This is a genomic window from Geothermobacter ehrlichii, assembly GCF_008124615.1.
GTDB lineage: Bacteria > Desulfobacterota > Desulfuromonadia > Desulfuromonadales > Geothermobacteraceae > Geothermobacter > Geothermobacter ehrlichii.
Genome location: NZ_VNIB01000006.1, coordinates 57,672 through 113,612, shown reverse-complemented (window position 1 = coordinate 113,612; position 55,941 = coordinate 57,672). Strand labels below are relative to the sequence as shown.

53 protein-coding genes, 1 tRNA gene, 1 other RNA gene and 1 riboswitch (2 of these 56 running past the window's edge) are annotated in these 55,941 nt (G+C 61.7%); of the genes, 33 read left to right on the top strand and 22 right to left on the bottom strand.

The features are described 5' to 3' along the window. The 12 genes from EDC39_RS08130 to EDC39_RS08075 all read left to right on the top strand — a co-directional run. A protein-coding gene (locus EDC39_RS08130; RefSeq protein ID WP_246140213.1) for an endonuclease MutS2 crosses the window boundary here: on the top strand, positions 1-490 show its end. Its footprint begins 1,883 nt before the window's first position; the window shows 490 of its 2,373 coding nt (coding positions 1,884-2,373); its start codon lies beyond the left edge, outside the window; the stop codon is at positions 488-490. After that, positions 490-2,283 (top strand): DNA primase, encoded by a 1,794-nt coding sequence (dnaG, locus tag EDC39_RS08125; RefSeq protein WP_246140212.1) that lies wholly within the window; start codon positions 490-492, stop codon positions 2,281-2,283. The genes EDC39_RS08130 and dnaG overlap by 1 nt, the downstream gene beginning before the upstream one ends. A 52-nt stretch (positions 2,284-2,335) precedes the next feature. Next, positions 2,336-4,099 (top strand): RNA polymerase sigma factor RpoD, encoded by a 1,764-nt coding sequence (gene rpoD, locus EDC39_RS08120; protein WP_148895879.1) that lies wholly within the window; start codon positions 2,336-2,338, stop codon positions 4,097-4,099. A 66-nt stretch (positions 4,100-4,165) separates the two neighbouring features. Next, positions 4,166-4,241, top strand: a tRNA-Ile gene (locus EDC39_RS08115). A 99-nt stretch (positions 4,242-4,340) separates the two neighbouring features. After that, entirely contained in the window at positions 4,341-5,474 is a 1,134-nt protein-coding gene (locus EDC39_RS08110; protein ID WP_148895878.1) for a Nif3-like dinuclear metal center hexameric protein, read from the top strand. Between the two features lie 41 nt (positions 5,475-5,515). Continuing rightward, positions 5,516-6,226, top strand: coding sequence for a zinc ribbon domain-containing protein (locus EDC39_RS08105; RefSeq protein WP_148895877.1), 711 nt, complete (start codon positions 5,516-5,518; stop codon positions 6,224-6,226). A 28-nt stretch (positions 6,227-6,254) separates the two neighbouring features. After that, positions 6,255-6,661, top strand: an RNA gene (gene rnpB, locus EDC39_RS08100) — RNase P RNA component class A. A 433-nt stretch (positions 6,662-7,094) separates the two neighbouring features. Next, entirely contained in the window at positions 7,095-7,649 is a 555-nt protein-coding gene (locus tag EDC39_RS08095; RefSeq protein WP_148895876.1) for a hypothetical protein, read from the top strand. 41 nt (positions 7,650-7,690) lie between these two features. Further along, positions 7,691-8,719 (top strand): LOG family protein, encoded by a 1,029-nt coding sequence (locus tag EDC39_RS08090; RefSeq protein ID WP_148895875.1) that lies wholly within the window; start codon positions 7,691-7,693, stop codon positions 8,717-8,719. A gap of 382 nt (positions 8,720-9,101) precedes the next feature. Further along, positions 9,102-10,079, top strand: coding sequence for a TAXI family TRAP transporter solute-binding subunit (locus EDC39_RS08085; protein WP_148895874.1), 978 nt, complete (start codon positions 9,102-9,104; stop codon positions 10,077-10,079). A 103-nt stretch (positions 10,080-10,182) separates the two neighbouring features. Next, positions 10,183-12,267 carry a TRAP transporter permease gene (locus tag EDC39_RS08080; RefSeq protein WP_148895873.1) on the top strand — a complete coding sequence of 695 codons (2,085 nt, stop codon included), beginning with the start codon at positions 10,183-10,185 and terminating at the stop codon, positions 12,265-12,267. Between the two features lie 75 nt (positions 12,268-12,342). Continuing rightward, the gene (locus EDC39_RS08075) at positions 12,343-12,855 is read left to right on the top strand and encodes a universal stress protein (RefSeq protein ID WP_148895872.1); all 513 of its coding nucleotides are present in this window, start codon (positions 12,343-12,345) and stop codon (positions 12,853-12,855) included. Here EDC39_RS08075 and EDC39_RS08070 read toward each other — a convergent pair. After that, the gene (locus EDC39_RS08070) at positions 12,845-14,137 is read right to left on the bottom strand and encodes a pyridoxal phosphate-dependent aminotransferase (RefSeq protein WP_148895871.1); all 1,293 of its coding nucleotides are present in this window, start codon (positions 14,135-14,137) and stop codon (positions 12,845-12,847) included. The two genes, EDC39_RS08075 and EDC39_RS08070, sit on opposite strands and share 11 nt — an antisense overlap. Continuing rightward, on the bottom strand, positions 14,134-14,802 hold the full coding sequence (locus tag EDC39_RS08065; protein ID WP_148895870.1) for a GntR family transcriptional regulator: 669 nt from the start codon (positions 14,800-14,802) through the stop codon (positions 14,134-14,136). Before EDC39_RS08065 ends, EDC39_RS08070 begins: the two co-directional genes overlap by 4 nt. A 140-nt stretch (positions 14,803-14,942) precedes the next feature. Between EDC39_RS08065 and EDC39_RS08060 the strand changes: the two genes are divergently transcribed. Beyond that, positions 14,943-15,791 (top strand): thioredoxin domain-containing protein, encoded by an 849-nt coding sequence (locus EDC39_RS08060; RefSeq protein ID WP_187426713.1) that lies wholly within the window; start codon positions 14,943-14,945, stop codon positions 15,789-15,791. Between the two features lie 159 nt (positions 15,792-15,950). Here the strand turns inward: EDC39_RS08060 and odhB are convergent, their stop codons facing one another. The 3 genes from odhB to EDC39_RS08045 form a co-directional block, all read right to left on the bottom strand. After that, complete coding sequence (gene odhB, locus EDC39_RS08055; protein WP_148895868.1) at positions 15,951-17,111, bottom strand: 2-oxoglutarate dehydrogenase complex dihydrolipoyllysine-residue succinyltransferase; 1,161 nt, start codon at positions 17,109-17,111, stop codon at positions 15,951-15,953. 38 nt (positions 17,112-17,149) lie between these two features. Further along, complete coding sequence (locus tag EDC39_RS08050) at positions 17,150-19,828, bottom strand: 2-oxoglutarate dehydrogenase E1 component (RefSeq protein WP_148895867.1); 2,679 nt, start codon at positions 19,826-19,828, stop codon at positions 17,150-17,152. Positions 19,829-20,002: 174 nt separating this feature from the next. Next, a complete protein-coding gene (locus tag EDC39_RS08045; RefSeq protein WP_148895866.1) occupies positions 20,003-20,245 on the bottom strand; it encodes a GSU3473 family protein in 243 nt (80 codons plus the stop codon). 126 nt (positions 20,246-20,371) lie between these two features. Here EDC39_RS08045 and EDC39_RS08040 point away from each other — a divergent pair, with 126 nt between their 5' ends. Beyond that, positions 20,372-20,761, top strand: a complete 390-nt coding sequence (locus EDC39_RS08040; RefSeq protein WP_148895865.1) for a Gfo/Idh/MocA family oxidoreductase — start codon at positions 20,372-20,374, stop codon at positions 20,759-20,761. Between the two features lie 110 nt (positions 20,762-20,871). Here EDC39_RS08040 and trxB read toward each other — a convergent pair whose 3' ends face one another. The 5 genes from trxB to EDC39_RS08015 form a co-directional block, all read right to left on the bottom strand. Next, entirely contained in the window at positions 20,872-21,810 is a 939-nt protein-coding gene (gene trxB / locus EDC39_RS08035; protein ID WP_148895864.1) for a thioredoxin-disulfide reductase, read from the bottom strand. Continuing rightward, the gene (lipA, locus tag EDC39_RS08030) at positions 21,797-22,672 is read right to left on the bottom strand and encodes a lipoyl synthase (protein ID WP_148895863.1); all 876 of its coding nucleotides are present in this window, start codon (positions 22,670-22,672) and stop codon (positions 21,797-21,799) included. The genes trxB and lipA overlap by 14 nt, the downstream gene beginning before the upstream one ends. A gap of 115 nt (positions 22,673-22,787) precedes the next feature. Further along, positions 22,788-22,946, bottom strand: coding sequence for a rubredoxin (gene rd / locus EDC39_RS08025; protein ID WP_148895862.1), 159 nt, complete (start codon positions 22,944-22,946; stop codon positions 22,788-22,790). Between the two features lie 29 nt (positions 22,947-22,975). Next, the gene (gene elbB / locus EDC39_RS08020) at positions 22,976-23,638 is read right to left on the bottom strand and encodes an isoprenoid biosynthesis glyoxalase ElbB (protein ID WP_148895861.1); all 663 of its coding nucleotides are present in this window, start codon (positions 23,636-23,638) and stop codon (positions 22,976-22,978) included. A gap of 124 nt (positions 23,639-23,762) precedes the next feature. Continuing rightward, positions 23,763-24,359 carry a cupin domain-containing protein gene (locus EDC39_RS08015; protein ID WP_148895860.1) on the bottom strand — a complete coding sequence of 199 codons (597 nt, stop codon included), beginning with the start codon at positions 24,357-24,359 and terminating at the stop codon, positions 23,763-23,765. A gap of 157 nt (positions 24,360-24,516) precedes the next feature. On the opposite strand from EDC39_RS08015, the gene EDC39_RS08010 reads away from it, so the two are divergent. The 7 genes from EDC39_RS08010 (at position 24,517) to EDC39_RS07980 (ending at position 30,850) form a co-directional block, all read left to right on the top strand. Next, entirely contained in the window at positions 24,517-25,434 is a 918-nt protein-coding gene (locus tag EDC39_RS08010; protein ID WP_148895859.1) for a DMT family transporter, read from the top strand. After that, positions 25,434-26,168, top strand: a complete 735-nt coding sequence (locus EDC39_RS08005; RefSeq protein WP_148895858.1) for an HAD family hydrolase — start codon at positions 25,434-25,436, stop codon at positions 26,166-26,168. Before EDC39_RS08010 ends, EDC39_RS08005 begins: the two co-directional genes overlap by 1 nt. A gap of 200 nt (positions 26,169-26,368) precedes the next feature. Further along, on the top strand, positions 26,369-26,638 hold the full coding sequence (locus tag EDC39_RS08000; RefSeq protein WP_148895857.1) for a hypothetical protein: 270 nt from the start codon (positions 26,369-26,371) through the stop codon (positions 26,636-26,638). Further along, positions 26,639-27,670 (top strand): RluA family pseudouridine synthase, encoded by a 1,032-nt coding sequence (locus tag EDC39_RS07995; RefSeq protein WP_148895856.1) that lies wholly within the window; start codon positions 26,639-26,641, stop codon positions 27,668-27,670. It begins immediately after the preceding gene. Next, on the top strand, positions 27,667-28,461 hold the full coding sequence (gene pgeF, locus EDC39_RS07990) for a peptidoglycan editing factor PgeF (RefSeq protein ID WP_148895855.1): 795 nt from the start codon (positions 27,667-27,669) through the stop codon (positions 28,459-28,461). The genes EDC39_RS07995 and pgeF overlap by 4 nt, the downstream gene beginning before the upstream one ends. Before the next feature lie 186 nt (positions 28,462-28,647). Then, entirely contained in the window at positions 28,648-28,866 is a 219-nt protein-coding gene (locus EDC39_RS07985; protein WP_148895854.1) for a hypothetical protein, read from the top strand. A gap of 448 nt (positions 28,867-29,314) precedes the next feature. Then, on the top strand, positions 29,315-30,850 hold the full coding sequence (locus EDC39_RS07980; protein ID WP_187426712.1) for a sensor domain-containing diguanylate cyclase: 1,536 nt from the start codon (positions 29,315-29,317) through the stop codon (positions 30,848-30,850). A 127-nt stretch (positions 30,851-30,977) separates the two neighbouring features. Here EDC39_RS07980 and EDC39_RS07975 read toward each other — a convergent pair whose 3' ends face one another. Both EDC39_RS07975 and trkA read right to left on the bottom strand, forming a co-directional pair. After that, positions 30,978-32,420, bottom strand: a complete 1,443-nt coding sequence (locus EDC39_RS07975) for a TrkH family potassium uptake protein (RefSeq protein WP_148895852.1) — start codon at positions 32,418-32,420, stop codon at positions 30,978-30,980. Beyond that, positions 32,417-33,775, bottom strand: coding sequence for a Trk system potassium transporter TrkA (gene trkA, locus EDC39_RS07970; protein ID WP_148895851.1), 1,359 nt, complete (start codon positions 33,773-33,775; stop codon positions 32,417-32,419). Before trkA ends, EDC39_RS07975 begins: the two co-directional genes overlap by 4 nt. A gap of 147 nt (positions 33,776-33,922) precedes the next feature. Here trkA and EDC39_RS07965 point away from each other — a divergent pair, with 147 nt between their 5' ends. Continuing rightward, complete coding sequence (locus tag EDC39_RS07965; RefSeq protein ID WP_148895850.1) at positions 33,923-34,219, top strand: HNH endonuclease; 297 nt, start codon at positions 33,923-33,925, stop codon at positions 34,217-34,219. A 202-nt stretch (positions 34,220-34,421) separates the two neighbouring features. Next, positions 34,422-36,815 (top strand): putative bifunctional diguanylate cyclase/phosphodiesterase, encoded by a 2,394-nt coding sequence (locus EDC39_RS07960; protein WP_187426711.1) that lies wholly within the window; start codon positions 34,422-34,424, stop codon positions 36,813-36,815. On the opposite strand, the gene EDC39_RS07955 is transcribed toward EDC39_RS07960, so the two are convergent. Both EDC39_RS07955 and EDC39_RS07950 read right to left on the bottom strand, forming a co-directional pair. After that, on the bottom strand, positions 36,779-37,435 hold the full coding sequence (locus EDC39_RS07955; protein WP_148895848.1) for a YkgJ family cysteine cluster protein: 657 nt from the start codon (positions 37,433-37,435) through the stop codon (positions 36,779-36,781). The two genes, EDC39_RS07960 and EDC39_RS07955, sit on opposite strands and share 37 nt — an antisense overlap. 226 nt (positions 37,436-37,661) lie before the next feature. Next, positions 37,662-38,153, bottom strand: a complete 492-nt coding sequence (locus tag EDC39_RS07950; protein WP_148895847.1) for a ferritin-like domain-containing protein — start codon at positions 38,151-38,153, stop codon at positions 37,662-37,664. Positions 38,154-38,394: 241 nt separating this feature from the next. Here EDC39_RS07950 and EDC39_RS07945 point away from each other — a divergent pair, with 241 nt between their 5' ends. After that, positions 38,395-38,874, top strand: coding sequence for a hypothetical protein (locus EDC39_RS07945; protein ID WP_148895846.1), 480 nt, complete (start codon positions 38,395-38,397; stop codon positions 38,872-38,874). 203 nt (positions 38,875-39,077) lie between these two features. Beyond that, the gene (locus EDC39_RS15745; protein WP_281289743.1) at positions 39,078-39,209 is read left to right on the top strand and encodes a hypothetical protein; all 132 of its coding nucleotides are present in this window, start codon (positions 39,078-39,080) and stop codon (positions 39,207-39,209) included. 141 nt (positions 39,210-39,350) lie between these two features. On the opposite strand, the gene EDC39_RS07940 is transcribed toward EDC39_RS15745, so the two are convergent. From EDC39_RS07940 to EDC39_RS07920, 6 genes are all read right to left on the bottom strand, one after another. Further along, complete coding sequence (locus EDC39_RS07940) at positions 39,351-41,162, bottom strand: methyl-accepting chemotaxis protein (protein ID WP_148895845.1); 1,812 nt, start codon at positions 41,160-41,162, stop codon at positions 39,351-39,353. A 320-nt stretch (positions 41,163-41,482) separates the two neighbouring features. Continuing rightward, complete coding sequence (locus tag EDC39_RS07935) at positions 41,483-43,207, bottom strand: methyl-accepting chemotaxis protein (RefSeq protein WP_407925434.1); 1,725 nt, start codon at positions 43,205-43,207, stop codon at positions 41,483-41,485. Continuing rightward, complete coding sequence (locus tag EDC39_RS15585; protein WP_246140211.1) at positions 43,143-43,535, bottom strand: hypothetical protein; 393 nt, start codon at positions 43,533-43,535, stop codon at positions 43,143-43,145. Before EDC39_RS15585 ends, EDC39_RS07935 begins: the two co-directional genes overlap by 65 nt. A gap of 303 nt (positions 43,536-43,838) precedes the next feature. Beyond that, a complete protein-coding gene (locus tag EDC39_RS15580; RefSeq protein ID WP_246140210.1) occupies positions 43,839-45,794 on the bottom strand; it encodes a methyl-accepting chemotaxis protein in 1,956 nt (651 codons plus the stop codon). Between the two features lie 78 nt (positions 45,795-45,872). Next, positions 45,873-46,676, bottom strand: a complete 804-nt coding sequence (locus EDC39_RS07925; protein WP_187426710.1) for a PhnD/SsuA/transferrin family substrate-binding protein — start codon at positions 46,674-46,676, stop codon at positions 45,873-45,875. 416 nt (positions 46,677-47,092) lie between these two features. Continuing rightward, entirely contained in the window at positions 47,093-48,940 is a 1,848-nt protein-coding gene (locus tag EDC39_RS07920) for a methyl-accepting chemotaxis protein (RefSeq protein ID WP_148895842.1), read from the bottom strand. Positions 48,941-49,188: 248 nt separating this feature from the next. On the opposite strand from EDC39_RS07920, the gene EDC39_RS07915 reads away from it, so the two are divergent. Then, on the top strand, positions 49,189-49,551 hold the full coding sequence (locus EDC39_RS07915) for a thiol-disulfide oxidoreductase DCC family protein (protein WP_187426709.1): 363 nt from the start codon (positions 49,189-49,191) through the stop codon (positions 49,549-49,551). Positions 49,552-50,012: 461 nt separating this feature from the next. On the opposite strand, the gene EDC39_RS07910 is transcribed toward EDC39_RS07915, so the two are convergent. Both EDC39_RS07910 and EDC39_RS07905 read right to left on the bottom strand, forming a co-directional pair. Beyond that, positions 50,013-50,525, bottom strand: coding sequence for a ferritin (locus tag EDC39_RS07910; RefSeq protein ID WP_148895840.1), 513 nt, complete (start codon positions 50,523-50,525; stop codon positions 50,013-50,015). A 156-nt stretch (positions 50,526-50,681) separates the two neighbouring features. After that, positions 50,682-51,134, bottom strand: a complete 453-nt coding sequence (locus EDC39_RS07905) for a hypothetical protein (protein ID WP_148895839.1) — start codon at positions 51,132-51,134, stop codon at positions 50,682-50,684. 264 nt (positions 51,135-51,398) lie between these two features. On the opposite strand from EDC39_RS07905, the gene yihA reads away from it, so the two are divergent. From yihA to cobC, 7 genes are all read left to right on the top strand, one after another. Continuing rightward, complete coding sequence (yihA, locus tag EDC39_RS07900; protein ID WP_148895838.1) at positions 51,399-52,001, top strand: ribosome biogenesis GTP-binding protein YihA/YsxC; 603 nt, start codon at positions 51,399-51,401, stop codon at positions 51,999-52,001. Further along, positions 51,998-52,252: a SemiSWEET family sugar transporter gene (locus EDC39_RS07895; RefSeq protein ID WP_148895837.1), complete on the top strand. Its 255-nt coding sequence runs from the start codon at positions 51,998-52,000 to the stop codon at positions 52,250-52,252. The genes yihA and EDC39_RS07895 overlap by 4 nt, the downstream gene beginning before the upstream one ends. 41 nt (positions 52,253-52,293) lie before the next feature. Then, positions 52,294-52,486: riboswitch (cobalamin riboswitch) on the top strand. Between the two features lie 84 nt (positions 52,487-52,570). Beyond that, positions 52,571-53,101, top strand: coding sequence for a cob(I)yrinic acid a,c-diamide adenosyltransferase (locus EDC39_RS07890; protein ID WP_187426708.1), 531 nt, complete (start codon positions 52,571-52,573; stop codon positions 53,099-53,101). Beyond that, complete coding sequence (gene cobU, locus EDC39_RS07885; protein WP_148895835.1) at positions 53,101-53,622, top strand: bifunctional adenosylcobinamide kinase/adenosylcobinamide-phosphate guanylyltransferase; 522 nt, start codon at positions 53,101-53,103, stop codon at positions 53,620-53,622. The genes EDC39_RS07890 and cobU overlap by 1 nt, the downstream gene beginning before the upstream one ends. A gap of 21 nt (positions 53,623-53,643) precedes the next feature. Continuing rightward, positions 53,644-54,705: a nicotinate-nucleotide--dimethylbenzimidazole phosphoribosyltransferase gene (gene cobT / locus EDC39_RS07880; protein WP_148895834.1), complete on the top strand. Its 1,062-nt coding sequence runs from the start codon at positions 53,644-53,646 to the stop codon at positions 54,703-54,705. After that, a complete protein-coding gene (gene cobS / locus EDC39_RS07875) occupies positions 54,702-55,454 on the top strand; it encodes an adenosylcobinamide-GDP ribazoletransferase (RefSeq protein ID WP_148895833.1) in 753 nt (250 codons plus the stop codon). The genes cobT and cobS overlap by 4 nt, the downstream gene beginning before the upstream one ends. 27 nt (positions 55,455-55,481) lie before the next feature. After that, positions 55,482-55,941, top strand: the 5' portion of a protein-coding gene (cobC, locus tag EDC39_RS07870) for an alpha-ribazole phosphatase (protein ID WP_187426707.1). 143 nt of this gene lie beyond the right edge of the window; the window shows 460 of its 603 coding nt (coding positions 1-460); it begins with the start codon at positions 55,482-55,484; its stop codon lies off the right edge, out of view.

The window sequence follows — 55,941 nt, the reverse complement described above, 5'->3', positions numbered from 1 at the left end:
GGCACTGCAGCCGGCGGCCGCGCCTTCCCGCCGGAAAAGATTGCACCGGCCCAGGGTCGGCGACCGGGTGCGGCACCGGTTGTTCGGCCAGGAAGGGGAGGTGCTGCGTGTCGACGGCGACGAAATCGATCTGCTGGTCGGCGGCAAACGCCTGCGATGCCGACTGGCCGACCTGGAACCGGCGACGGCCGGCCGGCCGCCGAAGGAGCGGGTTCGGGTGCAGAGCCGGGTGACAGCCGACCGGTTGCCGGAGCGACTGGTTCTGGTCGGGCAGCGGGTCGATGACGCCCTGCCGAAGGTGGAGAAATTTCTCGACGAGGCCCTGCTGCAGGGGTGCCGGCAGGTCGAGATCGTGCATGGCAGCGGCGAGGGGATTCTGCGTCGGGCGGTGCGGGACCTGTTGGCCGGGCATCGCGCGGTGACCGCCTTCCACGCGGCCGATGTCAGCCGTGGCGGCGACAACGTGACCGTTGTCGAACTGGAGAGCTGATGGGACGGATCCCGGAGGAGACCATCGAGCGGATTCGTGACCGGGTCGATATGGTCGAACTGGTCGGACGCTATGTCCAGCTGCGGCGAAGCGGCGCCAACAATTTCGGTCTCTGTCCCTTTCACGGGGAAAAGACCCCCTCGTTCAACGTCAACAGCGACCGGCAGTCCTTTCACTGTTTCGGATGCGGCGAGGGGGGCGACGCCATCGCCTTTCTGATGAAGATTGAGGGGCTCGAGTTCAAGGAGGCGGTGCACAAGTTGGCAGCCGAGGTCGGGATCGAAATCGCCGAGGAGCGGAGCGATCCCGAAGAAGAGGCGCGCCGGCGGGAACTGGACAGATTGCGCCGCGTCAACCGTGAGGCCTGTGACTATTTTCAGCGCCTGCTGCTGAAGGAGCCGGTCGGCGAACCGGCCCGTCGCTATCTGCGCGGGCGCGGCTACGACGGCGAGCTGGCCCGGGCCTACCGGCTCGGTTACGCTCTCGACGCCTGGGAGGGGCTGGCGAGGCATCTGCGCGAAAAGGGGATCGATCTCGAGGCGGCGCGCCGTCTGGGTCTGATCCGGCCAGGAAAGCAGGGGCGCGGCGATTATGACCTGTTCCGCGGCCGGCTGATGTTTCCGATTGAGGACCATTACGGCAACATCGTCGCCTTCGGCGGCCGGGCCCTGTCGGAGGACGGCCCCAAGTATCTGAATTCGCCGGAGTCACCCATCTACCACAAGGGACGGGTGCTGTATGGCCTGTTTGCCGGCCGCGAGGCGATGCGCAAAAGCCGCCGGGCCATCGTCGTCGAGGGTTATTTCGACGTGCTGGCCATGCACCGTGCCGGCTGGAAGAACACCGTCGCTACCTGCGGCACGGCCATGACCCGCGACCATGCCCGGCTGCTGAAGCGGTTCGCCGATTGCCTGGTTCTGCTTTTCGACCAGGACCGGGCCGGGCAGGCGGCGGTGCTGCGGGCGATGGAAGCGGCGCTTCCCGAGGGGTTGGAGGTCCGCACACTCGCCCTGGACCCGGGCGAGGATCCCGACTCCTTTCTGGCCTCCGGTGGCAGACAGGAGCTGGAACGCCGCCTGGAAGCGGCGTCGCCGGCCATCGAATGGTTCATGGACTGGCGGCTCGCCGCCTCCCCCGGCATCCGGGAACGGGCGCAGGCGGTCGACGAGATTTTGCAGCGGATCGGGCTGCTTCCGGGCGAGATCGAGCAGAATCTCTATCTGCAGCGGCTGGCGCGGCAGACGGGGCTGGCCGAAGAGGTTCTGCGCCGCAAGCTTGCCCGCGGTGGCGCTGCCCCGGTTGCGGTGCGCTCGGGGGGAGCGGCAGGAAAGGCGGTGCCGGAGGAGGCAAAGACGCCGACAGGGACGCCGCTGCATCCGGCCGAGGAGATGCTTCTGCATCTGCTGGCGGTGGTGCCGGAGGCGACGACGGAACTGGCAAAGAGCGACCTGGAGGAGATCTTCCTGCAGCCGCTGGCCCTTGACCTCGCCCGTTCGCTGATTAGCTTGCGGGAGAGGGAAGGGGATGTCCCTTCCGTCATGAAGAATGTCGAACCGCGGCAAAGAGTGCTTTTGTCGGGTATTCTTGAAAAGGACAGGGCGCGTTTCGGCGACGACCCGCTGCGGATGCTGGACGAATGCCGCCGGCGGTTGCGACGCGAGCGCCTGAAGAGGCGAAGTGCGCAGCTGACGGCCGCCATCGCCGAAGCGCAGCGGAGCGGTGACAGAGCGCAGCTGGCGGCTCTGCTCAAGCAGAAACAGGATCTCAGCCGACGTCTCAGGACGACCGACTGACATAATCAGCAGGAACCGCCCATGGGGCGGTATGACGAGGAGAAAGCAGGGAATGTCGAAAAAAACCTCGATGGACGAAGTTCAGCAGCTGATCGATCTGGGCAAGGAGAAGGGCTACCTCACCTACGACGAGGTCAATGACGTGTTGCCGTCGGACGTGATTTCCTCCGACCGGCTCGATGACGTCATGAGTCTTTTCGGCGAACTGGACATCGAAGTTGTCGATTCCGAACGACAGGTGCCGCCGCCTAAGGGGGACGAACCGGAGCCGGCCGCCACCGCCTTGGAGGACGAGGAGGAATTCGAGGCCGGTTCCGTCGGCCGGACGAGCGATCCGGTCCGCATGTACCTGCGTGAAATGGGGCAGGTGTCGCTGTTGACCCGGGAAGGCGAGGTGGAGATTGCCAAGCGCATCGAGGAGGGCGAGGCCCAGGTCACCCGGGTGGTGCTCAAGACGCCCATCGCCTTTCGCGAGGTGGTCGCTCTCGGCGAGAAACTGGCCAAGGGGCAGATCAACGTCGCCGAGATCACCAAGGAATATGACGAGGAAGAGGGAGCCGAGGCGGCCCAGAAGCAGCACGAACGGGTTTCAGCTCTGATTGCGCAGATCGCCGAGCTGAACGAGGAGCTGCGGCAGAAGCGCGAAACCATGCAGGCCGGCCAGGCGGGCAAGAAGGAGCAGAAGAAGCTCGAGGAAGAGTGTGCCGAGCTGCGCGAGCGGATTTCCGAGCTGCTCAGGCAGATCCGCCTGAAGGATCACCAGGTGTCCAAGATCGTCGACCGGCTCAAGGAACTGGGCGAGCAGGTCAAGAAGGGGCAGCAGGAGATCGCCGCCTGCGAGAAGGAGCTTGGAAGGCCGCTGAAGGAGATTCAGCCGCTGCTGAAGAAGATGCGCCAGAGCGACGACGAGGCGCATCGTATCGCCGAGGAGCTGCAGGTGCCCGTCGAAACCCTGCTGGTGGTGGAGAAGCGGCTCAAGGCGGCGGAACGCAAATTCCTCAAGGTCCATGAGGAATCCGGTTTTCAGCCGGAGGAACTGATCGAATCGCTCAAGGAAGTTCAGAAGGGCGAGTGGAAGGCCAAGCAGGCCAAGACCGAGCTGGTCGAGGCCAATTTGCGGCTCGTCGTTTCCATTGCCAAGAAATACACCAACCGCGGCCTGCAGTTCCTCGACCTGATCCAGGAGGGGAACATCGGCCTGATGAAGGCGGTCGACAAGTTCGAGTACCAGCGTGGCTACAAGTTTTCGACCTACGCCACCTGGTGGATCCGGCAGGCGATCACCCGCGCCATTGCCGATCAGGCCCGCACCATCCGCATACCGGTGCACATGATCGAGACCATCAACAAGCTGATCAGAACCAGCCGGCAGCTGGTGCAGGAGATGGGTCGCGAACCGACGCCTGAAGAGATCGCCGAGCGGATGGAGCTGCCGCTGGAGAAGGTGCGTCGGGTGCTGAAGATCGCCAAGGAGCCGATCAGCCTCGAAACCCCGATCGGCGAGGAGGAGGATTCCTCGCTGGGCGATTTCATCGAGGACAAGGGCGTCGTCTCCCCCCTGGAGGCGGTGATCAAGAGCAACCTGGCCGATTCGACGGCCAAGGTGCTGGCGACCCTGACTCCGCGCGAGGAGAAGGTGTTGCGTATGCGTTTCGGCATCGGGGAAAAATCGGATCACACTCTCGAGGAAGTCGGTCAGGATTTCCAGGTCACCCGTGAGCGCATCCGGCAGATCGAGGCCAAGGCCCTGCGCAAGCTGCGGCATCCCAGCCGCGCCAAACGCCTGCGCAGCTTTGTCGACGCCCCGGAGCATTGAAAAGTCCGTTGCAGGGGCTTGACAGGCCTGAACGCCGGGCATAAACTACAATCTTCGTGTCTTGACGGGCCTATAGCTCAGTTGGCAGAGCCACCGGCTCATAACCGGTTGGTCCCAGGTTCGAATCCTGGTGGGCCCACCACAGGGAGAACATGAGTCAGAAGCTCATATCCGGATATTTTCTCAATCAAGAGTCTGAAAGAGTGCAACCGGTCTGGAGTTGCACTCTTTTATTTTGCCCATGGCGAAAAAAGAACGAGTCATACGCCTCAACGACCTGCTGGGGCTGCTGAACCGGCTTTATGCGCCGCAGCTGGCCGAGGACTGGGACAATGTCGGTCTCCAGGTCGGGGATGGTGCCGCCGAGGTCCGACGGGTTCTGGTCAGTCTCGATATCGACAGCCGCGTGGTGGCACGGGCGCGCGCCGAGGATGCCCAGGCCGTGATCGCCCATCACCCCCTGCTGTTCAAGCCGCTGAAAAGGATTGCGCCCACCGACGAGGTGGGCCGCACCGTTTATGCTGCCATCCAGGCCGGCATCGCCCTGGTCAGCGTCCATACCAACCTCGACCGTGCCCGCGACGGGCTGAACGACTGGCTGGCCGACCGGATCGGCCTGTGCCGGAGCTCCGTTCTGCTCTCGGAGGGGGACGAAGGACTTTACAAGCTTGTGGTCTATGTACCGGAAGGGCATCAGGAGAAGGTCGCTGATGCCCTTTTTGCGTCCGGTGCCGGTCATGTCGGCGGGTACGACTGCTGCTCCTTTCGGGTGCGGGGGCAGGGCAGTTTCCGGCCGGGGGCCGGAACCCGGCCTTTCATCGGGCGCACCGGCGAGCTGGAAACAGTCGACGAATGGCGGCTCGAGGTTATCCTGCCGCGGGAGAAGGCCGACAAGGCGATTCGCCAGATGCTGAAGGCGCACCCCTACGAAGAGGTCGCTTACGACCTGCTTCCGCTGAAAAACCTGCGCACCGACATCGGCCTCGGACGCATCGGTGAGTTGGCCGAACCCGTGTCGCTGGCCGATTTCGCCCGGCAGCTGAAGGACTGTCTGCAGCTCGACCATCTCAGGTTGGTGGGTGACCCGGCGCGGAAGGTCGCCCGGGTTGCGGTTTGCGGCGGCAGCGGCGCCTTTCTGCTGCACCAGGCCCACCGGCAGGGGGCCGACGTGTTGGTGACCGGCGATGTCAAGTATCACGAGGCCAGGGAGGCCGAACAGCTCGGCATCGCCCTGATCGACGCTGGGCATTTCGGAACCGAAAAGATAGCTGTCGAAGGTCTCGCCGCAGCCCTGTGCGCGGCGGCCGAAGAGAAGAAGTGGCCCATCGAATTTCTGGCCCTGACGGACGAAACGGATCCTTTTCAGCTGATCTGAGGATCTGTCCGGGGTCTAACCGGGAAAACGGAGGTTGAACATTGCGTGAACAACTAGGGGTACTGAGAGAATTGCAGGTTCTCGACGAAGAGATGAGTCAGTTCGAAGGCAAGAAACGGACTCTCGAGACCCGCGTTCAGGAAAAGCGCCAGGAGCTGGCCCGCGTTCAGGAGATGGTCGATGGCCTGGCCGACCAGATGGAAAGCCTGAAGGCGCGTCGACGCGAACTGACCGCGGCCATGGAACAGGAACAGGCGAATGTCACCCGTTCTGACGCCCGCCTGCCGGAGATCAAGACCCAGAAGGAATATGTGGCCGTCCTGAAGGAGATCGACACTGCCAAGGCCCGGATCCGCGAGCTTCAGACCCAGATGGGCGAGATCGACGCGCAGCTCGAGGCGCTTGCCGGTGACCGGGGTGAGAAGGAATCCGAACTGGCCGTCATCCGTGAACAGGTCGACGCCAGTCAGGCCGAGGTCGATGCCGAGCTGGCTACCTTTGCCCAGCGGCTCGAGGAGATTGCCGGCCGGCGCGAGGACCTGCTGGAGAAGCTTCCGGCCGGGGTGCGCAAGCGGTACCAGACCCTGCTCGCCCGCCGGGGCGGCCAGGCCGTGGTCGAGGCGAAAAACGGGGCCTGCACCGGCTGCAACATGCATCTGCCGCCGCAGCTCTACAACGACCTGTTCCGGGTTGATCGCATACTCGACTGTCCCCATTGCAACCGCCTGCTCTATATCGTGGAGCAGGGTTGATTCACGCTGTCGGCATCGACAGGTGGTTGAAGAGCTCCAGGTGATCGCTGGTTCCGCCGGCCCGGCCGGTGGAACGGGAGGAAAGTCCGGGCTCCGCAGGGCAGGATGGTTCCTAACGGGAACCGGGGGTGACCCTAGGGAAAGTGCCACAGAAAGCAGACCGCTCCGCCGCCGGCGTCGCGCAAGCGACGGAGGCGCCGGGGTAAGGGTGAAAGGGTGAGGTAAGAGCTCACCAGGTCCGGCGGTGACGTCGGATGCTCGGCAAACCCCATCCGGAGCAAGGCCGAATAGGGGAGCGTTTGAGGGCGGCCCGTCCGAAGCTCCCGGGTAGGCTGCTCGAGGTCGTCGGCGACGGCGATCCTAGATGAATGATCACCACCCCGCGGGGGGTAACCGCCGCGGGGGACAGAACCCGGCTTACGGGGCTCTTCGACCACCTCTTCTTTACCAGGGACCAGCCAGAAGGATGCATCTGCTGCGTTACGCTCGCCTTTCGGTCCTCGACGTAGTCTCCGGCTACGCCTGCGGGCGAAAGGTTCGCAAGTCTTGCATCTGCACCCTTTGATGCCAGGGCGGCTGAAATGCCGCCATCTGCTGCGTTGCTCACCTCCTTCGTCATTCCGCCGTAACTTTCGCTACGCCTCATTCCTCAGGAGGTGAGGCGCCTTGCATCTGACGACATTTGAGCCGCCTTGAACTGTTCGTGCTTGAGGATTTTCTGAGTGATTTTTCTCCCCGTGGAAGCTGCTGAACAAAGAGTCCGACCGGTTCAACTCACATTTTCGATGCCCGATTCGCGTTTCGAGGTTGGCGATTCGTATGCCACGCCTCCTGCCTGCATGCAGCCCGAGGCTGCCGAGCGTATCCCATGACTGCACACCAGCGTCATCACGACTGGCATGTCATTCTCTCCCGCCTGGTGGATGATCTTGCCGCCTTGCCGGATACCGAACGGACATGGTTGTGGCAGCGGGTAGGACGGATCGAGATGCTGCAGCGGCAGTTGCATGCCCTCTTCCTGCTGGCCGAAGGGGAAGGAATCTGCCGCGACTGCCGGGGCGCCTGCTGCGCCCGCGGCCTGCATCACCTGACCCTGCCGAACCTGCTTTCCTATCTGTTGCGGAGTGAAACCCCGCCACAACCCGACTTCACCGCCACCTGTCCCCTGCTCGGCGTGGATGGCTGCCTCTGGCCGCCGCAGCGGCGTCCGTTCAACTGCGTCACCTTCCTCTGCGAGGCGGTGGAAGAAAGACTGGACGAAGCGCAGCGGCGCCGGTTCTACGCCCTGGAAAGGGAGCTGCGCGCCTGCTATCAGGAGGTCGCTGACCGTTACGCCGGCGCCGGTCTGCGCGGAATCTGGATCGCCGTGCAGCGGCATGGCCTGGACGGGTTGCTAAAGGCTGGCAAAGAGCCGACGACATGATATAGAAGGGAGGACAACGACAACTGCTCGAAAGGACGCCCATGGAACTGCATTTTTCCCGAACCAATGGCGATATAGACGACATGATCGATCGGCTGCTCGGCAGGGCCGATGTCCATCATCCGGAGATGATCCGGGAGATGATCATCAGTGCCCTGAAGGCAGGACAGGAGACCGACTATCTGGCCGACCTGAAGCTGATGCGCACCACCATGAAGGAGATGCGCTACACCTCGAAGGTTTTCGGTCCCTATCGCACCCGCAAGAAGGTAACCATCTTCGGTTCTGCCCGCACCACGCCCGACGAGCCGATCTACCGCAAATGCGTCGAGTTTTCCCGGCTGTTGGCCGAGGCCGGCTACATGGTCATCACCGGTGGTGGAGGCGGCATCATGCAGGCGGGCAACGAAGGCGCAGGAGTGGAGAACTCCTTTGCCGTCAATATCCGCCTGCCCTTCGAGCAGGAGACCAACCCGGTGATGAACGGCAGCGAACGGGTGATCACCTACAAGTATTTCTTCAATCGCAAGGTTGCCTTTCTCAAGGAGGCGCACGCGGTGGTGCTGTTCCCTGGCGGCTTCGGCACCCTGGACGAGGCCATGGAGACCATGACCCTGATCCAGACCGGAAAGAATCCGCCTATTCCCCTGGTGATGATCGACGAGGACGATGGAGACTACTGGGAAAACCTGTTCGGTTTCATCCGCGACACCCTGCTCAAGAAGGGACTGATATCGGGGGAAGACTTCAGCCTTTTCTCCATAACCCGCGATCCGGCCGAGGCGGTGGCCCTGATCAGGGGCTTCTACCGGGTCTATCACTCCATGCGCTATGTCGGCAATCTGCTGGTGATCCGGCTGAACAGGGCTATCGACACCGACCATCTGCGTATTCTGCAGGACGAGTTCGCCGAGATTCTGGCGCCAGGCGGGCATTTCCGCCTGACCGGTCCCTTGCCCAAGGAGCAGGACCAGCCCGACCTGCTGCATCTGCCCCGCCTTGTCTTCGAGTTCAACAACCGCAGTTTCGGTTTGCTGAAGGCTTTCATCCGCCGCCTCAACTCTTTCTGATTCTTGGGGCGGCCTTCCGGAAACGACGGAAGGCTGCCCGGGTTGCAGCCTCGATCTTCCCTGCTATAGTAGAAAACTGAATCAGTGAGTTCATTGCCGGCGGATAGCACAAGTCATTGACCTGCCTGAGCTTTCCAAAAATCGCCAGTGAACCTGTGGGTGCACCTCAGATTTTTGGAAAACTCATCCAGGCCAAGTATTTGCACTTTCCATCCAGCATAAACTCACGAGTTCAGGTAGAAAAGCTGCTGTTTCTTCCTGAGATTCAGGCCGGTTCGCGATTCGGTCCACAACATCCGGGCCAAGCCGGCCGGATGGGCTGTTTCATGCCGTTTCCTCTGTCTGTTCTGGAGGTCAAACCCGAAAAAAGGAGGTAGAAAAGATGAAAAGATTCTTGATGATGACTCTGGCGTCGCTGGTTGCCCTGGTGCTGGTCGTACCCCAGGCCATGGCCGCTCGCACCCGTTACGTCACCATCGGCACCGGCGGTGTCACCGGCGTCTACTATCCGACCGGCGGCGCCATCGCCAAGATGGTGAACAAGAAGCGCAAGCAGTACCATCTGCGCGCCACCGTCGAGTCGACCGGCGGTTCGGTGTTCAACGTCAACGCCATCATGGCCGGCGATCTCGAGTTCGGCGTCGTCCAGTCCGACCGCCAGTACCAGGCCTATCACGGCACCGCCGACTGGGAAGGCAAGCCGCAGAAGAAGCTGCGCGCCGTCTTCTCCATCCATCCCGAGTCGGTGACCATCGTCGCCGCCGCCGACAAGAACATCAAGACCGTCTACGACCTGAAGGGCAAGATCGTCAACATCGGCAACCCCGGCTCCGGCCAGCGCGGCAACGCCATCGACCTGCTTCAGGCCGCCGGCATCGATTACAAGAAGGACCTCAAGGCCGAAGGACTGAAGGCCGCCGAGTCGGCCAGCATGCTGCAGGACGGCCGCATCGACGCCTTCTTCTACACTGTCGGTCATCCGAACGGCTCGGTGAAGGAAGCGGTCGCCGGAGCCCGCAAGGTCAACTTCGTCGAGGTGCCCAAGGCCATCGTCGACAAGCTGGTGGCCAAGTTCCCCTACTACGCGCCGTCGTTCATTCCGGTCGACCAGTATCCGGGGGTGATGAACAAGAAGAATGTCGAGACCTTCGGCGTCAAGGCGACCTTCTGCACCAGCGCCGATGTGCCTGACGACATCGTCTACGCCATCACCAAGGAAGTGTTCGAGAACTTCGACGAGTTCAAGAAGCTGCATCCGGCCTACGCCGTGCTGACCAAGGAGAGCATGCTGCAGGGTCTGTCGGCCCCGGTCCATCCCGGCGCCCTGAAGTACTACAAGGAAGTCGGCTTGATGAAATAGGCGGTTTTTTGCAGTCCTTTTCCACTGAAAAGTACGACGTTCGTGGTCTGTGCAGGAGCCGCCCTGGGGGCGGCTTCTGTCGTTTTGCAAGGGGGAGATTTGCATGTCGGAGCAAACGACGAACAATGTGGGGGAGCCTCAGGCCGTCGAGGGGAGCGAGCAGGCCAAGCGCCTGATGGAGCAGGAAGAGTACGGTTTGCGCCGCCCCCGGGACTGGACCCGTTTTCTGGTTCCTGTCATTGGTGTCTGCTGGTCACTCTTTCAGCTCTCACTGGCCAGCTGGCTGCTGATCGATTCAACCTATACCCGGGCGATCCACCTGGCCTTCGCCTTTTCCATCGTCTTTCTGTCCTATCCGACGTTCAAGCGTGAGATCCGCCTGCCGGGACTGCGCTGGCTGGGCGAGAAGCGCAGGGTTCCCTGGGGGGACATGGTCCTGGCCCTGATCGCGATCGTGGCGGCTCTGTACATCGCTCTTGATTACGAAGGCCTGTCCACCCGGGTGGGGGCGCCGATTTCCAGGGATCTGGTGTTCGGATTTCTGCTGGTGGTCTGTCTGCTCGAGGCGGCACGGCGAACCATCGGCCCCGCATTGCCGATCATCGCCCTGGTCTTCACCTTTTACGCTTTTTTCGGCCCCTATATGCCCGACTTCCTTTCCTTCAAGGGGGTCAGCATCAACCGTTACATCACCCAGATATCGCTGACGACCGAAGGGATCTACGGCATTCCTCTCGACGTGTCGGCCCGCATCGTCTTCCTCTTCGTCCTGTTCGGGGCGTTGCTGGAAAAGGCGGGCGGGGGCAAGTTCTTCATTGATCTGGCGATGAGCCTGCTCGGTCGCTACAAGGGGGGGCCGGCCAAGGCGGCGGTGATGAGCTCGGGTCTGACCGGTCTGGTTTCCGGCTCGTCGATCGCCAATGTCGTGACCACCGGCACTTTCACCATCCCGCTGATGAAGAAGGTCGGCTATCCGCCGAAGAAGGCGGCGGCCATTGAGGTGGCCGCCAGCACCGATGGCCAGATCATGCCGCCGATCATGGGAGCGGCGGCCTTCATCATTGCCGAATATGTCAACATCCCCTATCTCGAAGTCTGCAAGGCGGCGGCGATTCCCGCCTTCGCCTCCTACGCGACCCTCTTCTTTCTCACCCATATCGAGGCGAGCAAGCTGGGGCTGAAGGGGCTGCCCAAGGCCGATCTCCCCAGGTTCTTCAGTACCTTCGTCGGCGGCCTGCACTATCTGATTCCGCTGCTGGTGTTGCTGTACGAACTGATCGTTCCCCGCCATTCGCCCGACATGGCGGCCTTCCGCGCCACCATGGTGCTGATGCTGATCATGCTGCTTCAGCATCCGTTGCGGGCGCTCCTGCGGGGCGAGGGAACGATCGGGGGAGGCTTCCGCCGGGGCGGCGAGGAGATCTTTCGCGGGCTGGTCGCCGGCGCCCGCAACATGGTCAGCGTGGCGGTGGCCACGGCAGCGGCGGGCATCATCGTCGGTGTGGTCACCATGGGGCTTGGCGGCCTGATCACCGACGTCATCGACACCCTGAGCCGCGGCAACATCTACGCCATGCTCGGCATCACCGCCTTTGCCAGTCTGCTGCTCGGCATGGGGCTGCCGACCACGGCGACCTATATCGTCATGGCCAGTCTCACCGCGCCGGCCATCGTCACCATCGCCGAGTGGCAGGGATTTTTCGTCCCCCTGATCGCCGCCCACCTGTTCTGCTTCTATTTCGGTATTCTGGCCGACGACACGCCGCCGGTCGGCCTGGCCGCCTATGCCGCCAGCGCCATCGCCCGCAGCGAGCCGATTCCGACCGGTCTGCAGGGGTTCATGTACGACATTCGTACGGCGATTCTCCCTTTCATGTTCATCTTCAACCATGACCTGCTGCTCTGGAACATCAACAGCTGGGGACTGGCCATCCTCATTTTCGTCATGACCTGCCTCGGTGCCTTCGCCTTCGCCGGCGCCACCCAGGGCTGGTTCGCCTATCGCAACCGCTGGTGGGATGTGCCGCTGCTGCTGCTGGTGACGGCGATGATGTTCCGTCCCGACTTTTTCGGCGACCTGCTCGGCATCGAAAACCACTATGTGGCCTATATTCCGGGGGTGATCGTGCTCGTGCTTGTCATTGCCTGGCAGAAGATGCGCCAGCGGCGCGCCGAGGCCATGGCCTGAAACCGGAGAACCTCCCGAAGGTGCCGCCGTTCACCCGGGTGGATGGTGAGGTAGACTCAGGAAAGGAGACAGGTGATGATTCCAGGTTATCGACGCATCCTCTATACCACGGATCTGTCGTCCAATTCGGCTTTGGCTTTTCGCCATGCCGTCAGTCTGGCACGGGTCTATGACGCCGAGATCAACATTCTTCATGTCATGCCGGCACTGGATTCGGCCATGGAAAACTATCTGGCGGCGGCGATGGGGGAGGAGGCCTTTGCCGCCCTGGAAGATCGCAACCGGGAGGAACTGACCGTGACCATCCGCCAGCGGCTGGAAAGATTTGCCGCCGAGGAGCTGAACGATCATCCGGAAGACCTGAAAAGGGTGGTCGGCATCGAAGTGCATTACGGCCGGCCGGCGGCAACCATCCTGGCTGCCGCCGACCGGCTCGATCCCGATCTGATCGTCTGCGGGACGCACGGCAAGGGCCTCGTCGAGCACACCTTTCTCGGCAGTGTCGCCGAAAAGGTGCTGCGCAAGTCGGTTCGGCCGGTGCTGGTGGTTCCCATCGGCAGACGGAGGGAAGAAGAGGCTAGTCGCTGATCCATTCCTCGAGCAGGTCGAAGGCGGTCAGCACCTTGGGGCAGTTGCGGCGTAGAAAGATTTCGTCCAGTTCCTTGCCCGCTTCGATCTGTTCGGCCGCCGCCAGGGCGCGGGCGCCGTCAAAGTCGACGAAGGCCAGGCGCAGGGTCAGCTCCTCCTCCGGTCTGCCGAAGGCGACGCCGGGCAGCATGGCCACTCCCGTGTCTTCCAGAATCCGGTGGCAAAGATCGCGACTGTTATAAATGTCCCTCGCCTGCAGCCTGTCTTTCAGCGGGGCGAAGTCGGGGAAAAGATAGAAGCCGCCATCGGGCTGGGCCAGTTCGATGCCGAAGCCGGTCAGCCGCTGGTGGATGTGCTGTCCCAGGGCCTGGAGGATGCGGCGCGACTGCCAGAGATAGCGCTCGATGCGCATGCCGCCGGCAAAGGCCCGCACGGCGGCATACTGGATCGGGGCGCTGGTGGCGGTGAAGGTTTCGCTGGCGACCGAGGCCATGCTCTCGGCGAGCCAGTCGAGCTCCGCCGGAAAGACGAAGGTTCCCAGCCGCCAGCCGCCGGCGCCGCACCACTTGCTCAGCCCGCTGCTGATGATGGTCCCTTCCGGATAGTAACGGGCTATGGAGCAGTGCCCGCCGTCGTACTGAAGCTCGCCGTAGATTTCATCCGAAAGCAGAATGACGTGGTACTTGCGGGCGATTTCGGCGATCTGCTGCAGCTGCTCGTCGGTGTAGCTGTAGCCGGTCGGGTTGTTCGGGTAGTTGAGAATGACGATGCGCGGTCGGCTCGGGTCCTTGCGGCAGAGCCGGTCGAGTTCGTCCGGGGTGAGCAGCCACTTGTTGTCGGCCCAGGTCGGAACCCATTGCACATGCCGACCGACGATGTGGGCCTGGGGCGCGTACGACACCCAGCTCGGGGTGGGGATGACCAGATCGCCATAATAGACCAGCTGCAGAATAAACATCAGTTCTTTCGAACCGGGGCCGACCAGGATGTGCTCCGGGCGATAGGTCAGGCCCTGGGTGCGCTCATAGTAGTCGACCACCGCTTCCCGCAGGGCCGGGAGACCGCGCACCGGCAGATAGTCCTTCTGGTGCGCGTTGGCCCGCAGTTCTTCGACCACAGGCTGCGGGACCGGAAAGGGCGACTGGCCGAGACCCAGCTTGCAGACCCGACGTCCTTCCTTGATCAGGCGGTTGGAGCGTTCGTTGATTTCCAGGGTGGCCGACAGGGGCAGACCACGGACATTGAGGTTCAGATGCACTTCGTGCACGCCGTTGGGGGTCATGACGTCTCCTTGTTCGGAATCATTTCCGGCAGACTGGCGATTTTGCGGCCGGTTTCGAAATAATGCCGGCGCACGGTCTCTTCGATATGCCCGGCGTTCTTGTTGACGAGACTTTCCACGATCAGGCGATGTCTGCTGGCGACCTCTTCCGCCGAGTAGAGGGTTCCCCAGTAATGGAAGAAGAGGATGTGCAGTTTGCGGCTCAGTTTTTCCGCCGAGGCGAGCAGTTCCCTGTTGGGACAGCGGGAGAGAATGAGGGAATGGAATTCCTCGCCCCGCTCGATCAGTTCCCGGTGCTGTTTTTTTCTGGCGTGACGGGTCATGCGCTCGGTCAGGGTGAACAGCTCTTCCAGCTCTTCTTCGGTCAGGTGCGGTGTGGCCAGGGCGGCGGCGTAGCCTTCGATCACGCCCCGGGTTTCGTAACAGTCGATGACCTGGTCAGCATCGAGTCGGGTGATGGTGTGCCCTTTTTGTGGCTGGTAGGAGAGGAGGCCTTCGCCGACCAGCTCCCGCAGTGCCTCGCGTACCGGCGCCCGGCTGATGCCCAGCTCGATGGAGAGTTCGTTCTCCAGAATCCGGGTCCCCGGCTTGAAGCGACGCTCCATGATGCCGTTGTAGATGAACTGGGTGACGTAATCCTTGTAGGTCGTTTTCGGTATGGCCATGGCCTCCTCCGGTGTCGAATGTCGACATTCTAGGTTGCCGGCCGAAAAATGCAAGCAAAAAATTGTCTGTCCGATCGAATTTCCCCATGGTGGTGAGTCGTGCTATCCTGTGCCGAAATCCACAGGAAAGGATTTCGGCCATGCGTATTGTTTCATTGCCTTTTTTGGTTCTGCTGCTCTGCCTGCTGCCTCTTCATGTCTTTGGCGAGATTGAATCCCGGGTCGTTCGGCGGGTTCAGGTTCCGGAACCTGTTCGACAGATGGCCATCAGTCCAAGCGGACGGACCTTCTTCGTGCTGGGAGAAAAAACGCTCTACATGTTTGCCCTCGACGGGCGACTGCAGGGTTCGACCGAGGTCGGCCCCGACGTGAACGGGCTGATCGTCCAGGGGGACAATCTGGTGCTGCTCAGCCGCGAGGGCAAGACAACGGTGGAGTATCTCGGGTTCGACGTCATCCAGAGTGTCGATGTGGGGGATGCCCCGGTGCGCGGCAACATCGACGCTCCGGTCACCATCGTCGTCTTCGACGATTTCCAGTGCCCCTACTGCGCCCGACTGGCCCCGGTGCTGAAGCAGATTCTGGAGCGCAACCCGCAGAAGGTCCGGCTGGCGCTGAAGAATTTCCCTCTTCCGATGCACAGGTTCGCCCGCAAAGCGGCGCTGGCGGCGCTGGCGGCGGGAAAACAGGGCAAGTTCTGGGAGATGCACGACCTGCTGTTCGAAAATTACAATCGGCTCAGCGACCAGAAGATTCGCGAACTGGCCGGCAAGGTCGGTCTCGACCTGGCGCGGTTCGACCGCGACATGCAGGACAGCGCTTTGCAGGGTCAGGTGCAGCAGGACCTGCGCCAGGGACAGCAGCTGGGCGTGCGAGGAACGCCGACGGTCTACATCAATGGCCGACTGGTACGCGACCGCAGCCTGAACGGTCTGCAGCAGATGATCGATCTGGAATTGCGGAGATTGAAAAAGCAGGCAGGCAGTTGAAAAAGGCCTGCTCACGGTGTCGCCCTCGTCCCTCGAAACTCGACGTACTGACTTGAGTGCGTCTCGTTTCCCGGGGGGCGGGAAGTTTGCTGTCCGGGCCTTTTTGACCGGCCCGGGTTGTCAATAGTTTCGGGCCCGGCGTCTGCCGGGCCCTTTGCATCAGAGCCCGAGATGCCCGGCCTCTGCCTGCTCGAGCTGCTCCCTGACCCGTTTCAGAAAGCCGACCGCCTGCCTGCCGTCGATCAGCCGGTGATCGTAGCTGAGAGCGAGGTACATCATCGGGCGGATGACGATTTCGCCATCGACCACGACCGCCCGCTCCTGGATGTTGTGCATGCCCAGCACCCCGGTCTGCGGCGGATTGATGATCGGTGTGCTGAGCATCGAGCCGTAGACGCCGCCGTTGCTGATGGTGAAGGTCCCCCCCTCCAGGTCGGCCAGGGTGATGCGGTTGGTTTGCACCCTGTCGGCGAAGTCGCGGATCGTCTTTTCGATCTCGGCCGGGGAAAGGCCGTCGGCATCGCGGATGACCGGCACCACCAGTCCCTTTTCGCCGCCGACGGCGATGCCGATGTCGTAGAAGTGCTGGTAGACGATGTCGTCGCCGTCGATGCGGGCGTTGACCTCGGGAACCTCTTTCAGGGCGTTGACCACTGCCCGGACGAAGAAGGACATCAGGCCCAGCTTGACGCCGTGTCTGGCCTTGAAGGCTTCGCCGTGCTCGCGCCGCAGTTGCAGAATCCGGCTCATGTCGACCTCGTTGAAAGTGGTGAGCATGGCAGTCTGTTGCCGCGCGGCGAGCAGGTGGGCGGCGATCTTGCGCCGGATAGGGGTCATCGGCACCCGGGTGACGCGATCGTCATCGACTTTTTGGGGCAGATCGAGACTCGGTATGGCCGGACCGCCTTGGGGGGCCGGTTTTTCCGCTTCAGCTGGTCGGTCGGTTGCCGATTTTGCCACCGGTTGCGGGGCGGCAGCGGGGACAGGAGTCGGCGCTGAAACAGGAGCGGGACTTTCTTTTGCAGCTGATGCGGCCGGGATCTCGGCTTCGGGCGCCCCGGACTTTTCCACCGGTGCCTCTTTGTCTGCCCCGCCCTCCTCGATACGGGCGATGACGGCGCCGATCTTCACCGTGTCGCCTTCGGCGGCGGCGAGATGAATGGTGCCGGCGGTTTCGGCGTGCAGTTCGAGAGAGATCTTGTCGGTTTCCAGCTCGCATAAAAGGTCGTCTTTGGCGACCTGGCTGCCGTCGGCGACATGCCATTTGGCGATCTCGGCCTCGAAGATCGATTCTCCCACTTCCGGGACGATGATATCCATGATGTTTCCTTCCCCCTGGACGGTTGTCGGCGAACAGGTCACAGGCTGAACGCCTTGCTGATCAGTTTCTTCTGTTCGCGCACATGCTGCCGGTGGCTGCCGACGGCGGTGGCCGCCATCGCCGGTCGTCCGACATAGACCGGCTCTTTCCCCAGCAGGGCGGTCAGGCGTGGCCGCAGGTGGCTCCAGGCTCCGCCGTTGGCCGGCTCTTCCTGCACCCAGGCGAAGGTTTCCGCCTTCGGGTAGCTCTGCAGGGCCTGGGCGAGAAGATCCTCGCGCAACGGATAGAGCTGTTCGATGCGCACCAGGGCGACGTCGTCCCGCTCTTCGTCCCGCCGGCGCGCCGCCAGCTCGAAGTAGATCTTGCCGCTGCACAGCAGGATCGTGCGCACCGCCTTTTTCGCCGCCGAATCAGTCAGGATCTCCCGGAAGCGTCCCTGGCTCAGCTCCGCCAGGCTCGAGCGGCAATCCGGGTGGCGAAGCAGGCTCTTCGGCGTGAAGACGATCAGCGGCCGTCGCCACGGAACCTTCATCTGCCGGCGCAGCAGGTGGAAGAACTGCGCCGGCGTGCTGGGGAAGACCACCTGCAGGTTGTGGTCGGCGCAGAGTTGCAGGTAGCGCTCGATGCGGGCGCTGGAGTGTTCCGCCCCCTGGCCCTCGTAGCCGTGCGGCAGGAACATCACCAGGCCGCTGGTGCGGTCCCATTTCGAGCCGCTGCTGCTGATGAACTGGTCGATGCTCACCTGGGCACCGTTGGCGAAGTCGCCGAACTGGGCTTCCCAGATGGTCAGTCCTTCGGGCATTTCCAGGGAATAGCCGTATTCGAAGCCGAGAACCGCGTTTTCCGACAGCATGCTGTTGTAGACCTGGATCGGAGCCTGGGTCGGCGAGAGAAAGCCGAGCGGTACGTAGGGCTGGTCGTTGGTGGTGTCGATGAGCACGGCATGCCGATGGTTGAAGGTGCCGCGGCGGCAGTCCTGGCCCGAGAGGCGGATGGGGGTGCCTTCGGTCAGCAGGGTGGCGAAGGCCAGGGCTTCGGCCGTCCCCCAGTCGATGCCGCTGCCTTCTTCGGCCATGCGTCTGCGGGCTTCCAGCAGGCGGACGACTTTCGGATGCGCCGAGAAACTTTTCGGTATGCTGCTGAGACGGACGGCCAGCTTGCGCAGGATGTTTTCGGGAACGCCGGTGGTGATCTCCACCGGTTCGTAATGACGCTGGATGTTGCTCCATTTGCCGCGGTAGCCGGCACCGATCGGCACGCTTTCCCCACCCAGCGCCTCTTCCAGCCGGGCGTTGATGGCGTCGGCCTGGGCCCTGATGGCGGCCGGATCGATCCCTTCCTCGATCAGTCGGGCGGCATAGACCTCGTGCACCGGCGGGCGCCGGCGGATCTTTTCGTACATCAGCGGCTGGGTGAAAGACGGATCGTCCCCTTCGTTGTGTCCCTGACGGCGGTAGCAGATGATTTCGATGATGACGTCACGGCCGAATGTCTGCCGGTATTCGACGGCCAGCCGGGCGACATGGGCGGCCGCTTCCGGATCTTCGCCGTGTACATGGAAGATGGGCACCATCAGCATCTTGGCCACGTCCGTGGCGTAGGGGGTGGAACGGGCGTGCTGTGGCGAGGTGGTGAAGCCGATCTGGTTGTTGAGAACGACGTGAATGGTGCCGCCCACCTGGTAGCCGTCGATCTGCGACAGGTTGAGGGTTTCGGCGACCATCCCCTGGCCGGCGAAGGCGGCGTCGCCGTGGATCAGTACCGGCAGCACCTTTTTGCGGCCGCCGGGACCGTAGTTGCTGTGTCTGGCCCGGCACTTGCCGATGACCACCGGATCGACCGCTTCCAGGTGACTGGGATTGGAGGCGATCGACATGTGCAGTTTTCTGCCGTTGGGAAATTCCCGGTCGCAGGAATAACCCTTGTGATACTTGACGTCCCCCTCGCCGACGAAGGCGAGTTCGACGTTGTCGGTGAACTCGGCGAACATGTTCGGCAGCGGCTTGCCGAAGATGTTCGCCAGCACGTTCAGCCGGCCCCGGTGCGCCATGCCGAGGATCAGATCGCAGACACCGCTCGCCGCCGCATTGCGGGTGATCTCGTCGAGCAGCGGGATCATTGTTTCTCCCCCTTCGAGGGAGAACCGTTTCTGGCCGAGAAAGCGGCGGTGGAGAAAGATTTCGAACAGGCCCGCCTCCTGCAGCTTGCGCAGGATGGCGAGTTTTTCGTCAGGGTTCAGTTGCAGCCGGTTGCCGCTCTCCTCCATTTTTCGGCGCAGCCATTCCCGTTCGGTCTGGTCCTGGATGTGCATGAACTCGACGCCGACGGTACGGCTGTAGGTCTGCCGCAGCCGGTCGAGAATCTGGCGCAGGGTGGCGCCGTTCGGGACGAGATCACCGGGGTGAAAGACGCTGTCGAGGTCGCTCTGTTCCAGGCCGAAGGTCTCGGGCGCCAGGGCGGGATGGGGCGGCGGGCAGGGGTCGAGAGGATCGGTGCAGGCCTGCAGATGACCGATTTCGCGGTAGCGCTGGATCAACAGCTCGACGGCGGCCTGTTTGCGGACAAGATCGCGGGGAGCGGCGTCTCCATCGTGGGCGGCTATCTCGAAGCCGGAAAAGAAGGCCCGCAGATCGTCGGGCACACTGGCGGGATCGTCGCGCCAGAGTCGGTACTGGTTTTCCAGCCACTCCGGGCCGGCGTTGGCTAGGATGTCCATGGTGGGTGCGGTAATGTCCTCGCAAGGGGTAAGAAACCGATTTTACAGACGATTATATCAGCCGCGGGTGGGCTTTCAATGGGCGGTGACCCGGCTGGACGGGGAGAGGCGAAAACAGGGACCGACAGGGAGGGGGCGGGATGGCCAATGGCGTTTCTCAGGATGGAGCCGTCGTCACGACTTTGGCGGGCGGGACATCTCGTCGAGCCGGGCCAGGATCTGGGCATAGACCATGCCGGCCCTGCGCTCCGGCTGTACGGGGTCCGGGGGCGTCTGTCGTCTGACAGGGTCGGTTTCGACATCGACCCAGCCGCTGGATCGTCTGAAGGCGACGATCGTTCCCCGGGCAATCAGGGCATCGAGCTGCCGTGAGGTGATCTGCCCGGAGCGTCCGTTTCTGTATCTGACCCTGATCATGCGCTCGCCCCTTTTTTGTGCGGCACGGCCTGTTCTTCAATCATAGCACGGCCGGCGCTTTTTTTTCCCGGCGTCTCTGGTAATCTGAAATGGGAGTGCAGGTTGGCGGTGCGAAAGGGGGGCGGCATGGAGCAGGTCACCGTAGCTCTGATCGGTGCCGGCAGGACGGGGGCGACCTTCCTGCGGGAGATGCTCAAGTACGATTACATCCGGATCGTGGGGGTCTGCGACCTGGAGGAGTCGGCCCCCGGTCTTCAGCTTGCCAGGAACGAGGGCATCGACACGACCCTCGATCCGATGGAAATTCTGGCCCTGGGTGAGTCGATCGATATCATGGTCGATCTGAGCGGCGATCTCTGTTTCAAACGCAAGATCAAGGATTATTTCGAGCGCATCGACAACACGCACACCATCATCATGCACGAGCTGATCGCCCGGCTCTGCATCAGCCTGGCAACCCGCCAGAACCAGCTCGTACCGACAGTTCATCCCGAAGATACCGGCATCGGCTACTGACAGGACGGTTTCCGTTATAGCCGCCTGCGCTCTTTTCGCCCGGTTCTCCCATCGGTTTTCCGGTCTTCTTGTCGGCCGCCGCCTTGCCGGTGGGGGGCCGGCTCCGAAGATCAGTTTCCCTTCAGGCTTTCGAGGAAGCGCTCGGCCTGCATCGCCGCCTGGCAGCCCGTACCGGCGGCGGTGATGGCCTGGCGGAAATGGGCGTCCTGGACGTCGCCGGCGGCGAAGACGCCCGGCACGCTGGTCTGGCAGCCGTCCGTGGTGACGATGAAGCCGTCCGGAGTCAGTTCGAGCTGATCCCGGAACAGGCCGGTGTTCGGATCGTGGCCGATGGCGACAAACAGCCCGTCGCAGGCGAGTTCCGTTTCTTCGTCCGTCTGCAGGTTCTTGATGCGGATGCCGGTCACGCCGCCGGCGTCGGTGAGAATGCGACGGACGGTACAGTTCCAGATGAAATCGATTTTCGGATTGTCCAGCGCCCGTTTCTGCATCGGCGGCGAGGCGCGCAGGCTGTCGCGACGGTGCACCACCGTCACCTTCTCGGCGAAGCGGGTGAGAAAGACCGCGTCTTCCATGGCCGTGTCGCCGCCGCCGACCACCACCACCCGCTTGCCCCGGTAGAAGAAGCCGTCGCAGGTAGCGCAGACCGAGACGCCGCGGCCGTAGAGCTCGACCTCGCCCGGCAGGCCGAGCTGCCGGGGCGTGGCTCCGGTGGCGACGATCAGACTGTCGCAGGTCGCGCTCCGGTCCTCGAAGTGGATCCGGAAGGGATGCCTGTCCAGTTCGACCGGGCTGGCGCTGCCGTCAAAGAAGCAGGCGCCGAAGCGTTCCGCCTGTCGACGCATGCGGTCCATCAGTTCGTTGCCGTCGATCCCTTCGGGGAAGCCGGGAAAATTCTCGATTTCGGTGGTGCCGGTGAGCTGGCCGCCGGGTTGCTGGCCGGTGATGACCAGAGGTTCGAGCTGTGCCCGGGCGGCGTAGATGGCGGCCGTCAGGCCGGCGGGACCGCTGCCGAGAACAATGGTGCGGCAGTGTTCACTGATGGCCATGTTCTGCCTCCAGATGCTGTTCTTCGGCCTGATAGGAAGAACGGACGAGGGGGCCGGATGCGACATGTTCGAACCCGAGCCGCAGGCCGATCGCCTTCAGCTCGGCGAATTCCTCCGGAGGAAGGTAGCGGGCGACCGGCTGGTGCGTGCGGGTCGGCTGCAGGTACTGGCCGAGGGTCAGCCGGCCGCAGCCGGCCTGGCGCAGGTCGCGCATCACCTGCAGCAGTTCGCTGCGCTGCTCGCCCAGCCCGAGCATCAGGCCCGATTTGGTCGGAATGCCAGGGGCCCGTTCGGCCGCCTGCCGCAGAAGTTCGAGCGATCGGCGGTAGTCGGCGCCGGCACGCACCGTCGGATAGAGCCGGGGAACGGTTTCCAGGTTGTGACCGAGGATGTCCGGCCGGCTGTCGAGAATGACCTGCAGTGCGTCGTGGTTGCCGGCCAGGTCGGGAATCAGCAGTTCGATGCGACAATCCGGCAGGCGGTTTCTGATTTCGCGGGTCACGGCGGCGAAGGCTGAGGCGCCGCCGTCGGCGAGGTCGTCCCGGGTTACCGAGGTGATGACCGCATGGCGCAGTTTCAGCTCGGCAATCGCCGCCGCCACCCGTGCCGGCTCCTCCGGATCGACCGGCAGCGGAGGGACGCCGGTGACGTTGCAGAAGCGGCAGTCGCGGGTGCAGTGGTCGCCGAGGATCATGAAGGTCGCCGTGCCCCGGTTCCAGCATTCTCCCTGGTTGGGGCAGGCGGCGCTGCGGCAGACCGAGTGCAGTCCCTGTCGGCGGTGGTAACGGTCGATGCGGGCGAAATTGCTTCCGGCCGGAAAGCGTACCTTGAGCCAGTCCGGTTTGCGGGGAGGTCGGTTCATGCTGTCGATCCGGGGCAGGGGCGGTGGTGTGGTCCGCCGTGGTCAAAAAGATTGTCGGGCATCAATCCAAACGCCCCGCCGAAAGCGGCGGGGCGTTTGGCGAAGGACGGTTCACTCAGACCTTTTCGAAATTCGACTTGTCGGCGCCGCACAAGGGGCAGACCCAGTCGTCGGGCAGGTCTTCGAAGGCGGTGCCGGGAGCGACGCCGTTGGCCGGATCGCCTTCGGCCGGATCGTAGATGTAGTCGCAAATGACGCAACGGTACTTGTCCATCGGCCTGAACCTTTCTTTCTTGAGGGCTGTCAGATCAGCTCGAGCAGAGCCTTGACCGTCTTTTCGATGCCTTCGGCCGCTTCGGCGATGCCGCCGGCAAGCATGTAGGCCGGAGTGCTCACGATCTTGTTGTCGCGGTCGATGACGAAGCTGGTGCAGGGGCAGTCGATATGGGAGGCACCCATCTTCTTCACGGCGGCGGCGGTGTCGGCGTCGTTGCCGATGGTGAGCTGGTGTGTCAGCTTGTCCTCGCCGAGAACGCGGGCGACCAGGGCCGGGGCGATGCAGACGGCCGCCAGCGGTTTTTTGGCGGCGACGATCTCCCTGATCAGGCGGGCGACTTCGGGATTGACCTCGCATTCCGGGCCCTTGATGGCAAAGTCGCACAGGTTCTTGGCGGCGCCAAACCCTCCCGGCAGGATGAGGGCGTCGAGTTCGTCCGCCTTGACCGTGGCGATGTCCCGGATGTTGCCGCGGGCGATGCGGGCCGATTCGACCAGGACGTTGCGGCTCTCCCCTTCGGCCGGTTCGCCGGTCAGGTGGTTGACGACATGCATCTGCTCGATGTTCGGCGCCATGCAGATCGCCTCGGCTCCGTTCCGGTCGAGAGCCAGCAGGGTGATGACGGCCTCGTGGATTTCACTGCCGTCATAGACACCGCAACCCGAAAGAATGACACCTACCTTTGCCATGGCGAACCTCCTGTCCTGTGTGTTTTTTTTCCGGTTGGCCGCACAGGCCGGGCGGGATGTCGCTGACGGCGGCAACCGGCCTGCAGGCAATGTTAGACGACGCCGGGGGCTTGTCAAGACCGGGTCAGGCTTCCCGGGAGTAGAGAACGACAATCGCCCTGGGCGGGGTTTCGCTGACGGCGATGTAGCCGTGCGGCTCGTTCGAGTCGTAGAAGAGGGAGTCGCCGGCCTTCAGGTGCATGGCCCGGTCGCCGTAGCGGAACTCCACCTCGCCCTCGAGCAGGTAGAGAAACTCCTGTCCTTCGTGGCTGACCAGCAACCCCTCTTCCCAGTTGCGGGCCTGGAATTCCATCAGAAAGGGTTCGATGTTGCGGTCCCTCTTGCCATAGGCCAGGGAATGATAGATGTAGGGTGGCGATCCGCCGCGGCTCAGGCCACGCTGGATCAGCTTGCGGCTTTCGCCGGAACGCACCAGGATACATTTTTCGCTGGCGCTCTCTTCCTGGAAAAAGTTTTCGATCCTGACCTTGAAGGCCTTCGAAATGCGCAGCAGGGTGGCGAGCGGCGGAATGACCTGGTCGTTCTCGATCTGTGACAGCAGAGGCTTTGACAGCCCGGTCTGATCGGCGAGATCCTGCAATGTCATGCGGCGGTTCTGGCGCAGACGGCGAACCTTGAGGCCGATCTGTAATTCTTTGACTTCTTCCCTGATATCATTCATAACCATAAGACCTTGCAGATGTTTTTTCCTGTTTAGCCTGTCGCGGGCGTTGTCGTCAAGAAATTACTGACATCAAACAGGTATTTGAAGGCTTTCAACGCCGGTCGTCGGCGGGAGCGGCGGCGGGCGACGGATTCGGGATTCGCAGTCAGGAAGAATGAAGGACAGACCGGGCAGTTTCAATCGACAGCCACTGGACGCGGGCGCCTGCTTTCTGCTGGTGCTGCCGCCTTTGTTCTGGGCCGGCAACGTGGTACTGGCGCGCGGCGTCGTCGATCTCATCCCGCCGGTCACCCTCTCCTTTCTGCGCTGGGCCGGCGCCCTGTTCTTCATTGCCCCCCTGACCCTGCGCCGGGTCTGGCGCGACCGGTACCGGCTCCTGGCCGGCTGGCGCAACCTGCTTTTGACAGCCCTGCTCGGCATCGCCAGCTTCAACACCCTGCTCTATACCGCCACCCGGACCACGACCGCCCTCAATTGCGCCCTGATGCAGTCGATCATGCCCGTCGCCATCATCGTCTGCTGCTTTTTTCTCTATGGCGACCGCATCAGCCTGCGGCAGTTTCTAGGTGTCGGACTCTGCTGTGCGGGAGCGGTCTGGATCGTTCTGCACGGCGACCCGGCCGCCCTGTTGCGGCTCGATCTGGTCGAGGGCGATTTGCTGATGCTGATCGCCATCGTTTCCTACGCGCTCTATTCGGCCCTGCTGCGCGGGAGGCCGCCGGTGCACCCCCTGAGCTTTCTGACGGTGATCATCGCCCTGGGCACGCTCATGCTGGTCCCGCTCTTTGTCTGGGAGCTGGGAAGGGTCGAACCGCCGGAGGTCACCCTGCCGGTGGTTGGCAGCGTGCTCTATGTCGCCATCTTTCCGTCTCTGGTCGCCTATTTCTGCTGGAACCGGGGCGTCGAGCGGCTGGGAGCCAACCGGGCCGGACTCTTCATCAATCTCATACCGGTCTTTGCCGCCGGCATGGCGGTGCTGTTTCTCGGCGAGAGCTTTCACGGCTATCATCTGGTCGGCATTCTGCTGGTGGTGGCCGGCATGATTCTCTTCCATCGGCGGGGAGGCGGCTGATGCAGGAGGCGGCGCGCAGGCTGAGGGCCCGACGGCTGAAACTGCTCCTGTTCGACCTCGACGGGACCCTGTTGCGGGTCGAGATGCACCGGTTCATCCCCGCCTACCTGGCTGGAATCGCCGCCCGTCTCGACGGAGAACTGCCGCCGGCTGATTTCCAGCGCCTGGCGCGCAAGGGGATCCGCCTGCTCCTTTCCGCCGGAGACGGCAGGATGACCAACGCCGAGCGCTTCTTCGGTTTTCTGAGCGAAAGCAGCGGGCTGCCGGTTGCCCGGCTGGCGCGCGCGGTCGAAGATTTCTGCCGTGATGGCTTGGCGACGCTTCGCCCCCTGGTCGAGGCGGTGCCGACCGCCAGTGCACTGCTGGACGCCGCCTTCGCCACCGGGTGCCGGGTCGTGGTGGCGACCAACCCGGTCTTTCCGAAGGCGGCGATCGACGCCCGTCTTGCCTGGGCGGGACTTGACGGCTACCCTTTCGATCTGGTGACTGACTGGGACCGCAGCCGGTACTGCAAGCCGCAGCAAGATTATTTTCACGACCTGCTGCGACACTTTGCCGTCGCCCCGGAGCAGGTGCTGATGATCGGCAACGACACCGGTCACGACATGGCGGCCGGCCAGATCGGCATCGCGACCTTTCTGGTCGATTCCTGGCTGATCGAACGGGAGGAATCCTTCCCGGCCGACCTGCGGGGAGGGCATGCCGAACTGCTGACCCTGCTTCGTTGCCTGTGACGCGGTATGCTTTGACATTTTTGAATCCTTTAAGTAACCTGCAGCAGATAGTGTCGGGGCAGATCTTTTGGCAGCCTGGAGTGAGAGCTGAATACGCCGAAGGCGCTGTTTCAAGTGTCGGTGATCTGTGCTAAGGTTTGCGGGGCGAACCGTTGTGCTGGTGCGGCGGTGCCCGATTCTCTGTCCGGCAGGGAGGATGCATGGCTCGTCTGGTCGACAATCCGGAACTGGCGTTTCGCCTGGCCAGGGCAATCATTTCCGACATTGCCCTTTACAATCAGGACAAGGTCAGGGAAGGCATCAAGAACGACAACATCTTCGAGCTGCTCGAAGAGGAACTGCAGGAAGGGCGTGAACACTTCCACTCGCGGGTTTCTCCAGATCTTTCCAACCGCGATCATCTCTACGACCGGGCGGTGGTCGACGTCATGATCCGCCAGGCCGGCAAGATCGAGAGTTCCATCTGGTAAATGGCGGAGCCGATCCGCTTGCTGTTCGCTCCGGGGCGGGAACCGGAGCGGCTCGATCGTTTTCTGGCGGCCGAGCTTACCGATTTTTCCCGCGCCCAGATCCGTAAACTGATCGATGACGCCAGGGTCGAAGTCGCGGGGGCGGCCGTCAAGGCCAGCCTGAAGCTGCGGGGCGGCGAAGAGATTCTGGTCCGACCCGTCGACCCCGAACCGATCGTCGCCCTTCCCGAAGATATCCCCCTGAAGATTCTTTACGAGGACAGCGACCTTGTCGTGATCGACAAGCCCGCGGGGATGGTCGTGCACCCGGCGCCGGGCCATGCTTCGGGAACCCTGGTCAATGCCCTGCTGCATCATTGCCGGGATCTGGCCGGAATCGGTGGCGAACTGCGGCCGGGCATCGTTCATCGCCTCGACAAGGACACCTCCGGGGTCATGGTGGCGACCAAGACCGACCGGGCCCACCAGGATCTGGCCGAGCAGTTCCGGCGGCACAGCATCCGCCGCCGCTACCTGGCCCTGGTGCACGGCCATGTGCAGCGTGATCGCGGTGTCGTCGACAGCCCCATCGGCCGGCATCCGGTCGACCGCAAGCGCATGAGCGGCCGGGCGCGGCGCGGCCGGCGTGCGGTGACCCGCTGGGAGGTGTTGCGGCGCTTCGACCAGGACAGGCTGACCTGGCTCGAGCTGACGCTGGAAACGGGGCGGACTCACCAGATTCGGGTTCATTTTTCGGAAATGAATCTGCCTCTGGTTGCCGATCCGGTTTACGGTCAGCCGCGACGGGCGCGAGCTCTCGCCGACCCGGTGCTGCGGCGGCTTGTCGAGGGGCTGAAACGGCAGGCGCTGCACGCACGGCTGCTCGGTTTCCGGCATCCGGTCAGCGGTGAACAGCTCGAATTCACCAGCCCCCTGCCGGACGATATCGGCCGGATTCTCGATTATCTCGACGACAAGTACGGACTTGCCGAATCGACCCGGGATGCGGTTGGTTCCTGGCAGGTCGATTGCGACGAAGGCGAAACGGCATGAAACTCAGACGCAAAGGCAAGATCAGTTATCTGGCACCGGACTGGAGCAGCGACAGGCTGCCGGCTGGATTCACCACCCGCAACGGCGGCGTCAGCCGCGCCCCCTTCAATTCACTCAATCTGGGACTGAACACCGAGGATCTGCGGGCCAACGTGGAGGGGAACCGGGCGACCCTGACCCACGCCTTCGGGCTCGAGCCGCACCAGTTACTGACGGTCCGCCAGGTGCATGGGGACCATATTCTGCTGATCGACCAGCCGAATCCCGACCTGAGCCATTTTCAGCAGGTCGAGTGCGACGCCATTATCAGCAACCAGCCCGGCATGCTGATCGGCATTCTTGTTGCCGACTGCTTTCCGGTTCTGCTCGCTGCTCCGGGAAAAAGGGTGGTGGCCGCTGTTCATGCCGGCTGGCGGGGCGTGGCGGCCAGGCTGATCGAACGGACCGTCGAGGCTCTGGCCAAACAGCTGCAGGTCTTTCCCGAAGAGCTGGTGGCGGCGGTCGGACCGGGAGTCTGTGCCGACAGTTACGAGGTCGATCGGCCGGTGCGCGAAGCCTTTCGGCGTGCCGGCATTGCCTGGAACGACATCGCCCGCGAGACGCGCCTTGGCCACTGGCAGCTCGATCTTCGCCAGGCCTGCCTGCAGCAGCTCGCCTCCGCCGGCATCGCCGACGACTGCATCGAGGCTGCCGGGCAGTGTACCTGCTGCCACAAGGAGCTCTTCTTCTCCCATCGCCGTGACCGGGGGCGAACCGGCCGGCAGCTGGGTTTCATCGGTTGTCCCGGGTGAGGGGGGGCATCCGGCCCTTTTTGAGCAGCCTGGTTGTCAACAGCGACCGGTCGCCTGATGGTGGCCGGTTATTTTTTTTTGCCGGCGGAGGATGGATTTGAGAAAAATGTGAGAACCCGCTGCTATAAATGGAGCCGCAGACTGCAATGGTCGCTGGCCGCAACCGGCGAAACAGGAGAGCTTAAGATGGAACGCTGTGAATTCATCGAGCAATGCGGTTTCTATCAGCGCTTCGCGACCAAGAACAGCGCCGCCTGGCGGGGGCTGTTCGATTCCTACTGTTGCGGCAGACTGGTCCGCTATTGCGAGCGTTACCGGCTCTACCGGTCGGAAACGGTCAGTTTCAGCGACGACATGATGCCCAATGGCAGGAACGTTCCCAGCGCGTTCAAATTGCTGCTGTAAGTTCGGTTGGGGGCGGCTGTCGGGTATCGTGCGCCGGCAGGGAGGTTCCACGGGTTTGATTGCCAGTTCCGGATTTTCCGGTTTCCGGGATGGAGGAGGGGTTCCGGAAGCCCGGAAAAGGGGCCATCAGGCCTTGTCCGGAGGGGGGGCCCCACCTTCATCAAGGTGGGGCCAGGCATTTTTAAAAAATTTTTTGGGCCGGAGCTGAAAATTTGAGATCTTTTTGAGATTTTCATTCTAGACTCGAGCTACCTTTTTCATTTCCTTTTGCAATGTGCAGAGGGGTTCGCGGGTGTCCCGGCCCGGTTCCCCTCCTTTTTTTTGTATTTTCACGCCTTTTGGCCGCCGTTGCCTTTCCCGTTGCCGTCCGTGAAAAAAAAGCATGGATTCCGGTGTCCTTCTGCCGATAAGGAGAAGGAACCAATTTTTTTCGTCAGGAAGAACAATCATGACCATTGAAGGCCTGATAAGCCAGCGGTTGCGTTTGCCTTCGCCACCGGCGATCGCGGTGAAGATTCTCGAGGCGGTCAAGCAGGACAATGTTTCCATGGGGCAGTTGGCCGACATCATCGCCTCCGATCCGGCCCTGACCGCCCGCTTGCTGAAAATCGCCAATTCGAGCATGTATTCCCTGCGCTACCCGGTGGCCAGCATCGACAAGGCGCTGACCGTTCTCGGAGTCAACGTCCTGAAGAACATCGCCCTGTCCTTCGTCATTTCCGAGGAGCTGCGCGGCTGCGGAGAAGAAGGTTTCGACATCGACTACTTCTGGCGACGGGCCGTCACCATGGCGGTGGCGGCAGAGCTGGTGGCCAAGTTCGTCGGCCAGCCCAACGACGAGGCCTTTGTCACCGGGCTGGTGGCGGATATAGGCATCCTGCTGCTGCAGCGCGACGATCCGGTGGTCTATCGCGAGCTACTCGACGAACATTGCCGGCGCGACGTTCCCGTTTCGGTGGTGGAGAAGGAGCGGTTCGGCTTCGACCACGCCGAGTTGACGGCCACCCTGCTCGCCAACTGGGGACTGCCGGACAAGGTGACGGTGCCGGTTCGCTTTCACCATGCGCCCGCCGAGGTGCAGGGCAAGTGGCAGGACACTGTCGAGGTGGTGCACCTCGCGGATCAGCTGTCGGCGATCTATCATGGCTCGGACATGGGTCGCAAGGTGAGCGAACTGCAGGCGCTGATGACGTCCCGTTTCGGTCTGTCCCAACCGGCGGTCACCATGCTGGTCGACAGCGTGGCGGAGAAGGCCCGCGAGGTTTTCGCCAGCTTCGATCTCGAACCCGGCGAGATGATGCCCTACTCGCAGATGCTGGAGGAGGCCAACGAGGAACTGCGGGAGATGAACCTGTCCTGCGAACAGCTGGTGATGGAGCTGAAGCAGGCGCGTGAGCGCAGCGAGCGACTGGCGGGGGAGTTGCGGCAGACCAATACCAGGCTGCGGGAGCTGGTTCTGCGCGACGGGCTGACCGGCCTCTACAACCACCGCTATTTTCAGGAGATGGTCGACCACGAAATCGAACGGGTGCGCCGTTACGGCGGCTGTTTTTCGCTGCTGATGTTCGATCTCGACCATTTCAAGGCGGTCAACGACCGTTTCGGTCATCCGGTGGGGGATCTGGTTCTGAAGAACATCGCCGAGGCGACGGTCGCAGCCGTCAGGGCTTCTGACATTGTCGCCCGTTACGGCGGCGAGGAATTCGCCGTCATTCTGCCCCATGCCGATTCCGCGGGGTTGCGGGTTTTTGCCGAGCGCCTGCGGCGGACCATCGAGAGCCTTGCGACCGAGATAGGCGGCGAAAAGATCCGGGTGACCGTCAGTCTCGGCGGCACCGTCTTCGAGGCCGGCAGTTCCCACCTGGAGAAGCTGACGGTCATCGACACCGCCGACCGGGCACTCTATCAGTCCAAGGCGCTGGGACGCAACCGGGTCACCATCTTTCCGCTGGAGGGGAGCCGTCGCAACGGCACCGAACACTGATTTCAGGGCTTGCGGCCAGCCGTAAAAGGTCCGGGTGCGGGGTTTCGAATCCGCTGGGCATTTGTCGATCGAATGCCGTGGGATGGGAAAGCGCTGCATCCGGATTTTTATTTTGGGGGCTGTCCGGCTATTTTCGCCAGAAAGTGGGAAAGAGCAGCACCAGCACGGTGAAGATTTCCAGTCGGCCGAGCAGCATGCAGAGAATCAGTACCGCCTTGCCGAACGGGGCGATGTGGGCGTAGTTGTCGACCGGACCGACACTGCCCAGTCCCGGACCGATGTTGCCCAGGGTGGCCGCCACCGACATGCCGGCCGATACCAGGTCGAGGCCGGTCCCGGCCATGATGAAGGAGGCAATGACGAAGATGCCGATGTAGAGGGCGAAGAAGCCGAGGATCGACTGCATGACATCGCGGTTGACCGGTACGTTTCCGAGCTTGACCAGCCTTACCGCCCGCGGATGGATGAGACGGAAGATCTGCACGTGGGCGTGCTTGAACAGCAGCAGAATGCGCAGCACCTTGATGCCGCCGCCGGTCGATCCGGCGCAGCCGCCGATGAACATCAGAAAGGCGAGCAGGTACTGGGCGATGACCGGCCACTGTTCGTAGTCGGCTGTTCCGAACCCGGTCGTGGTCAGGATGGAGGTGGCCTGAAAGGCGCTGTAGCGCAGGTTGTCGATCAGGGAACCGTAGATCCGGCCCTGGTTGGCGATGACCAGCAGCAGGGTGGCAGCCAGGGTGATGCCGAGATAACAGCGGAATTCCTCGTTTTTCCAGAAATCGCGCCAGCGGCCGCGCAGGGCGTGATAGTGCAGGCTGAAATTGACGCCGGCCAGGAACATGAACAGGGTGATGATCCAGTCGATGTAGCTGCTGTCAAAGGCGCCGACCGAAGCGTTGCGGGTGGAGAAGCCGCCGGTGGCAAGGGTGGCGAAGGCGTGGCAGAGCGCCTCGTAGAAGTTCATTCCGCCGAGCATCAGCAGCAGGGTTTCGACCATGGTCAGCAGGACATAGACCCCCCAGAGAAGTTTGGCGGTATCCTGGATGCGTGGTTTCAGCCGGTCAGCAGTCGGGCCGGGAACCTCGGCCTTGAACAGCTGCATACCGCCGACTCCGAGCATGGGCAGGATCGCCAGGGAGAGGACGATGATGCCCATGCCGCCGAGCCAGTGGGTCAGGGCGCGCCAGAGCAGAATGCTTTCGGGCAGCCCCTCGATCCGGGTCAGGATGGTCGCCCCGGTGGTGGTGAAGCCGCTCATGGTCTCGAAGACGGCGTCGATGGGGTTGCTGATGGTGCCGCTGAAGAGGAAGGGAAGGGCGCCGAAGGCGGAGAAGAGGATCCAGGAGAAGGAGACGACGGCGAACCCTTCCCGCAGGGAGAGTTCGTTTTCAGTCCGGAAGAGAAAGAAGAGGGTTGCCCCGGCAACCGCCGACAGCAGGGCGGAGAGCAGCAGGGCGGCGGTGGCTCCGTCGCCGAAATAGAGGGAAAAAGGGACCGGAAAGAGCAGGGTTCCGGCCAGAAAGATCAGCAGGGCGCCGAGCAGGCGCAGGGTCAGGCGAACGTTCATGGGCCGGCGAAAAAGGTCTCGACCTTGCTGACGGCGCCGGGCAGGGCGAAAACCACCACCCTGTCTCCTTCCCGGATTCGCGAGGCGCCGGTGGGAATTTCGTACTCGTCTCCGCGGACGATGGCGCCGACGATGGCGCCCTGCGGAAAGTTGAGGTTTGCCAGTTCGGTGCTGGTCACTTGGCTTCCCTTCTGTGCCTGCAGCTCCAGCACCTCGGCGTTGCTTCCCTCGATGGCGGCGATGGAGATGACCTCTCCCCGGCGGACATACTTGAGGATGGCGCTGGCGGCGGCGATGCGTGGCGAGACGCAGGCGTCAATGCCCAGGGAGGGTGCCAGGTTGAGCAGTTCCGGCTGGTTGACCAGGGTCAGGGTGCGCTTGACGCCGTGATGCCTGGCCAGCAGGGAACAGAGAATGTTGCTTTCGTCGTTTTCGGTGACGGCGACGAAGAAATCGGCTTCGGCGATTCCTTCGTCGGCCAGGGACTGGATATCGGTTCCCTCGGTGTGGATGACCAGGGAGCGCCTCAGTTTCGCCGAGATCTGCTCGCAGCGTTTTTCGTCCCGGTCGATGATGCGGATGTCGTACCCCAGTGCCTCAAGGTCACCGGCCACGTGCAGCCCGATATGTCCGCCGCCGAGAATGAAGGCCCGAGGCCGGCGGGATTTCTTCTCTTCCTTCTGTTCCAGCATGTACTGGATGGCGGGCAGATCGTTCTGGTGGGCGATGATGAAGATGCGGTCCCCCGCCTGGATAGTGTCGTTGCCGCGAGGGATGATGGTCTTGCCGTCGCGCTCGATGGCGGTGACGACGAAACGGTAGATCCCCTTCAGCTCTCCCAGTTCGCGCAGGGTCAGGTCGCACAGGGGACTTTCCCGGGTGATACGGTAGCCGAGGAACTGGATCTTGCCTTCGACGAACTCGGCGACATCGAAGGTTCCCGTTCTGCGGACGAGCTTGACAATCTCTTCGGCGACGGCGTCCTCGGGGTTGATCAGCAGGTCGATGCCGAGTTTTTCCTTGGAGAGCACCGCCCGCCGGCCGCTGTATTCGATGCTCTTGACGCGGGCCACCAGTGTCGTAACACTGTATTCGCGGGCCAGCAGGCAGGCCAGGATGTTGACCTCGTCCTGGTTGGTGACGGCGATGAAGATGTCGGTCTGCTTGATTCCCGCCTGTTCGAGTACCTCGGCACTGGCGCCGTTGCCCTCGATGCCGAGAACGTTGAGCCGGTCCTCAACCCTTTTCAGCTGTTCGGGATTGCGGTCGACCAGCGTGACCTCGTGCCCCTCGAGAGAGAGCCTTTCGCAGAGAAAGTAGCCGACCTGCCCGGATCCGATAATCAGAATTTTCATCGCTTGTCTGGGTCGCTGTTCCGGGCGGTATCATGCCGCCCGAAGTTGGAAGCTCATTTAATGGCACAAATCGGGACGTTAGGCAAGCCGGCAGTCCTTGCCCGGTGCCGGCGTCTCACGTAGAATGCCGGCCAGGGAGCCTGATCGATGACCTTCTTTTTCGAAGCGAGTGAAGAGCATATCCGCCGGGAAAGGGCCCGGGCGCGGGAACTGCGCCGCAGCCAGTGGTGGAAGAACCGGATCGCCAGGGGCATCTGCCACTACTGCCAGGCCAGGGTCGATCCCAAGGAGCTGACCCTCGACCATGTGGTGCCGCTGGTGCGCGGGGGACGCAGCACGCGGGGGAACTGCGTGCCGGCCTGCAAGGCGTGCAACAGCCGCAAGCAGTCGATGCTGCCGGTCGAATGGGAAGAGTACCTGGAGCGGTTGCGCCGCGAACCGTAAGTTTTGGTCAAAAGGCCATATCTTCTGTCCTTTGCCGCCAAAATGCCATTGAATGGGCGTTTGGGCCGGGCAATGGTTGTGAAAAACTTGGCGGCGATTTTGCATGTCTTTACTGACAGGCTTTTCTGTTTTGGCCGGTCCCTCCGATGTAAACGAAGAGTCAGGGGGCCGACTTCTGGACCTGGCGGAAAGGATGGACGGATTGAAAAGGCCGGAACACGACATGCCCGCCGACGGCTGGTCCTTTTTCCAGTCGCATCTCGCCGGTGACGACAACGGCCGAAGCGCCCGTTTCGCCGATGCCAGGGAGCGCAATCATCTCGTTGTCCGTGCCCGCTGGCTGATCCTTCTTCTGTTCGGTCTCTACGGCATGGTGGCCGCCCTGCTCTTTTCTTCGAGCAGCTACGGTTTTTTTGTCACCGACCGGCAGGTTCTCATCCTCTGTCTGGCCGCAGTGGTGGTTCTGGTCTATAACGCACTGCTGTACTGGCGCTACGAAAGCCTTTCCACCCTTCCCGGCATCAACGCCCTGCAGATCGTTCTCGACCTGAGCCTGGTCTCGTTGCTCATCCATTTCAGCGGCGGCGCGGCGAGCTGGTTCTGGCCCGTCTACCTGGTGGTTTCCATCGAGGCGGCGGTGCTGCTCGAGAGGCGTCGCTACGTCATCGCCGTCGGCCTGCTCGGTTCGCTCGTCTACGGACTGATGCTGCTGTTCGAGTACCGGGGTGTCCTGCCGCCGGTAAAGATGCCTTTTGTCGACCAGGCCTTGCATCGGGATCCTCTTTTCCTGGTACTGATGTGGTCCTGGGTGGCCGTTCTCAATGCCACGGTGGCCATGATCAGCGCCTTTCTCATGCGGGTGATCCGGCAGGAGAACCGCACCGCCCGCGAGAGCAGAGAACGACTGGTCGAGTTTCTCGACAACGCCAACGATCTCATTTTCTGCGTGCGGTCCGACGGTCGGTTCGTCTACGCCAACCGGGTCTGGTACCAGGCGCTTGGGTACGCTCCGGAACATCTGGCCGGTTTGCGGTTTACCGATGTGCTGGCCAAGGAGGAGCGCGGCCGCTGCCTGATGGCTATCCAGGAGGCTCTGCGAGGCGATGGCAGTGGTGGCAGTATCGAGGGGCGTTTTTTCGGTCGGGACGGCCGGGTGATACATGTCGAGGGCAGTGTTACCTGCAGCCGCCAGGGAGGAGAAATGCTCGCCTGGGGCATTTGCCGGGACGTGACCGAGCGGATGCGGGCGCAGGAGCAGCTCTACTACCTGGCGCATCACGACAGCTTGACCGGCCTGCCCAACCGGATGCATTTCATCGAGCAGCTGCAAGGGGCGCTGGCCATGGCGCGCAGGCTGAAGAAGGAGCTGGCCGTGCTTTTTCTCGATCTCGACCGCTTCAAGATCATCAACGACACTCTGGGACATGCCGCCGGCGACGAACTGCTGATGGAAACGGCGTCGCGACTGAAGGGACTGCTGCGGGAGTCGGATTGCGTCGGCCGCATGGGGGGAGACGAGTTCGCCATTGTGCTGGGCAACCTGCAGCAGCCGCAGGATGCCGAAAAGGTGGCCGGCAAGATTCTCGAGGTGCTGGCCGAACCGGTGGTCGTCAACGGCCATGAGCTCTTCATTACCACCAGCATCGGCATGGCCTTCTTCCCTCGGCATCATCAGGATCCGGAGGAGCTGGTCAAAAAGGCGGACATCGCCATGTACGGAGCCAAGGCCCAGGGGCGCAACAACTGCATGGTCTACCACGAGGCTCTCGATCAGGACAGCGAAAAGCGGATGATCATCGAAGGGAGCATCCGTCGGGCCCTGGAGCGGAATGAATTCCGCATCCACTACCAGCCCAAGGTGCAGGTACAGGAGGAGCGGGTTTCATCCTTCGAGGCGCTGATCCGCTGGAAACATCCGGAACTGGGGCTGCTGCCGCCGGCCGAGTTCATTCCCCTGGCGGAGGAGACCGGACTCATCTTCGCCATTGGCGACTGGGTTCTGGATCAGGTCTGCCGTCAGTTGCGTCGCTGGCTCGACGAGGGACTGGCCCCGGTTCGGGTAGCGGTCAATCTTTCCGGCTACCAGCTGCAGCAGCAGAATCTGGTCGGGCAGATTCGCCAGGTGCTCGATCGTTACGATCTGCCGCCGGAGTGTCTCGAGATCGAGATCACTGAAACCGTGGTGATGCAGAATCCCGATTTCGCTGTTGCCGTTTTGCGACAGATGAAGGAAATCGGCATTCACATTTCCATTGACGATTTCGGCACCGGCTATTCATCCCTGTCTCATCTCAAGCGTTTTTCCGTCAACACCCTCAAGATCGACCGGTCTTTCGTGCGCGAGGTCGATCGCAACACCACCGATGCCGCCATCGCCAAGGCGATCATCGCCATGGGACAGAGCCTCGATCTGAACGTGATCGCCGAGGGGGTCGAAACCGAGGCGCAGCTCGAATTTCTCAAGCGGCACCAGTGCAACGAGATCCAGGGCTTTCTCTTCAGCCGTCCTGTCGAGGCGGAGATGGCGACACGCATCCTGCGTGAAGGTCTGATCGCCCTTCAGCAGCAGTCTTCGGAAGTTCTGCCCACCGGCTGATTCAGTTTGCGGTCGAGGGCGGTAATCAGTGGGATACTCCGGTTGTCCCGTCCAGTTGCGGCCAGGGCATCGGCCAGCCCGAGGAAAGCTGCCTCGAACAGTTCCTTTTGCAACAGGTGAACCAGTACCGGCCGCTCCTCGCCGAGAGCGGCCAGGGCGATGGCGTCACGGCAGGACTGCCTGTCGGTCGAGGTCATGGCGCGGCAGAGCAGGGGGCGTACCGGATAGATGGTGCAGCTTTGCCTGTCGTCGAGAAAGGGGCAACGGACGCGGGTCAGCAGGCGTTCTTCGTCGTCGAGGCCGCCGACCCTGATCTGCAGCCGGCGGATGCGGCGGGCAAAAGCCTGGCATGCGTCACTGTCGAGTTTCTGTCGCAGATGCTGGAGAACGAGGGCCGTTTCCGCCTCGAGAACGGCGACGTTGACCTGGCAGCAGTCGCCGCAGCCAGGACCGCAGGCGATGGCGGCCCGGTTGTTTCTGAAGCGTTGGTTGAAGTTTTCGGCCAGGGCCTGTACGGCTTTTGCCGCCGCAGCCTGGTCGGCGGGGGCCTGGCGAAGAAAGGTCAGGGCCTGGTCGCGTACCTGGCGGCGAAAGCTTGGGGCGTCGAAGTTTTCGGTCATGGCCGTCCTCCGGGTCACCCGATTCGGGCGTGTTCTTGCCTCTCCGGATGACGGGAGAGGGCTTGCCGGCGCTGCCACGACCCTGCATATGGCCGGGCGTCAGTTGCTCCGGCGCAGTTCGTGCGGCCGGTAACAACGCGGCCTGCCCGTCAGAGGAGACGGACAGGCCGCGGACGGAATGGCCTGATCGATGCGGTTTTCCCCAGCCGGAAGTGAAGGGGGGGGATTACTCCCGGACGAAGGTATCGACGTCAGTATCGTGTACCATGCCCATCAGGCGGGCGTATTCGGCTTCGATCATCTGATAGTGAGCGTCGGTCGATTCGACGTTTTTGAGAAAGACGGCCTTGACCTCGGGGTCGTCGAACCTGTCGGCCATCTTCTTCAGATGTTCGGCCAGAGCTTTTTCCTTTTCCAGGGCCAGTTCCATCGCCTTGCGATCGTCAAAATCGGCGAACAGGTTCTTTTCCAGGTCGGTTAGCCAGTCGCCGGCCGCCGGCTCCTGCTCCATCAGGGTGTCGAAATCGGAAAGGTCGTCGCCGGTGTAGAGATCGTGGAACATTCTGGCGTGCTCCCGTTCCTCGCGGGCCAGCAGCTCGAAAGTCTGGCGGGCGCGGTCGTTTTTCATGTGCCGGGCGCCGAGGCGGTAGAAATCCATGGCGCTCTTTTCGGTCATGATCGAGCGCCGGACGGCATCCTGTACGGTCAGGCTATCCATGTGCATCTCTCCTTGGATTGAACCTGATCGGTGCGTTCGTCGACATGGAGGCACCGATTCGGCTTGGAATCCGGATGGTTTCCAGTTTTCCTAAGTTTGACCGAATCGGCTGACAAGTCAACCGCCGTTTCGGTCTTTTGGTCCGGCTGAAAAAATCTGTCAACCTTTTCCCGCTACCTTCGTCTATGGGAGCAAAGGACGCGACCTTGTCCCGAATACCCACAAAGACAGGAGGTAACAAATGAAATCGATGCTGACCCTTTTGACCCTGACGGTGCTTGTGACGACCCTGGCCCTGCCTGCGATGGCCTGGCAACGGCCCTCCCGTGGGGAATGGCGCCAGTTCCGTTCCGAACGGAGAGAGGCTCGCCATGATTTTCGCCAGGAGCGTCGTGCCGACCGGCGCAATTTCCGGCAGGATGTTCGTGGCGATGTCCGCGATTTCCGGCAGGAGCGCCGCCAGGACCGTCAGGTCTACCGCCGGGAGCAGCGGCAGAATTTCAGTGACCTGAAAAATGCCGACAACCGGAGCGAACGCCGGGAAGCCCTGCGGGAAATGCGGCAGGACCGGCGGGATTATCGGCAGGAGCGGCGAGAAGAACGACGTGAGCTGCAGGCCGACCTGCGCGACGACCGGCAGGACTACCGGCAGGAGCGGCGCGAAGCCCGGCAGGAATTCAGCCGGGAAAGGCGGGAGGACGTGAAGGAGCTGGTCGACTGAACGTCTGTGACCAGTTTGCCTAGTCAGCCAATCGGGCCCCCCGCGTCTCTGACGCGGGGGGCTTTTGGTGGGAGTGGTCAGTTGACATTGTTCTGCAGGTAGGGGCCGTAGCCGTCGCGGTCTTCCCGCTTGATATGTTCGACCAGCCATTTCTTGAGGAAGTTGAAGATCTCGGCCGGCATCAGGCGTTTGCCGGCCTGGAAATGCTGCTTGAACTCGTCGACCTGACGCAGGAAGTCCTGATGGATGGTGGCAAAGATGTGTTCAGGTTGTCGCGCATCATCTTCAGTGCCTTGCCAAGCACGTCCTTGTCCGAACTGAGTTCGATGTCGTGACTGAGATCGCCCTCGGCGATGTTCTTGTCTATGCCTGTTTGATTTGAAGGCCGCCCTAGATGGAGGTAGCGAATGACGAGCGGGCTTCTGCCGGCGACCCCCTCTCTCTCGGCGGGTCGCCGGCAGAACAGAACGAGGTGGTCAGTAGCGATCGAACTCGCTGTCATCGAGTTGAATGACGCTTTCCTTGGCTGTAGTAGATGCCGCGGCCGCTGGAGCGGGCGGGGTTTTGGGAGACGGCGTCACTGCCCTGGTAGGCTGGGGGACCGACCATTCTTTGGCTCTGGCGCTTTTCGGCCGGAAACGCCGCAGCATCTGTTGCAGTTTTGAAACCTGGCTCGAAAGCTCCTGGCTGGAGGCGGCGGTCTCCTCGGCAGTGGCGCTGTTCTGCTGGGTGACATGGTCGATTTGGGTCAGGCCGATGTTGATCTGGTTGATGCCTTCGGCTTGCTCATTGGAGGCTGTGGCGATGTCGGCCACCAGATCGGAGACTTCGGTGATGCTGCCGACGATGCGCTCCAGGGCCTTGGCGGTCTTGTTGGCGATGTCGGTCCCCTTGTCGGTCAATTCGACCGACCCTTCGATCAGTTCCGCCGTCTCCCGGGCGGCTCTGGCGCTGCGGGCGGCCAGGTTGCGCACCTCTTCGGCGACCACGGCGAAGCCCTTGCCGTGCTGGCCGGCGCGGGCTGCCTCGACGGCGGCGTTGAGCGCCAGCAGGTTGGTCTGGAAAGCGATCTCGTCGATGGTCTTGATGATCTTGTTGATATTCTGACCCGCCTCGGCGATTTCGTTCATGGCGGCGAGCATCGATTCCATTTCGGAATTGCCGTCTTCGGCGGCTTTTTGCGCCTGGCTCGAAAGGTGGTTCGCCTTGTCGGCGTTACTGGCGTTTTTCTGGATCTGCTCGGTGATGGTCAGCAGCGAGGCGGCGATCTGCTCCAGTGAGGCGGCCGATTCGGTGGCGCCGCGAGAGAGGGACTGGCTGGCGCCGGAAACCTGGTCGGCGCCGATGGCGATCTGTTCGCCGGAATGCTGGATCTCGCTCATGATGCTGTTGAGGTCCATCTCCAGCTTCTTCAGCGAATGGCGCAGTACATCTTTGTCGTCGCGTGGGGTGATGCTGAAATCGAGATCACCATTGGCCAGCTTCTGAAGTGACGCGACCATCTCGTTTTGCAGTGAGTCGGCAAAGGCGTCCATGGCTCGGGCCATGCGTCCCATTTCGTCCTTGCGGTCGTTGAGGTTGAGCCGCATGTCGAGGTGGCCGCGTTCCATCTCCTCGATCATTTCCACCGTCTGGTGCAGGGGGCGCGAGACATGGCGGGCGAGGAAGAAGACCAACACGATCGAGGCGACGATGGCCAGCGCCAGGCCGCCGATGATGGTCCAGAAGGCATGACTGATGCGTGACTGGAGGTCATCCAGGTAGATGCCGGCGCCGATGATCCATCCCCAGCCGGGATGCTTGCGCACGTAGGAGAGCTTGTCGGTCGGTTTCTCCTGCCCCGGTTTCGGCCACTGGTACTGGACGAAGCCGGCGCCGTCTTTGGAGGTGACCTGGACCATTTCCCGGAAGAGATGCTTGCCGTTGGGGTCTTTGACGTTGGCCAGGTTCTTACCCTCGAGCTGCGGCTTGATGGGGTGCATGATCATGGCCGGTGTCGTGTCGTTGATCCAGAAATAGAGATTGTTGTCGAAACGCAGATTACGAATGGCGCTTTTTGCCAGCATCTGTGCTTCGCTGACCGAGAGCTCTTCACCCGCCTGCTTGCTGTAATGATCGACGATGCCCCATGCGGTATCGACGGCCATGGCCAGTTCCTGACGACTGCCTTGCCACACCTGGTCGCGATAACGAACGTAGATCCAGGACAGGCAGGTAGTGAAGATCAGGATCAACAGTCCGGAAACGAGATAGATTTTGCTGCCAATACTCAGGTTCTTCAGTGACATCGGATGCAAACCTCCTTGCGGTGTGTCGATGGTCCAACCGCAACGGTCCCCTGTGGGATTCTCCTACTGCTCGCAGGGAGAGTGTGAGGCAGGCCCAGCAGGCCGTCAGGGCGGGTCCAGGTTTGATAAACAGATCGGCGAAGGGAGGGATCCGTTTAGGTAAATCGTGTTAAAAGTTGTTATAAACCAGGCAGTTAGAGTGCAATAATTAGTTTTTACTTATTGTATGGTGTTGTCGGGAAAGGGGTAACGGGATGAAAAAAAGGCCGTCTTCAATGCAGAAGACGGCCACATGCAGCTGAAAGAAGTTGTCTGCGGCTTCAGTAACGGCCGAATTCAGCATCGTCCAGAACGATGACCTCGTCCGGCTTGAGGGCGGCCTGTGATTCCATTCTGCTCCAGCCGCTGCTGCTGTCGGACGCCCTGGTGGTTGCAACTCGTGGGGCCGGTGCCGACGGCGTGACGGCAGTGCTCATCTGCACGCCCGAGTTGCCTTTCAGCTTGAACCGGCGCAGCATCTGTTGCATTCGGGCGGCCTGACTTGAAAGCTCCTCGGCTGCATTTGCCAAATTTTCGGCGTTGGCAGTGTTTTTTTGTGTCACCTGGTCAATCTGGTTCAGGCCACTTGTGATCTCCGCAATTCCTTGGGCCTGTTCAGTACTTGCCTGGGCGATTTTGGCGACCAGGTCGGAAGCCTGGCTGATGCTGTTGACGATTTCTTCCAGGGCCAGGGAAGTGCGGTCGGCAATCTCGCTGCCGCGAGAGGTTTTTTCGACCGAGGCTTCGATCATGGCCGCGGTCTCTCGTGCCGCCTTGGCGCTGCGCCCGGCGAGGTTGCGTACTTCTTCGGCAACCACGGCAAATCCCTTGCCTGCAGTTCCGGCCCGGGCGGCTTCGACGGCGGCATTGAGGGCCAGCAGGTTGGTCTGGAAGGCGATTTCGTCGATGACCTTGATGATCTTGCTGATCTCCTGGCCGGCCTGGTTGATTTCGCTCATGGCGGCGACCATTTCGGTCATCTGCCGGGCTCCTTTTTCAGCCGCTTCGCGAGCCCGGCTGGAAAGATTGTTGGCGGCGATGGCATTATCGGCATTCTGTTTCGTCTGATTAGCGATCTCTTGCATCGAGGCATTCACTTCTTCCAGGGAAGCCGCCGATTCGGTAGCGCCGCCAGAAAGCGCCTGACTGGATCTGGAGACATCGTCCGCCGCCGCGGCGATTTCGTGTCCGGCGGTCTGCACCTGTCCCAGCAGCCGATTGAGACTGTGATTCGCTCTCTGCAGCGGTTCTCTGATCAGTCCCTTGGCGCTGAAAGTGAAATCTCCCTTGGCGAGACGGTCGAAGGCGGTGAGGATTTCGTCCTGGAGGTTGGCGGCAAACCGGTCCAGAGCCTGGCCAAGTTGACTGATCTCGTCGTTGCCGGTCAGGTTCAGGCGTCGGTCGAGCTGGCCGGTTTCCATGCCGAGGATCATGGTGACGATCCTGCCTAACGGTCGGACCACCCTGCGGTTGACCATCAGCCAGCAGAGGAAGGTGACGATCAAGGTAATCAGACCACCGCAGATCAACAGAGTTCTCAGGATGTTGACTTTTTTTCGCGAAACCTGTTCGTAGAGAATGACCGCCTTGTTCATTTCCCTGAGCAGAGTCAGGTTGGTGGCGATGATGGTTTTGATTGCCGATTGAATGGCAACCGGGTCCTGACTGTCGATCACGGTCTGAACATGTGGCGAAAAAGTCTTCCAGATAGCGTTCACCCGGTTCAGTTGCGCCAGGATTTCCGGATTGTCGGTAGCTGGAAGATTGAGTGTGCGATCTCCCTCGATCAGGGTTTTCAGGGAGGTGTCAAACAGCTCGCGGGTCTGTTTCAATGCCGCGCGAGTGCTGGAGACGTTTAGCCCGGCCAGGATGGTAAGAGCTTCTTTGGTCATTTTCTGGCTGAGCATACGTTGCCGGCCGGCAATATTGATAATCTGTGCGTCATTTTTCTGCTTGTTGAGAACCGCCAGAGAAATGCCGATCAGGCTGAGTGTCACCAAGGTGATTGTAGCGATCAGAGCGGGCAGCTTGACGCAGAGACCGATTTGGGCACTGGATTTCATCTGGGTACTCCTTTTGGGGGTTGAATATCTGACCGTCGTGCACCAGCGTCTGACAAGATGTGCGATGGGCGATGTCACGTCGGGTTGAATTGTCCCCGGTCCTAAGGGTGAACAGTCCAGGCAACAGCAGCAGTTCTTCGACCTGGTTCGACAGTTCCTCGGCCGCGGCCGCCGATTTTTCGGCGCTGGTGGTGTTTGGCTGGGTTGCCTGGTCGATTTGGGTCAGTCCCTGGCTTACCTGGGCGACGCCTTCGGTCTGCTCGGGCGACATCCTCGAGTCCCTTACGGGTGTGCCGATGGAATAACGGGATATTTTTCATATCGGCATTGTTGTCACCTGATTTAGGCGGAAATATGATTTGAACAAAAAAGCCCCCGAAGGGCGGAGGTGGACCAAAAAGAGCAATTATCCCAGTTGAAACAACTTGTTAAAGAGCATATGGGCTAGTTGTCCAGGACAGCCCCTTTTTGTATTTGGTAGATGCGAGTTCAGCACTGCTGGTTTGTGAAAGTGGCTGATCTGCAGCCTTTTTAGGGACAGCAGGTCAGGCATGGAAAATCTCCCGTTTTCATCTCAATAGTGGCCGAATTCGGAGTCGTCCAGGGCGACGACCTCGTCCGGCTTGGGGGCGGCGGCCTGTGATTCCATTCTGGCCCAGCCACTGCTGCTGTTGGAAGACCTGACGGTGGCCGCAACCTGTGCCGGTGCCGGCGGCGTGACGACCGCACTCACCTGCACGCCGGAGCTGCCTTTCAACTTGAAGCGGCGCAGCATCTGTCGCAGCTCCTCGGCCTGGTTCGACAGTTCCTGTGCAGCGGCTTCTGATTCTTCGGCACTGGCGGTGTTCTGTTGGGTGGTCTGATCGATTTGGGTCAATCCCAAGCTCACCTGGGTGATGCCTTCGGCCTGATCTGAGGAAGCGGCGGCGATTTCCGACGCCATAACGGAGACTTGGGAGATGCTGTCGACGATTTTTTGCAGCGCCTCTTCGGTTTCGCCGGCCAGCCGGGCGCCCCTTTCCGTCAGTTCGACCGAGCTCTCGATCATTTCGGCGGTTTCCTGGGCGGCCCTGGCACTGCGGGCGGCCAGGTTGCGTACCTCCTCGGCGACCACGGCGAAACCCTTGCCGTGCTGGCCGGCGCGGGCCGCCTCGACGGCGGCGTTGAGCGCCAGCAGGTTGGTCTGGAAGGCGATTTCGTCGATGGTCTTGATGATTTTGCTGATGTCCTGGCCCGATTCGGCGATATCGGCCATCGCCTTGACCATTTCTTGCATGCGGGCATTGCCTATGCTTGCCAGGTTTTGGGCTTCACTGACGACCTGGTTGGCCTTGCCGGCGTTTCCGGCGTTGCGCTTGATCTGGCCAGAGATCTCGTTTATGGCGGCCGATATTTCTTCGAGAGAGGCGGCCGATTTGGCGGCGGCTTCCGACAGGGACTGGCTGGTGTTGGAAACCTGCATGCTGCCGGCGGCGATCTGTTCGCCGGCGATATGAATTCTTTCCATGATGGCATTGAGGTCGTGGCCGAGCTTTTTCAATGCACCGCGAATTTTGTCCCGATCATCACGCGGGGTAACGCTGAAAGTCAGGTCGCCGCTGGCGAGTCTTTCCAGATTGGCGACCATTTCAGATTCCAGACTGTCGGCAAAGTTGTCCATTGCCTTGGCCATCTGTCCGATTTCGTCGTGGCGATCCATATGGAGGCGCTTGTCGAGATGGCCTTTTTCCAGTTCTTCCAGCATCTCCATCGTTTGCACCAGAGGTTTGGTAACCATGCGCCGTACCACGATAGCGAGAATGCTGCAAACCAGAATCAGAGCACCTGACATCAGTCCAGCATTAAGCATATTCAGGCGCCTCTGTTCCTTGTCGCCAATCTGTCGCGCATAAGCTGCTGCTTCGGCCAGTGCCTGCTGGCTTTGGGCTGTGAGTTTTTCGGTCATTTGGCGGTTAAGCTGGTTGATCTGCTCAAAAGTGGCCGCAACCTTCGCCAAATCATGCATTCCTTCAAGGTTGACCTGCAGGTCTATTTTCAGAAACGCGAATTTGCTCTTGATTGTTTGGCTGAAATTCATGCGATCCGAGGCATCGGAGTAGTGGCCGAAGAGAATAATGTCATCCTTCTCTGGATTCTCAGCTGTTGTCAGTTTGACCCAGCTGACCGCCTTGTTGGAATCCATTATTTTCCGGACTACTTTACGTGGGGAGTCGAAATCAAAATTCTCGACCATGGGAAAAATCTGGTTGGCCATCGCCTTGACCAGGGTGTTGAAGGAGTCTTTGTAGAGATTGAGAATAATGTCCCGGATTGTTTGATTGGCATTCTCCAGACTTGTGGCGATGGTTTCGGAATTGTCTTGCAACAGGGCTGTTGAAGCCTTGTTGTTCGTCTTTGTCTGTTCAAGGATCGATGAGACAATTTTCTGATTGTTTCGGGTGATTCCGACGCCATTCAGTATCGCCAGCAAGACAAAGGCCGCTGTCAATGTCACGAAAATCAGCAGCGGTAGTTTTTTGGTAATACTCATTTGTCGTAACTCCCTTGTCGACCCGCAAGGAAAAAGCACGGCCCGGTCGTGGATCACCGGGTCACCGGGGAGATCGCGTTACCAGCTGTATGTCATCGGATCAATTTTTCCCTTGGCCATCAACTTGAGAGGAAAATCAAGCCGGGAGACGTCGAAGGGAACCATTTTCGGAGCGTCGAATGCCTCTTTCCGCGCTTGGGCCGCTGCGGCGATTTTTTTCTGAATCTCTACCGGAACGGCATTGGATGCGGTCAGCACATTGTCAGGGTTTTTATTGATCGATATGCCGGGCAGTTTGTACATTGCCAGTTCGGGGAATTTGTGCCGGTTGGCTTCCCACCACCAGTTTTTTACGACACCTGCCTTGGCTTTGCCCGCTTTGACGGCCGCACAGGTCACGCTGTGGTTGGCGACGCCGATTGCAGCCTTGCCGTTTGTTGCCGCTTTGGCGCTTGATTCCCCAGAAGAGGCGCCGATGGCATAAGCAATTTTGTCCGGATAGTTGGCGAGAATTGCAACCGGGTCTTCTCCTTTGGGATAGACCAGAACGCCGCAATAGAGATCTTTGCCGTTGATATTCTGGACCAGGGGAGTTCCAAGACCACGAGCTTTGATGATTGCCTGGACGAAAGAGCCGGCATAAACCAGGTTGGGTTGATTCGTGGAGAAGGCTTTGAGGATCTCCGGATAGCTTTTGGCGATGCGGGGCCGTATCTTGATGCCTGTTTCCTCCGAGAGTGCCTTGGCGATTGTTCGTGCCTTGTCGGCTTTGTTCTTCCATCCCGGGGGGAACCAGCAGGTCAGGGAGTCGATGGCGAAAGCAGAACCGCAGAAGCCTGAGATCAGAAGAACAAGGGTCACGGCTGAGATGAGCTTTTTCATTTTGCCTTTCCTTTCGGTTGGTAATGAACTCATAGCTGAGAATGCGAACCTGGAAAATCCAGAGTTTCGTAGATGGCGAACCTGCCTCCACGACTTGCCGTGGACAGCAGGGTAGAAGGGGTTGACCTGGAAAGCTGTCAGAAAAAGCTGCGTCAACCCTCTAGCTCCCGGCGGTGTTTTCGTCAATGCCACTAATCGCCTTCACCGGGCCGGTAAGGCTTATGGATTCAGACCCGACTTTAATATTGCTTATCGCTAATGTTGGCCGAATCTTTAGGCGAAAAGCCAATTTTCAACAATTTTGGATTGCCGGTCGGCAATGAAGATGTGGATTGGGGGCAGGTGGTCGAAAAGTGGCTGACCTGCCGCCACTTTTGGGGCAGCAGGCCAGGTATGGGGAACACGCCGTTTTCATCTCAGTAGCGTCCGAATTCGCTGTCGTCCAGGGCGATGACCTCGTCCGGTTTGTGGGGGGCGGCCTGTGATTCCATTCTGGTCCAGCCGCTGCTGCTGTTGGAAGACCTGACGGTGGCCGCAACCCGTGCCGGTGCCGGCGGCGTGAAGACCGCACTCATCTGCACGCCGGAGCTGCCTTTCAACTTGAAGCGGCGCAGCATCTCCCGCAGTTCTTCGGCCTGGCTCGAGAGCTCTTCAGCGGCGGCCGCCGATTCTTCGGCAGTGGCGGTATTCTGTTGGGTTACCTGGTCGATCTGCGTCAGTCCCTGACTGACTTGGGTGATGCCCTCGGATTGTTCGCTGGAAGCCGAGGCGATCTCCGCCGCCAGGGTCGCAACCTCGGTGATGCTGCCGACGATCTTTTGCAGCGCTTCTTCGGTTTCGCCGGCCAATCGGGCGCCCCTTTCCGTCAGTTCGACCGAGCCCTCGATCATTTCGGCGGTTTCCCGGGCGGCCTTGGCGCTTCGGGCGGCCAGGTTGCGCACCTCTTCGGCGACTACGGCGAAGCCCTTGCCGTGCTGACCGGCGCGGGCCGCCTCGACGGCGGCGTTGAGCGCCAGCAGGTTGGTCTGGAAGGCGATTTCGTCGATGGTCTTGATGATCTTGCTGATGTTCTGTCCCGACTCGGCGATTTCGGTCATCGCTTTGACCATCTCCTGCATGCGCGCATTGCCTGTGTCGGCCAGCTGTTGGGCGTTGCGGGTCACCTGGTTGGCCCTGGTGGCGTTTTCGGCATTGAGCTTGACCTGGGTGGTAATTTCGGTGATGGCGGCGGACATCTCCTCCAGCGAGGCGGCCGACTCGGTGGCCGCTTCCGACAGCGACTGGCTGCTGTTGGAGATCTGCATGCTGCCGGCGGCGATCTGTTCACCGGCATTCTGGATTTTTTCCATGATGTCGTTCAGGTCGTCGGCCAGTTTTTTCAGGCTGTTGCGGAAGCGGTCGCGGTGGTCGCGGGGGATGATTTCGAAGGTCAGGTCTCCCTGGGCCAGCCGCTCCAGGTTGGCAACCATTTCATACTCGATCGCGTCGGCGCAGGCATCCATTGCCTTTGCCATCTGGCCGATTTCGTCCCGGCGGTCGAGGTTGAGACGCATGTCGAGATGGCCGCTTTCAAGTTTTTGGATCATGTCGACCAGACGTTTGATCGGATGGGTCAGATTGCGGGCCATGTACAGGCCGAAGGCGAGCAGCAGCACGGTGGAAATTCCGCAGAACAGGGCAAGAATCATGGCGAAGTGGCGGGTCTGCCGGGTGATCTCCGGTCCGAGAGCTTCGAGCCTGGCGTTGGCCTGCTGCGACAGGGCGAAAGTGGTTTCGCTCATCTCGCGGATCGGTTCCTTGTATTTTTTCAGTTCATGGTTGCCAGCGGCCGGATCCCTGATGGTACCGTCGACAATGGCCTGCCAGACATTTTGCATACCGATCCGGTAAGCTTCGGCTCCCCTGCGCATCTTTTGCACTGCGGCCTTGTCATCCGGCCGGAAGCAGAGCTTGTCCAGGCGATCAAGGCTGGCGAGAAGTTTGTCATAGGTCGTCCACCATTTTTTCTGGTAGGAGACGAACTTGTCGGGGTCGGCCAGGTTGAGCAGGCTGTCCTTTTCGTAACGGCGCAGGCTGAGGACATGCATGTTGGCCGCTGCGGCGGCCTGCTCGATCTGTCCTTCGGTCGCCAGGGCCTGGTGGGTCTTTTCTCCCAGGGACGAAATGCCCCAGAAGCCGGTCAGCCCGGTAGTGATCAGCAGCAGGGAAAAGAGCCCCAGTGCGACGAAAAACTGGTTGCGGATGCTCAGGTTGTGAAATTTCATGATCGTGTTCCCCCCCGTCTATTTTCCGAGCTTGTCGTGATTTGTGCCTGCGGTTGTTCGGTCCATGTTCGGATCGATTCGCTTGACGTTTCTCATATCGACCGGACGCGGGCAGGTCTTTAATGGACGTTGAAAAAAATGTTGATGAAGCTGAAAAACATTGCGGATGGTATCCTGGAAGGTACCGGCGAACCGATACCGGGTATACTGAAACGATGGGCGTACCAGACCACCCGGATGGGAGGCCGTTGCCTCTGACGATTTTTTTTGACGGCGCCTGCCCCCTCTGTTCCCGGAGGATTGATGGCTACCGGAGCGTCTGCCCTGACGACAGGTTGCGGCTGGTCGACATCAGCATTCCGGACTTTCTTCCCCCGGCAGGGGCTCCGGCAAGGGAGGAATTCGGACGGGTGCTGCATGTTCGGGATGCCGCCGGTCGCTGGCTGATTGGTGTTGATGCTCTGCGGGCGATCTGGCAGGTTCTGCCGCTGCGACGCTACCGGTTGCTGGCGATTCTGCTCGGTTGGCCGGGAATCGGCCTTCTGGCGCGGGGCGGCTATCGGCTGCTTGCCGCCAGTCGGCACCGGTTCACCACTCGTGGCTGGTGGTAAAGGGCAGGTGCAGGGAAAGATTCGATGGTTGGAAGAACAAAACCCCACCTGGGTGACAGGTAGGGTTTTGTCCGTTCGGGTGACAGTGGAGGATCACGCCGGTCGCCCGTTTCGTCCCACGAACCAATGGTGGCCCCCGGAAGAACGCTTCAGGCTTCCCGCTGCCAGGGCGGGCCTGCTCACCACGTCTTGCCGGAAGCGGGACTTTTCTGCAAGCTGACGAACCGGCTGGCACCGGTCGTGATCATCCCCTGTCCGGGACCCCGCTTGCCTATCTTATCGGCGCGGGGCCGGCTGACTTTAGCAGGATGTTGAAAAAACTGTCGCGGCTGGTGTGGCTCCGTGTCCGCAAGCCCACGACCGGCAGATAGCGCATGTCATTGGTGTTAGATGAAATTTGTCTGTTCGGGAGTGGGGGCGAACGGTGACCGCCCGGCCGGGCGGTCCCGAAATCGATCAGGTCATTTGGCGGCGGTGGGCGGGACAAAAGTGCGGGCGCTCAGCTCCTCGTCGAGGCGCAGCAGGCCGTTGCCGTCGTTACCGATGCGTTCGAGTTTACGGATGATCAGGGCGAAGCTGGCCTCTTCCTCGACCTGTTCGGTGACGAACCACTGCAGAAAGATCTGGGCGGCGTGATTGCCTTCTTCTTTGGCCAGATCCATCAGTTTGTTGATGCTGGCAGTGACGAATTTTTCATGCTCGAGGCTGAACCTGAAGGCTTCCAGCGGAGAATCGAAGAGATTTTTCGGGGCGTCGAAAGCGCGAAAATCGGTGCGTCCGCCGGCTTCGGTGATAAAGTTGAAGAACTTTTCGCCGTGAGTCATCTCCTCCAGGGTCTGCACCCGCATCCAGGAGGCGATGCCCGGCAGATCTTCCGCTTCGAAATATCCGGCGATGGCCATGTAGAGATAGGCCGAAAAGAACTCGTTTTTCATCTGCTCGTTCAGAGCATCCAGCAGTTTGTCGCTCAGCATGTCAGACCTCCGTATGCGATGCAAGGGGGATGAAACAGGTCCTTCACCAATACCACTTTTCCCGCGTTTTGCAAGGTGATCCGACAGAAGAGAGAGCAGAAAAGGGCGGGCCCGCAGGCCCGCCCTCCAGACAGATCCGGGGGTGTCGCTACCCGGTTACTTGTCGACAAAGATGATCTGCTTCAGTCCATCGATCGGCAGGGTTTCGGTGCCCAGTTCGAGGGTGAAGGGATTGCGGTAGGTGTAGGTGATGAAAGTGCAATTGCAGTCGGAGGGGAGAAAGGCGTCGCTCAGGATGAACTTCTTGCCGTCCGACTTGCGGGTCAGCTCGATCTGGCCGGCGCTGATTTCATTGCCGAACATGCTGTAGTTGACCTGGGGGCTGTCGAGAAAGAGGATTTCGGAAACCGTGTCCAGCGGCACCTCGATGGGGGTGCCGTTCCACCAGCCCTTGACCAGGTTGCGGTCGATCTTGAAGAAGCTGACCTCCTGACCTTCCAAGGTGATGCATTTGCCAGGCCGGGCGTCGGCGGCCACGGCCAGGCCGGCCTGGAAGGCAACAAGCAACAGCGCAACGGCAAACAGGCGTACCCACTTCGCAGCGTTCATTTCAGTTCATCTCCTTGAGGCAGTGGTTCGGAAAAGTGCGCGACCCTCGTCAGGATCAATTCCATGCCGGATGACCGGCCCGATCGGGTTCGTCCGCCGCCGCGGCGGCGGACGGCAAAGACAGATAATCTCTGTACGTTTAGCAATATCGGGAGAAAAAATCAACGCTTTTTCAGGCGGCCGGCAGACTTGGCAGTACCGTTCGGCGCGTGTTACATTCCCGGCTGTCTTCTTCATGCCGAACGACCGGGAAAGGGTCCGAACATGCACGTGTGTTCCGCCGAATTTCTGCAGAGCGCCAACCGTCCCGACAGCTATCCCCCGGCCGACTGGCCGGAGATCGCCTTTGCCGGGCGGTCCAATGTCGGCAAGAGCAGCCTGATCAACAGCCTGCTCGGCCGGCGCAAGCTGGTGCGCACCTCGCGTACGCCGGGGCGAACCCAGCTGCTCAACTTCTTTCTCGTCAACAGGGCCTTCTGTCTGGTCGATCTGCCCGGCTACGGCTTCGCCCGAGTGCCGGCGGCGGTCAGGCGGCAGTGGGGCCCGATGGTGCGCATCTACCTGGAGACCCGTCCCACCCTGCGCGGCGTCGTCTGGCTGCTCGACTGCCGCCGGGTGCCCAATGAAGAGGATCTGCAGCTGCTCGACTGGCTGGAGGAGCTGCAGGTGCCGACCATTCCGGTCATCACCAAGATCGACAAGGTCAAGCGCAGCCAGCGGGTACGCCAGCTGAAACCGATTCTGGCCGCCACCGGCCTGCCTGCCGACGCCTTCAGCGTCTTTTCCGCCCTGAGCGGCGAAGGCCGACAGGAGGTGTGGGAGAGGATTGAGGAAGCCCTGGGGCTGGTCGGAGAGACGGACGCATGAACGGTTATCAGTGGCTCGGGCTGCTCGGCGGCCTGCTGGTCGCTTTCGGCTTCGTTCCCCAGATCGTCAAGGTACTCCGGACCCGTTCCAGTCACGATCTGTCGCTGGTGATGCTGCTGGTCATCTTTGTCGGCGGTCTGTTCTACACCACCTATGCCTTTCTGGTTGGCGACCCGGTCTTCATCACCATCAATCTGCTCGCAACCGGCAATACCCTGCTGCTGCTGATCCTCAAGCTGATCTATCGCTGAGCCGATTCCGTTGACACCGGAGAAAGGCCTCTGCTAAAAGGGAGAGCGACAGAAGTCCAGGTGTCCGCCGCGGCTCGCCCGGCGGAAGAATAGGGAAGAGGGTGAAAATCCCTCGCTGCCCCGCAACTGTGAACGGCGACGAAGATCGCGGAAGCCACTGCCGGTCGATGGTGGGAAGGCGCGATCGGAGGATGACCCGTAAGCCAGGAGACCTGCCTGGACATTGACCGAGACTGGATCTTTCGCGGGAAGGGTCCGGGCGCGTCCCCTTCTTGACGAAGGAACCGACCCCGGACCAGGCTGGTTCGGGGTTTTTTCGTGGACGGACGCCCGACAGGACTGCTGCAGGTCTACACCGGCGACGGCAAGGGCAAGACCAGCGCCGCCATCGGCCTGCTGGCGCGCTTTCTCGGGCACGGCCGCCGCTGCCTGCTGGTGCGTTTTCTCAAGCCCGAACAGCCGGAGTCGGGAGAGCTGCGCTTTTTTCGCGATTGCTCCGGGCTCGAGATCCTGAATGCCGGTCTCGGCGTCGTCGGCCGGCGGGTCGACCCGGAGCGGATGCGTGCCAATGTGACGACCGTTTTCCGACAGGCCGCAGAAAGGCTGGCGACGGGCCGGTTCGACCTGGCGGTTTTCGATGAAATCAACAACTGTCTGGCCCGCGGCTATCTGACCGAGGAGGAGCTGCTCGCGTTTCTGCAGCAGCGGCCGGCGCATCTCGAGGTGGTCTGCACCGGCCGCAATGCGCCCCCCTTTCTGCTTGCCCGGGCCGACCTGGTGACATCCATGGAAAAGATCCGACATCCGTTCGACCGGGGCATCGCCGCCCGGGCGGGGATCGAGTACTGATGGCCCCCCTGGTTTTCGTAACCGGCGGCGCCCGTTCGGGCAAGAGCACCTTCGCCCGCCGTCGCTGCGAAGAGCATGGTGCGCCGCTGCTTTACGTGGCCACCGCCACCATCGAAGACGACGAGATGGCCTGCCGGGTCGAACGTCACCGGCAGGAGCGCGGTGACGCCTGGCGGACCCTGGAGGAGCCGCTCGAGCTGGCCCGGCGGCTGCCGCCTGCCGTTGGCGACGCCAGGGCGGTGCTGATCGACTGCCTGACCCTCTGGCTGAGCAACCAGTTTTTCGCCTGTCGTGAACAGGCGCCGCCGGTGCTGGCCCGGACGGAAGAACTGCTCGAAGTTCTGCTGGCGTTGCCGGTGCCGGTCTATCTGGTCAGCAACGAGGTCGGCAGCGGCATTGTGCCGGACAACCGGTTGGCGCGGCTGTTTCGTGACTTGGCCGGCGAGGTCAACCAGATGTTCGCCGCCCGCGCGCATCAGGCCTGGCTGCTGGCCAGCGGCCTGCCGCTGCGGCTGAAATAGACTGTTCAGGGAGAGAACCGCATGCAACCTATCGATCTTGCCCGTGCCCTCGACCTCATCCTCCCCGTCGATCCGGCCCGCCTGGTTGAGGTGCAGGCCCGCATCAACCGGCAGGCCAAGCCGAAGGGCTCGCTGGGGCGGATGGAAGAACTGGCCCGCCGCTATGTCGCCATCAGCGGCCGGGAGGATATCCGTAAAAAGGTCATCTTCACCTTTGCCGGCGATCATGGCGTGGTCGCCGAAGGAGTGAGCGCCTTTCCGCCCGAGGTGACGCCGCAGATGGTGCACAATTTCCTCGAGGGCGGGGCGGCGATCAACGCCCTGGCCCGCCACGCCGGCGCCGAGGTGATTGTCGTCGACATGGGAGTGAATGCCGATTTCCCCCCCCTGGGCGGCCTGCTGCAGAAGAAGATCGCCAAAGGCACCGCCAATTTGGCCGTTGGACCGGCGATGAGCCGGCAGCAGGCGATTCAGGGACTGGAAACCGGCATCGAACTGGCCTTCTCCTGTGTCGATGCCGGCATCGACCTGGTCGGCACCGGCGACATGGGGATTGGCAACACCACGCCCTCATCAGCCATCCTCGCCGCTTTTTCCGGCCTGCCGGTCGAGGAAGTCACCCATCGCGGCACCGGCATCGACGATCCGGCCCTGCAGCGGAAGATCGACGTCATCCGTCGCGGCCTCGAGATCAACCGGCCCGATCCGTCCGATCCCGTCGACGTGTTGGCCAAGGTGGGCGGTTTCGAGATCGCCGGCATCGCCGGACTGGTTCTCGGCTGCGCCGCCGTTGGCATCCCGGTGGTGGTCGACGGCTTCATTTCCACTGCCGGCGCCCTGATCGCCGTCGAGCTGCATCCGAAGGTGCGCGACTACATCTTCATGGCGCATCGTTCGGTCGAAATCGGCCACGGCCACATGCTCGAACGCATCGGGCAAAAGCCGCTGCTCGATCTGGAAATGCGGCTCGGCGAAGGGACCGGCGCCGCTTTGGTGATGAGCCTGATCGAGGCCGCCCTGCGCACCTACCGCGAGATTCTCACTTTTGATGAAGCCGGCGTGGCACGGGGAAACGACCAGTGAACGAGGCCTGGCGAGACTTCCGGGCGGCGGCCGGTTTTCTAACCATCCTGCCGGTAGCGCGCGATCTCGAGCTGACGGGAGAACGACTGGCCCGCAGCATGGGCTTCTTTCCCGCCGTCGGCCTCGCTCTCGGTCTCGGGCTGGTGGTTCTTGATTGGCTGCTGGGGGCGCTTGTTCCCCGTCCGGTGCTCGATTGTCTGCTGGTGCTTGTTCTCATCGTGGTCACCGGCGCCCTGCATCTGGACGGCATTGCCGATCTGCTCGACGGCCTGGCGGGTGGCCGCGGCGACCGGGAACGGACCCTGAAGATCATGAAGGACAGCCAGGTCGGCGCCGTCGCCGTGGTCGGCCTGGTGATGCTGCTGCTGCTCAAGTACCTGAGCCTCTATCACATCCCCCCCGAGCAGAAGAAGGCGGCCCTGATGCTGATGCCCTGTGCCGGCCGCTGGATCCAGGTGGTGCTGGCCGCGTTCTGCCGCTATCTGCGACCCGAAGGCGGGACGGCGGCGATCTTCGTCGACCAGGCCGGAGAGCGGGAAAGCCTGCTCGCCACCGGCACCCTGCTGCTGGCCTGCGTCGTCCTGTTCGGCATGAAGGGGATCTTCCTCCTCTTCCTGCTCGGCTTGGCGGCGATGCTGCTCATCCGCTACTTCGAGATCCGGCTCGGCGGCGTCACCGGGGACGTGCTCGGCGCGGCTTCGGAGATGGTGGAGGTGTTGAGTCTGCTTCTGGTGTTGGCGGTGGTTTGATGTCGGCTAAAGGCTAAGGGAACGAAAGTGACCGAAAAAACGCGACTCTACCTGATGCGGCACGGCCAGGTCGAGGGGCATGAGAAAAAGCGCTACAACGGCCAGAACGACGTCTCCCTGACCGAACCGGGACGCCGGCAGGCGCTTGAGCTCGCCGAGAGGTTGCGGAAGATGCCGCTGGCGGCGGTCTATGCCAGCGACCTTTCCCGCTGCGTTTTTGGCGCCCTGGCGGTGGCCGAACCTCACGGCCTGCAGCCGGTGTTGCGCGTCGAGTTGCGTGAGCTGCACATCGGCAAGTGGCAGGGGCTGACCTGGGATGAAATCCAAAGCCGCTGGCCGCACGAATGGCAGGTACGGCTCGACGACCTGGTCGGCTACCAGGTCGAGGGCGGCGAGAGCCTGCGGCAGATGGCCGAACGGGTGCGGCCGGTGGTCGCCGAGCTGATCGAACGGCATCGCGGCGAAGAGATCGCCATTGTCGCCCACG

What these genes read in the sequence shown, in the direction of transcription:
- dnaG (WP_246140212.1), top strand. Translation starts at nt 490, where the DNA reads ATGGGACGGATCCCGGAGGAGACCATCGAGCGGATTCGTGACCGGGTC.
- rpoD (WP_148895879.1), top strand. Translation starts at nt 2,336, where the DNA reads ATGTCGAAAAAAACCTCGATGGACGAAGTTCAGCAGCTGATCGATCTG.
- EDC39_RS08110 (WP_148895878.1), top strand. Translation starts at nt 4,341, where the DNA reads ATGGCGAAAAAAGAACGAGTCATACGCCTCAACGACCTGCTGGGGCTG.
- EDC39_RS08095 (WP_148895876.1), top strand. Translation starts at nt 7,095, where the DNA reads ATGACTGCACACCAGCGTCATCACGACTGGCATGTCATTCTCTCCCGC.
- EDC39_RS08090 (WP_148895875.1), top strand. Translation starts at nt 7,691, where the DNA reads ATGGAACTGCATTTTTCCCGAACCAATGGCGATATAGACGACATGATC.
- EDC39_RS08085 (WP_148895874.1), top strand. Translation starts at nt 9,102, where the DNA reads ATGAAAAGATTCTTGATGATGACTCTGGCGTCGCTGGTTGCCCTGGTG.
- EDC39_RS08080 (WP_148895873.1), top strand. Translation starts at nt 10,183, where the DNA reads ATGTCGGAGCAAACGACGAACAATGTGGGGGAGCCTCAGGCCGTCGAG.
- EDC39_RS08075 (WP_148895872.1), top strand. Translation starts at nt 12,343, where the DNA reads ATGATTCCAGGTTATCGACGCATCCTCTATACCACGGATCTGTCGTCC.
- EDC39_RS08070 (WP_148895871.1), bottom strand. Translation starts at nt 14,137, where the DNA reads ATGACCCCCAACGGCGTGCACGAAGTGCATCTGAACCTCAATGTCCGT.
- EDC39_RS08065 (WP_148895870.1), bottom strand. Translation starts at nt 14,802, where the DNA reads ATGGCCATACCGAAAACGACCTACAAGGATTACGTCACCCAGTTCATC.
- EDC39_RS08060 (WP_187426713.1), top strand. Translation starts at nt 14,943, where the DNA reads ATGCGTATTGTTTCATTGCCTTTTTTGGTTCTGCTGCTCTGCCTGCTG.
- odhB (WP_148895868.1), bottom strand. Translation starts at nt 17,111, where the DNA reads ATGGATATCATCGTCCCGGAAGTGGGAGAATCGATCTTCGAGGCCGAG.
- EDC39_RS08050 (WP_148895867.1), bottom strand. Translation starts at nt 19,828, where the DNA reads ATGGACATCCTAGCCAACGCCGGCCCGGAGTGGCTGGAAAACCAGTAC.
- EDC39_RS08045 (WP_148895866.1), bottom strand. Translation starts at nt 20,245, where the DNA reads ATGATCAGGGTCAGATACAGAAACGGACGCTCCGGGCAGATCACCTCA.
- EDC39_RS08040 (WP_148895865.1), top strand. Translation starts at nt 20,372, where the DNA reads ATGGAGCAGGTCACCGTAGCTCTGATCGGTGCCGGCAGGACGGGGGCG.
- trxB (WP_148895864.1), bottom strand. Translation starts at nt 21,810, where the DNA reads ATGGCCATCAGTGAACACTGCCGCACCATTGTTCTCGGCAGCGGTCCC.
- lipA (WP_148895863.1), bottom strand. Translation starts at nt 22,672, where the DNA reads ATGAACCGACCTCCCCGCAAACCGGACTGGCTCAAGGTACGCTTTCCG.
- rd (WP_148895862.1), bottom strand. Translation starts at nt 22,946, where the DNA reads ATGGACAAGTACCGTTGCGTCATTTGCGACTACATCTACGATCCGGCC.
- elbB (WP_148895861.1), bottom strand. Translation starts at nt 23,638, where the DNA reads ATGGCAAAGGTAGGTGTCATTCTTTCGGGTTGCGGTGTCTATGACGGC.
- EDC39_RS08015 (WP_148895860.1), bottom strand. Translation starts at nt 24,359, where the DNA reads ATGAATGATATCAGGGAAGAAGTCAAAGAATTACAGATCGGCCTCAAG.
- EDC39_RS08010 (WP_148895859.1), top strand. Translation starts at nt 24,517, where the DNA reads ATGAAGGACAGACCGGGCAGTTTCAATCGACAGCCACTGGACGCGGGC.
- EDC39_RS08005 (WP_148895858.1), top strand. Translation starts at nt 25,434, where the DNA reads ATGCAGGAGGCGGCGCGCAGGCTGAGGGCCCGACGGCTGAAACTGCTC.
- EDC39_RS08000 (WP_148895857.1), top strand. Translation starts at nt 26,369, where the DNA reads ATGGCTCGTCTGGTCGACAATCCGGAACTGGCGTTTCGCCTGGCCAGG.
- EDC39_RS07995 (WP_148895856.1), top strand. Translation starts at nt 26,639, where the DNA reads ATGGCGGAGCCGATCCGCTTGCTGTTCGCTCCGGGGCGGGAACCGGAG.
- pgeF (WP_148895855.1), top strand. Translation starts at nt 27,667, where the DNA reads ATGAAACTCAGACGCAAAGGCAAGATCAGTTATCTGGCACCGGACTGG.
- EDC39_RS07985 (WP_148895854.1), top strand. Translation starts at nt 28,648, where the DNA reads ATGGAACGCTGTGAATTCATCGAGCAATGCGGTTTCTATCAGCGCTTC.
- EDC39_RS07980 (WP_187426712.1), top strand. Translation starts at nt 29,315, where the DNA reads ATGACCATTGAAGGCCTGATAAGCCAGCGGTTGCGTTTGCCTTCGCCA.
- EDC39_RS07975 (WP_148895852.1), bottom strand. Translation starts at nt 32,420, where the DNA reads ATGAACGTTCGCCTGACCCTGCGCCTGCTCGGCGCCCTGCTGATCTTT.
- trkA (WP_148895851.1), bottom strand. Translation starts at nt 33,775, where the DNA reads ATGAAAATTCTGATTATCGGATCCGGGCAGGTCGGCTACTTTCTCTGC.
- EDC39_RS07965 (WP_148895850.1), top strand. Translation starts at nt 33,923, where the DNA reads ATGACCTTCTTTTTCGAAGCGAGTGAAGAGCATATCCGCCGGGAAAGG.
- EDC39_RS07955 (WP_148895848.1), bottom strand. Translation starts at nt 37,435, where the DNA reads ATGACCGAAAACTTCGACGCCCCAAGCTTTCGCCGCCAGGTACGCGAC.
- EDC39_RS07950 (WP_148895847.1), bottom strand. Translation starts at nt 38,153, where the DNA reads ATGGATAGCCTGACCGTACAGGATGCCGTCCGGCGCTCGATCATGACC.
- EDC39_RS07945 (WP_148895846.1), top strand. Translation starts at nt 38,395, where the DNA reads ATGAAATCGATGCTGACCCTTTTGACCCTGACGGTGCTTGTGACGACC.
- EDC39_RS15745 (WP_281289743.1), top strand. Translation starts at nt 39,078, where the DNA reads ATGCTGCTTGAACTCGTCGACCTGACGCAGGAAGTCCTGATGGATGGT.
- EDC39_RS07940 (WP_148895845.1), bottom strand. Translation starts at nt 41,162, where the DNA reads ATGTCACTGAAGAACCTGAGTATTGGCAGCAAAATCTATCTCGTTTCC.
- EDC39_RS15585 (WP_246140211.1), bottom strand. Translation starts at nt 43,535, where the DNA reads ATGTCGCCCGAGCAGACCGAAGGCGTCGCCCAGGTAAGCCAGGGACTG.
- EDC39_RS15580 (WP_246140210.1), bottom strand. Translation starts at nt 45,794, where the DNA reads ATGAGTATTACCAAAAAACTACCGCTGCTGATTTTCGTGACATTGACA.
- EDC39_RS07925 (WP_187426710.1), bottom strand. Translation starts at nt 46,676, where the DNA reads ATGAAAAAGCTCATCTCAGCCGTGACCCTTGTTCTTCTGATCTCAGGC.
- EDC39_RS07920 (WP_148895842.1), bottom strand. Translation starts at nt 48,940, where the DNA reads ATGAAATTTCACAACCTGAGCATCCGCAACCAGTTTTTCGTCGCACTG.
- EDC39_RS07910 (WP_148895840.1), bottom strand. Translation starts at nt 50,525, where the DNA reads ATGCTGAGCGACAAACTGCTGGATGCTCTGAACGAGCAGATGAAAAAC.
- EDC39_RS07905 (WP_148895839.1), bottom strand. Translation starts at nt 51,134, where the DNA reads ATGAACGCTGCGAAGTGGGTACGCCTGTTTGCCGTTGCGCTGTTGCTT.
- yihA (WP_148895838.1), top strand. Translation starts at nt 51,399, where the DNA reads ATGCACGTGTGTTCCGCCGAATTTCTGCAGAGCGCCAACCGTCCCGAC.
- EDC39_RS07895 (WP_148895837.1), top strand. Translation starts at nt 51,998, where the DNA reads ATGAACGGTTATCAGTGGCTCGGGCTGCTCGGCGGCCTGCTGGTCGCT.
- cobU (WP_148895835.1), top strand. Translation starts at nt 53,101, where the DNA reads ATGGCCCCCCTGGTTTTCGTAACCGGCGGCGCCCGTTCGGGCAAGAGC.
- cobT (WP_148895834.1), top strand. Translation starts at nt 53,644, where the DNA reads ATGCAACCTATCGATCTTGCCCGTGCCCTCGACCTCATCCTCCCCGTC.